At 67.5% G+C, this 41934-nt stretch carries 31 protein-coding genes; 16 read left to right on the top strand and 15 right to left on the bottom strand.

Annotated elements, in window-relative coordinates; genetic code table 11:
- Positions 1-145: 145 nt before the first annotated feature.
- The gene (locus ACWGCN_RS32070) at positions 146-1192 is read right to left on the bottom strand and encodes an alpha/beta hydrolase (protein ID WP_378989523.1); all 1047 of its coding nucleotides are present in this window, start codon (positions 1190-1192) and stop codon (positions 146-148) included.
- Positions 1193-1437: 245 nt separating this feature from the next.
- On the opposite strand from ACWGCN_RS32070, the gene rfbA reads away from it, so the two are divergent.
- Positions 1438-2310, top strand: a complete 873-nt coding sequence (gene rfbA, locus ACWGCN_RS32065) for a glucose-1-phosphate thymidylyltransferase RfbA (protein WP_378638078.1) — start codon at positions 1438-1440, stop codon at positions 2308-2310.
- 3 nt (positions 2311-2313) lie between these two features.
- Positions 2314-2865, top strand: coding sequence for a dTDP-4-dehydrorhamnose 3,5-epimerase family protein (locus ACWGCN_RS32060; RefSeq protein WP_266295138.1), 552 nt, complete (start codon positions 2314-2316; stop codon positions 2863-2865).
- Positions 2866-2925: 60 nt separating this feature from the next.
- Here the strand turns inward: ACWGCN_RS32060 and ACWGCN_RS32055 are convergent, their stop codons facing one another.
- Complete coding sequence (locus ACWGCN_RS32055; protein ID WP_452449886.1) at positions 2926-4401, bottom strand: MFS transporter; 1476 nt, start codon at positions 4399-4401, stop codon at positions 2926-2928.
- 85 nt (positions 4402-4486) lie between these two features.
- Here ACWGCN_RS32055 and ACWGCN_RS32050 point away from each other — a divergent pair, with 85 nt between their 5' ends.
- The gene (locus ACWGCN_RS32050) at positions 4487-4906 is read left to right on the top strand and encodes a MarR family winged helix-turn-helix transcriptional regulator (protein ID WP_378638073.1); all 420 of its coding nucleotides are present in this window, start codon (positions 4487-4489) and stop codon (positions 4904-4906) included.
- On the opposite strand, the gene ACWGCN_RS32045 is transcribed toward ACWGCN_RS32050, so the two are convergent.
- Together ACWGCN_RS32045 and ACWGCN_RS32040 are read right to left on the bottom strand one after the other, a co-directional pair.
- Positions 4890-5735: a helix-turn-helix domain-containing protein gene (locus ACWGCN_RS32045; RefSeq protein ID WP_378989519.1), complete on the bottom strand. Its 846-nt coding sequence runs from the start codon at positions 5733-5735 to the stop codon at positions 4890-4892. The genes ACWGCN_RS32050 and ACWGCN_RS32045 overlap by 17 nt on opposite strands.
- Before the next feature lie 121 nt (positions 5736-5856).
- The gene (locus ACWGCN_RS32040; RefSeq protein ID WP_378638068.1) at positions 5857-6441 is read right to left on the bottom strand and encodes a DUF4282 domain-containing protein; all 585 of its coding nucleotides are present in this window, start codon (positions 6439-6441) and stop codon (positions 5857-5859) included.
- A 191-nt stretch (positions 6442-6632) separates the two neighbouring features.
- On the opposite strand from ACWGCN_RS32040, the gene ACWGCN_RS32035 reads away from it, so the two are divergent.
- The 3 genes from ACWGCN_RS32035 (at position 6633) to ACWGCN_RS32025 (ending at position 10198) form a co-directional block, all read left to right on the top strand.
- The gene (locus tag ACWGCN_RS32035; RefSeq protein WP_378989518.1) at positions 6633-7136 is read left to right on the top strand and encodes a hypothetical protein; all 504 of its coding nucleotides are present in this window, start codon (positions 6633-6635) and stop codon (positions 7134-7136) included.
- 107 nt (positions 7137-7243) lie between these two features.
- On the top strand, positions 7244-9403 hold the full coding sequence (locus ACWGCN_RS32030) for a molybdopterin oxidoreductase family protein (RefSeq protein ID WP_452458986.1): 2160 nt from the start codon (positions 7244-7246) through the stop codon (positions 9401-9403).
- A gap of 168 nt (positions 9404-9571) precedes the next feature.
- Positions 9572-10198 carry a pyridoxamine 5'-phosphate oxidase family protein gene (locus tag ACWGCN_RS32025; protein ID WP_378989514.1) on the top strand — a complete coding sequence of 209 codons (627 nt, stop codon included), beginning with the start codon at positions 9572-9574 and terminating at the stop codon, positions 10196-10198.
- Here ACWGCN_RS32025 and ACWGCN_RS32020 read toward each other — a convergent pair whose 3' ends face one another.
- Entirely contained in the window at positions 10199-10696 is a 498-nt protein-coding gene (locus ACWGCN_RS32020) for a GtrA family protein (RefSeq protein WP_378989513.1), read from the bottom strand.
- 27 nt (positions 10697-10723) lie between these two features.
- On the opposite strand from ACWGCN_RS32020, the gene ACWGCN_RS32015 reads away from it, so the two are divergent.
- From ACWGCN_RS32015 to ACWGCN_RS32005, 3 genes are all read left to right on the top strand, one after another.
- A complete protein-coding gene (locus ACWGCN_RS32015; RefSeq protein ID WP_378989554.1) occupies positions 10724-12139 on the top strand; it encodes an FAD-binding oxidoreductase in 1416 nt (471 codons plus the stop codon).
- Complete coding sequence (locus tag ACWGCN_RS32010) at positions 12136-12915, top strand: decaprenylphospho-beta-D-erythro-pentofuranosid-2-ulose 2-reductase (RefSeq protein ID WP_378989511.1); 780 nt, start codon at positions 12136-12138, stop codon at positions 12913-12915. Before ACWGCN_RS32015 ends, ACWGCN_RS32010 begins: the two co-directional genes overlap by 4 nt.
- Before the next feature lie 115 nt (positions 12916-13030).
- Complete coding sequence (locus tag ACWGCN_RS32005) at positions 13031-15040, top strand: arabinofuranosyltransferase (protein ID WP_452458987.1); 2010 nt, start codon at positions 13031-13033, stop codon at positions 15038-15040.
- Positions 15041-15095: 55 nt separating this feature from the next.
- Here the strand turns inward: ACWGCN_RS32005 and ACWGCN_RS32000 are convergent, their stop codons facing one another.
- Entirely contained in the window at positions 15096-15725 is a 630-nt protein-coding gene (locus ACWGCN_RS32000; RefSeq protein ID WP_452458988.1) for a TIGR03086 family metal-binding protein, read from the bottom strand.
- Between the two features lie 83 nt (positions 15726-15808).
- On the opposite strand from ACWGCN_RS32000, the gene ACWGCN_RS31995 reads away from it, so the two are divergent.
- From ACWGCN_RS31995 to ACWGCN_RS31975, 5 genes are all read left to right on the top strand, one after another.
- On the top strand, positions 15809-16771 hold the full coding sequence (locus ACWGCN_RS31995) for a helix-turn-helix transcriptional regulator (protein ID WP_452458989.1): 963 nt from the start codon (positions 15809-15811) through the stop codon (positions 16769-16771).
- A 176-nt stretch (positions 16772-16947) separates the two neighbouring features.
- Positions 16948-17490: a hypothetical protein gene (locus tag ACWGCN_RS31990; protein WP_378989507.1), complete on the top strand. Its 543-nt coding sequence runs from the start codon at positions 16948-16950 to the stop codon at positions 17488-17490.
- 215 nt (positions 17491-17705) lie between these two features.
- A complete protein-coding gene (locus ACWGCN_RS31985) occupies positions 17706-18218 on the top strand; it encodes a hypothetical protein (RefSeq protein WP_452458990.1) in 513 nt (170 codons plus the stop codon).
- Positions 18219-18300: 82 nt separating this feature from the next.
- Positions 18301-21717, top strand: a complete 3417-nt coding sequence (locus ACWGCN_RS31980; protein ID WP_452458991.1) for an arabinosyltransferase domain-containing protein — start codon at positions 18301-18303, stop codon at positions 21715-21717.
- Positions 21718-21900: 183 nt separating this feature from the next.
- On the top strand, positions 21901-22041 hold the full coding sequence (locus tag ACWGCN_RS31975; RefSeq protein ID WP_165610232.1) for a hypothetical protein: 141 nt from the start codon (positions 21901-21903) through the stop codon (positions 22039-22041).
- A gap of 73 nt (positions 22042-22114) precedes the next feature.
- Here the strand turns inward: ACWGCN_RS31975 and ACWGCN_RS31970 are convergent, their stop codons facing one another.
- Entirely contained in the window at positions 22115-25447 is a 3333-nt protein-coding gene (locus tag ACWGCN_RS31970) for an arabinosyltransferase domain-containing protein (protein WP_452458992.1), read from the bottom strand.
- A gap of 78 nt (positions 25448-25525) precedes the next feature.
- Here ACWGCN_RS31970 and ACWGCN_RS31965 point away from each other — a divergent pair, with 78 nt between their 5' ends.
- Together ACWGCN_RS31965 and ACWGCN_RS31960 are read left to right on the top strand one after the other, a co-directional pair.
- Positions 25526-26023 (top strand): peptidylprolyl isomerase, encoded by a 498-nt coding sequence (locus ACWGCN_RS31965; protein ID WP_378638030.1) that lies wholly within the window; start codon positions 25526-25528, stop codon positions 26021-26023.
- 170 nt (positions 26024-26193) lie between these two features.
- A complete protein-coding gene (locus ACWGCN_RS31960) occupies positions 26194-26709 on the top strand; it encodes a hypothetical protein (protein ID WP_452458993.1) in 516 nt (171 codons plus the stop codon).
- Between the two features lie 214 nt (positions 26710-26923).
- On the opposite strand, the gene ACWGCN_RS31955 is transcribed toward ACWGCN_RS31960, so the two are convergent.
- The 8 genes from ACWGCN_RS31955 to ACWGCN_RS31920 all read right to left on the bottom strand — a co-directional run bounded on the left by ACWGCN_RS31955 (position 26924) and on the right by ACWGCN_RS31920 (position 41645).
- Complete coding sequence (locus tag ACWGCN_RS31955) at positions 26924-28468, bottom strand: acyl-CoA carboxylase subunit beta (protein WP_378638019.1); 1545 nt, start codon at positions 28466-28468, stop codon at positions 26924-26926.
- 4 nt (positions 28469-28472) lie between these two features.
- Positions 28473-33689, bottom strand: a complete 5217-nt coding sequence (gene pks13, locus ACWGCN_RS31950; protein ID WP_452458994.1) for a polyketide synthase Pks13 — start codon at positions 33687-33689, stop codon at positions 28473-28475.
- Positions 33690-33788: 99 nt separating this feature from the next.
- A complete protein-coding gene (gene fadD32, locus ACWGCN_RS31945; RefSeq protein WP_378989499.1) occupies positions 33789-35699 on the bottom strand; it encodes a long-chain-fatty-acid--AMP ligase FadD32 in 1911 nt (636 codons plus the stop codon).
- Between the two features lie 181 nt (positions 35700-35880).
- Positions 35881-36900: an LLM class F420-dependent oxidoreductase gene (locus ACWGCN_RS31940; protein ID WP_378638012.1), complete on the bottom strand. Its 1020-nt coding sequence runs from the start codon at positions 36898-36900 to the stop codon at positions 35881-35883.
- 140 nt (positions 36901-37040) lie between these two features.
- Positions 37041-38033 (bottom strand): cutinase family protein, encoded by a 993-nt coding sequence (locus ACWGCN_RS31935; protein ID WP_378989553.1) that lies wholly within the window; start codon positions 38031-38033, stop codon positions 37041-37043.
- Entirely contained in the window at positions 38027-38530 is a 504-nt protein-coding gene (locus ACWGCN_RS31930) for a DUF732 domain-containing protein (protein WP_378989498.1), read from the bottom strand. The genes ACWGCN_RS31935 and ACWGCN_RS31930 overlap by 7 nt, the downstream gene beginning before the upstream one ends.
- 113 nt (positions 38531-38643) lie before the next feature.
- On the bottom strand, positions 38644-40437 hold the full coding sequence (locus ACWGCN_RS31925; RefSeq protein WP_387445966.1) for an alpha/beta hydrolase-fold protein: 1794 nt from the start codon (positions 40435-40437) through the stop codon (positions 38644-38646).
- A gap of 203 nt (positions 40438-40640) precedes the next feature.
- Positions 40641-41645 (bottom strand): alpha/beta hydrolase, encoded by a 1005-nt coding sequence (locus ACWGCN_RS31920; RefSeq protein ID WP_378989495.1) that lies wholly within the window; start codon positions 41643-41645, stop codon positions 40641-40643.
- Positions 41646-41934: the final 289 nt, after the last annotated feature.

Raw genomic sequence — 41934 nt, 5'->3', positions numbered from 1 at the left:
CCGCCCTTCGTCGCCCCGGCCAAGTAATTTCGCCGAAGGACTCATGGAAAGCGGCCCCGGCCGGGAGAACTCCGGGCGGGGGCCGCTTCTTCGTGTCGGAGGTGGCTCGGTCGGCCGACCGTGGTCAGGACCGCCCGAGCCGTTCTCAGGCCGTACGTGCCCGCTGGGCCGGTTCCACCGCGGTGCGGACGAACTTCGCCACCCGGCCCAGCGCCGAACGGCTCTCCGGCATGCTCGGCAGGATGCTCATGAACGCGTGCACCTGCCCGCGCCACAGCTCCAGGGTGTTGGGCACGCCCGCGGCGGTGAGCCGGTGGGCCATCAGTTCACAGTCGTAGCGCAGGAGCTCGTCCTCGGCGGCGATGAGCAGCACCGGCGGCATCCCGGCCAGCTCGGCGTTGACCGGCGACAGCGCGGGATCGAGCGGACCGGCGTGCTCGGCGCCCAGGTGGACGACCGCCTCCAGGCCCTTCAGCGGAATGTAGGCGTCCCGGTTGACATTGACGTAGCCCTCTTTGGCCCGGTAGTCCAGATCGAGCAGCGGGCTGAGGCCCACGAGGGCGGCGGGCAGCGGCAGGCCGATCTCGCGAGAGCGGATCGCGGTCGCGAAGGTCAGGAACCCACCCGCCGAGTCGCCGGCGAACACGATGCGCGCCGGATCGGCCCCGTGGCGCAGCAGCCAGCGGTACGCGAGCACACAGTCGTCGATCGAGGTGTCGATCGAATCACCGGGCAGCTGCCGGTACTCGACATTGAGGACGGGCAGTCCGGTGCGCCGGGCCAGTCCGGCCACGACCGCGCGGTGTGTCTGCAATCCGCAGACCGCGAAGCCGCCGCCGTGCATGTACAGCAACGCACCGTGGCGCAACGCGCGAGATCCGCCCGCGGGCCGCACCATTTCCATCTTGAAGCCCTGGAGCTGGATCTGCTCGCGCTCGATACCGTGCGGTTCGGGCCGCAACCGCGACAGCAGGTCGACCGCGACGGCGCCGACCGGAATGGTGGCCCGGTTGATGGGCACGGTGCGCAGCAGCGGTCCGATCAGGCCGAGGCAGGCGCCCATCAGGACTCGCGAGGAGGTACTGGTCCGGCCGGAGTTGACGATGATGCCCGACTCCGGCCTCTCGGCGGTGCTGATCGGGGCCACGGGCGCGAGCCCACCCATCACGCCGGTGATCTTTGTGGCTACCATCGCGCACCTACCTCTACAGCTGGCGCGTCGACCCCTGACCAGGCGTAAACCCCCCGGATCGGATGTCGGCGCTGACATCTAACACAGTGATGTTTCACACATCGACGCTCACATAATCAGATGAACGTCTTGTCTGTCTCAGTTATCGCCCGACACACCCGGTCACGAAACGTTCGTGACCAATTCGTCGACGTGTCGGAACCTCCCCGTCTCCGGGGCGGACGGGACTGGCAGACTTGCCACCTATGCGCGGAATCATCTTGGCGGGCGGCACCGGTTCACGGTTGCACCCGATCACGCGCGGGGTGAGCAAGCAGCTTGTCCCGGTCTACGACAAACCCATGGTCTACTACCCGTTGTCCACCCTCATGCTGGCAGGGATCGACGACATTCTGGTGATCACCACGCCGGAGGACGCCGACGCGTTTTCCCGGCTGCTGGGCGACGGCAGCCAGTTCGGCGTCGCGATCAGCTACGTGGTGCAGCCCGAACCCGACGGTCTCGCGAGCGCCTTCGTCCTCGGGGCCGATCACATCGGCAACGAACCGGCGGCGCTGGTCCTCGGCGACAACATCTTCCACGGGCCCGGCCTCGGCGCCAGCCTGGAACGCTTCCACGACATCGACGGCGGCGCGGTGTTCGCCTACTGGGTGAAGGACCCGACCGCCTACGGCGTGGTGGAGTTCGACCAGGGCCGCGCGGTCTCCATCGAGGAGAAGCCGAAGGTCCCGCGCTCGAACTACGCCATCCCCGGCCTCTACTTCTACGACAACGACGTGGTCGAGATCGCCCGCGAGCTGAAGCCGTCGGCGCGCGGCGAGTACGAGATCACCGATATCAACCGCGCCTACCTCGAGCAGAACCGGCTCAGTGTCGACGTGCTCGCCCGCGGCACCGCCTGGCTCGACACCGGCACCTTCGATTCCCTGCTCGACGCGGCCAATTACGTGCGCACGATCGAGGAGCGGCAGGGCCTCAAGATCGGCGTGCCCGAGGAAGTGGCCTGGCGCCGCGGCCTCATCTCCGACGAGCAGCTGTGCAAGCTCGCCGAACCGATGGTGCGCTCGGGCTACGGCCGCTACCTGCTGGATCTGATCGACCGCGGAAAAGACTGGTAGCGCATGGAATTTCGTGAACTGGCGATCCCCGGCGCCTGGGTGGTGACCCCGCGTCTGCTCGGCGACGACCGCGGCATGTTCTGCGAGTCGTTCAAGGCCTCGGAGTTCGAGAAGGCCACCGGGCGCCCGTTCGAGCTGCACCAGGTGAACACCTCGGTCTCGGCCGCCGGGGTGCTGCGCGGCATCCACTACACCGACGATCCGCCCGGTCAGGCCAAGTATGTGACCTGTGTGCGCGGTGCGTTCCTGGATGTGGTGGTCGACCTGCGGCCGGGCTCACCGACCTACGGCCGGTGGGACAGCGTGCTGCTCGATGACGTCTCGCGGCGCTCGGTGTTCCTGTCCGAGGGTCTCGGCCACGCCATCCTCTCGCTGGAGAACCGGTCGACGGTGACCTACCTCTGTTCGCTCGAGTACTCCCCCGAGTTCGACAGGGACCTGGACGCTTTCGATCCGCGCCTCGGCATCGAATGGCCGACCGAGGGCCGCGACGGCCGCCCGCTGACCTATGTTCGCTCGGCGAAAGACGAAGCAGCGCCGAAGTTTTCCGCCTGATTCACGTGAAACGTCGAACGGCACCACCTGCGCGAGGTGGTGCCGTTCAGCGTTTTCCGATCAGGCCACCGGTTCGAGAACCTTCGCCTCGACCGGTGCGACCTCCGCCGGCTTGCGGAACCGGGGCAGGAAGACCGTGAGCGCGAGCAGCGCGCCGACGATGGTGACGCCCGCCGCGAACTCCAGGCCCGGCCGGTAGGCGTCGAGCATCTGCTGCGGAGTGGCACTCGTACCGTGCCCGCCGGAGGTGACGATGGCGGTGGTCACCGCGAGCACGACGGCCGCGCCGACCTGCATCGAGGTCTGCAGTACACCTGCGGCGAGACCCTGCTCGTCGTCGTCGATACCGCTGGTGGCCTGCACATTGATGGCGGGGAAACCGACCCAGCCGATGCCGATCAGCAGAATCGCGGGCAGCAGCACGGTGAAGTAGCCGGGTGCCGTGTCGATTCGCAGGAACAGCAGGTAGCCGATCGCCATGACGCTCATGGTGACCGCGATGACCGGTCCGGTGCCGAAACGGTCGATCAGCTTCTCGGAGAAGAACGCCGACCCGACGACCAGGATGCCGACCGGCAGCAGGGCCATCGCCAGCTTCAGCGCCGACCACTCCAGGGTGTCCTGCATGTACAGGGTCACGATGAACTGCCAGGAGAAGTAGGAACCGGCGACCGCGATGATGGCCAGGCTGGCTCGCACGAGCGAGGCCTTGCGCAGGATGCCGAGGCGGACCAGCGGGTGCTTCACCCGCTGTTCGGTGACGACGAACGCGGCGAACAGGGCGATCACGGCGAGGAACGAACCGATGGTGCGAGCCGAAGCCCAACCGACTTCCGGCGCGGTGACCACGGTGTAGACCAGCAGCAACATGCCCGCGGTGGACAGCAGCGCGCCGAGTAGATCGTGTCCGCCTTCTTCGGCCTTACCGTCCTTGGGCACCAGCACGAAGGCGGCGGCCAGGGCGGCGAGCGCGATCGGGACGGGCAGCAGGAAGGTCCAGCGCCAGCCGACGCCGGTCATCAGGCCACCGAACAGCAGGCCCATGGAGTAGCCGCCCGCGCCGAAGACGGTGTAGATCGACAGCGCCTTGTTGCGCGCTTTTCCTTCGGCGAACGTGGTGGTGATGATCGACAGACCGGTCGGCGCGGTGAACGCGGCGGCCAGGCCCTTGATGAAGCGGGTGGCGATCAGCAGCGCGGGGTCGCTCACCAGGCCACCGACGAGCGAGGCGACCGCGAACACCGCGAGGGCGATGAGGAAGACCTTGCGGCGGCCGAGCAGGTCGGCGGTGCGTCCGCCCAGCAGCAGCAGGCCGCCGTAGCCGAGGATGTAGCCGCTGACGAGCCACTGCAGGGTGGAGGTGGACAGATCGAGTTCGGCGCCGATGGACGGCAGCGCGACGCCGATCATCGAGACGTCGAGCCCGTCGAGGAAAAGGACGATGCACAGAGTGATCAGCATTCCCCAGAGGCGGAGGGGCCACCTGGTGGGATCGGTCGCCTGATCTGCGGCCGAGAGCGTTGCTGGCGAAGTCATGCGGAGGACATTACATGCGTGTGCATTAATTGCCAACACATAAAATGCCGTTGCATGAACATGCGCCTACCACTAAGATGGGGCCATGAACCCGGCCGTAACGTCAGCTCGGCGCACCGAAGCGCCCACCGAGCTGGTCGGTCAGTGGCGCGAACTACTCGGCAGGCATGCCGCCGTGAGTTGCGCCCTGGAGAAGGCGCTCCAAAGGGACCACGAGATCGGCCTCAGCGAATTCGAAACGCTGGACCGACTGGTCGACGCGGCGTGTCAGAAGTACCGCATGACAGAACTGGCCCAGGACATCTACCTGAGCCAGAGTGCGCTCTCGCGCGCGGTGGCCAGGCTGGAACGCGACGGCCTGGTCGAACGGAGCATGTGCGATCTCGACCGTCGCGCCATCTTCGTCCAGCTCACCGACAAGGGCAGGGCGGTCTACGACCGAGCCCTGCCCACCCACCGTTCGGTGCTCGCCGGTTCGTGGGACAGCCCTACAACGTGCCCGTAGCCGCCGCGGTGATACCGGTGAAAGCACGCCGGTAGCGATCACATTCGGCAGGCTTGTCCAGGTAGGTGCTGCCCGCGAAGGTCTCCACGTAGACCACCGGCGGCTCCGGTCGATCCACCGAATCGTCGACCCCGAAATCCAGGATCACGAACCGACCCGATTCGAGACCCGCGTGGTAGCCGGAATCGCCGGGAACCACCTGGATCCGCACCGTTTCGCGCTCGGCCAGCTCCCGCAATCGCGCGAGCTGGCCCGCGCGGACGCGGTCGTCACCGATCACACGGGTGAGCACCGACTCGGCCAGCACCACATCCAGTCGCAACGGAGCATCCGCCCTGGTCACCAGAGCTTGCCTGGCCGCCGACACCCGCAGCCTGCGCTCGAGCTCCGCCTCGGTCAGCCCGGGGATCGTCTGCTCCAGCAGCGCTTTCGTGTAGTCCTCGGTCTGCAACAGGACGGGGACGAGGCCGTCCTCGTAGAGCGCGAGCCCCGACGCGGCTTCCTCGAGGCCGATGTAGACCTCGAATCCCTCCGCGATCACGTCGCCGTAGCTCGTCCACCAACCCCGTGCTTTGGTTTCGCGAGCCAACGCGGCCAGCGGTTCGACCAGATCGGCCGGCGCGCCGTACACCTTGCACATGGCCTCGACGTCGAGGCTGCGCAACGACGTCTGCCCCGTTTCGATCCGCCAGATCTTCGCTTCCGACCACTCCAGTTGCGCCGCCGCGGTTCTGGTTGTCATCCGCGCACGATTGCGCAGGTCACGTAAGTGCCTGCCCAACTGCCTGCGCGGCATCGTGGAACCGGTGACGCCCTGTGGTGAAGCCATACTTCCCCCCTGTATCCGAACTCCGGTCTCCGGACAGAACTTTCGGAGACCGACCTACGCAGCCGACATATCCGGATCTGCGTACGGATTGTTTCACAATGAATCGGACACCGCGCAAGACCTATTTTTTCTTGCGGAACCGCCAGAACTGCACCGCACGAACGTCTTCGGAGAGCTGACTCACAGGCTCGGCGACATCGGACAGCGCCTGGAACAGGCCGTCGGCCAGATCACTGATGTGTTCGACGCGGCCGGCCAACCGGGCGGCGTTGTCGGCGAACTCGAGCATCAGGCGGACCGAGGCCGCGATGGTGAGCCCCAACGGGATCGACACCAGCGCGGCGAGCACCCCCAGCACCGCGGAGGCTTTCCACATCAGCACGGTGAAGGCGATCGGCAGGCCGATGCCGAAGGACGCGACACCGAGCACGTAGGCCAGCGGTAGCAAAGTCCTGGTCGCGGGCCTGCGGAACTGCACATCCAGCAGCGAACGGGCGGCCTCGGCGGCCCACTGTTTGGCCGAACCGGTACTGCGGAACGGCTCTTCGAACCCCGCGTCGCGCGCCAGATCGGCTTCGTAGGAGACTTCACCGGCACGATCGGGCCGCTTGCCACCGGCCTCTTTCCAAGAGAGCCAACGGGATTCGGCGTCGAATTCCTCGACATCCTCGTCGTTCGACTCGGGAGTGCCAGGCGCTTCGGTCATGCTTCGAATCCTGCCCGCTTTCGACCCCGACGCCAACCTGTCGGCACCGTACCTGCGATAGCGAAGGTTACCGGACTGAGACGAAGCAGACACTCTCGAATATTTTTCGGTAACGGCGTAACGAGTCGGCCACCTCCCGCCGATACGCCCATGAACGCAGGAACAGAGCTCTTCGGGGAATGGAGAACACAGTGCGCACGACGTTTCCGACCACCACTACGGCCGCCGACAAAGGTGCCGCCGCGCAGGAGTACACCGCGCGTGGATGGACGGTCGCTGAAACCACCAACGGTCTGTGCTTGATCACCGACGACGAGGTCTCGGCCATCGAGATCACCGGTGAGATCGCGGGCGACGTTCGCCGCTTCCTGCGCGCCAACAACCTGTCCGGCCCCGTGATCGAGATCCCGGGCCAGGAGCGTCGCGAGATCCACCTGGTCACCGGTGTCCGCAAGGCCGCCATGGCGATCGAGGCCATGCGTGAGGCAGGCGTCATCGTGCACACCGACGGCGCCAGCATCCCGCTGCCGCCCACCCAGCTCGCTGCGGGCAGCGCCTCCTGGGGCGTCGCCCCCACCGAGGCTCGCTGGATCCCGCCGGTCGTCGCCCTCGGTGCGGCCGTTCGCTCGGCAATGGCCCGCAGGCAGACCGGCAAGCAGGTCGGCAAGCGCGCGGCGCTGACCCTGGCCAGCTGACCTGAACCAGCCCGAACCCGCGATCCGCGACGCCTCCCCGACGTCGCAGCTCGCGGGTTTTCGGCGTTTCCGGCCATCGCCCGCCCCAGTGGGCGTAAGCATGGGGTATGGCTCCACGTTCGCTCCTGCGTACCTGTCCGCTGTGTGAGGCCGTCTGCGGTCTCACGGTCACCCTCGACGACGCCGACCAGGTGCTGTCGGTACGCGGCGACCGCGACGACCCGTTCAGCAAGGGCTTCCTGTGCCCGAAAGGCGCCAGCTTCGGCAAGCTCGACGGCGATCCCGACCTCGTCACCACCCCGCTGATCCGCGACGGTGACGGGTTCCGCGCGGCAAGCTGGGACGAGGCGTTCGACCTGATCGCGGCCGCGTTCGCCGAGATCCCCCGTGGCGCGTCCGCGGTGTACCTGGGCAACCCCAACGCGCACACCGTCGCGGGCGCGCTCTATCTGCCCGTCCTGATCCGGGCGCTGAGCACCCGTCACATCTACACCGCGAGCTCGGCCGATCAGATGCCCAAGCAGGTCGCGGCCGGACTCATGTTCGGCGACCCGCTGACGGTGCCGGTCCCCGACCTCGATCGCACCGACTTCCTGCTGATGCTGGGCGCCAATCCGCTCGAATCCAATGGGTCGCTGTGCACCGCGCCCGACTTCCCCGGGCGGTTGAAGGCGTTGCGGGCGCGCGGGGGCAAGCTGGTGGTGGTCGATCCGCGCGAGACCAGAACCGCGGCACTCGCCGACCAGCACCTGTTCATCCGGCCGGGTTCGGACGCGTATCTGCTGTTCGGGGTCGTGCACACGCTGTTCGACGAGGGCCTGACCGACGTGCGCGTCGACGTGGCCGGACTCGACGAACTACGCACGGCCGCCCTCGATTTCCCACCGGAAGCGGTGGCCGAGCGCACCGGCATCCCAGCAGGCACCATCCGCGCGCTGGCCCGCGAACTCGCGGCCGCGCCCACGTCGGCCGTCTACGCGCGGATCGGCACGTGCACCGCCGAGTTCGGCACGCTCACCCAGTGGCTGGTCGATGCCGTCAACACCCTCACCGGCAACCTGGACTCCCCCGGCGGCGCCATGTTCGCCGATGCCGCGGCGGGCGGGGTGCAGCGCAGCAAGCCGTTCCGCCTCGGCCGCTGGACCAGCCGGGTCCGCGAGCTGCCGGAGGCCATGGGCGAACTGCCCGTCGCCACCCTCGCCGACGAGATCGAAACACCGGGTGAGGGGCAGATCAAGGCGCTGGTGACGGTGGCGGGCAACCCCGTGCTGTCCGCGCCGAGCGGTGCGCGACTCGACCGTGGCCTGGCCGGGCTCGAGTTCATGGTCAGTGTGGATCGCTACGTCAACGAGACGACGAGACACGCGAACGTGATCCTGCCGCCACCGCGTTCGGTGCAGTCACCGCACTTCGATTTCGCGCTGCTGCAGTTCGCGGTGCGCAATTACGCTCGCTACTCGCCGCCGTTGGTCGCGCTGGGCGAGCGGCCCTCGGAATCGGCCGTGGTGGCCCGGCTCGCCGCCGCGGTGAGTGGTCAGCCGCATGCCGGGACGGGCGCGGCCAGTCCGATCGCGATGGTCGACGAGCTCGTGATCGCCGGCACCCTGCACAAGGCCGGCATGAGCGAACGCCGCGACGAGCTGACCGGCACGGACACCACCGAACAGCGCCTCGATCTGATGCTCAAGCTCGGCCCGTACGGCGCGTGGAACGGCGGCGAACTGAGCCTGAAAACCCTCCTGGACAACCCGCACGGCATCGACCTCGGCCCACTGCGCCCACGACTGCCCGGTGTCCTGCGCACCGCGTCGAAGCTGGTCGAGCTGGCACCGCCGCAACTGCTCGCGGACGTGGCACGCCTGCGCGCCGGACTGGCGAGCACCGCGCCCGCGATGGTGCTGATCGGACGACGTCAGCTGCGCTCCAACAACAGCTGGATGCACAACATCGCGGGTCTGGTCGGTGGCTCCAACCGCTGCACTCTCCAGGTCCACCCCGACGACGCGACCCGCCTCGGCCTCGGCGAACAGGCCGAGATCACCTCGGCGGCGGGCTCGTTGACGGTGCAGGTCGAGCTCACGCCGACGATCATGCGCGGCGTGGTGAGCCTGCCGCACGGCTGGGGCCACGGCGCGAGCAGCACCCAGTCGGTCGCGCTGGCGCACGCGGGCGTGAACGCCAATGTGCTGACCGATGATTCGGTGGTCGACGTGGTGTCCGGAACCGCCGTGTTCAACGGGGTGCCGGTGACGGTAGGTCCGGCCTGATCAGTCCGGGTCCGGAAACTGTTGCGCAAACTCGGCTTTCATATCCTTCGCAACAATGGACACGCCCCACCGGCAGTGAGAGTCCCCTAGACTGGGTGAGATTGCGGTCACAGCGGGGGTTTCGTCTAGAAGCCCGCATCAACCGGTACGGCTAGCAGAGGGGGCCCGATGCCCGAAAAATTCGTCGGTAGCGACGGAGAACACGAGCTACAGGACACGTTGGGCACCTCGGACAGAGCCGAGCGCTTCTACGACGACCAGGTGATCGACTATCTGAATCCCACGATGGTCGATTTCGTCGCCCGGATGGACATGGCCTTCATCGCCACCTCCGATTCACACGGCGAATGTGACTCCAGCTTCCGGGCGGGGACCCCCGGATTCCTGCACGTGATCGACGATCGCACGATTGCGTACCCCGAATATCGAGGTAACGGGGTGATGGCCAGCCTGGGCAATATCCTCGAGAACCCGCACGTGGGAATCCTGATGATCGACTTCGTTCGCGACCTCATCGGCCTGCACATCAACGGAAAAGCCCGCATGGTCGCCGACAGCGAGCTGCGCGAGGACGTCACCGATCTGCCGCCCGCCGAGCGAGGAAAGACCTCGCAGGTGTGGGTGGTGGTCGATGTCGAAGAGGCCTACATCCACTGCCGCAAGCACATCCCGCAGATGGTGCCGGTCTCGCGGGACCAGCGCGAATGGGGCACCGACAACGTGCGCGCCAAGGGCGGCGACTACTTCGGCGTCAAGGCGGGCAAGCAGGCACCGGCCATCGCCGAGGCCAGCTAGCTACTCGATCTTGAAGATCACCACACGCTGCACGACGAAGTTGATGACGGTTGCGGTGCCCTGCGCGATCACGAACGCGAGGGGCTGGCGCCACCACTCGTCGGGCAGCGCGAAGTACAGCGCCGCGTTGATCCCCACCTGCACCGCGAACGTCACCGCGTAGAGCGCCACCACCGCGAAGAACCTGGCCCTGCTCGGCTCTGCCTTGAACGTCCAGCGCCGGTTGATCAGGTACGCCGTGGTGGTGCCTGCGACGAAACTGATCGCCTTCGCCAGGCTCACCGGCCACCCGAGCAGATTCAGCAGCAGGCTGTAGATGCCGTAGTCGACGATCGCCGACAAACCACCCGTCAGCGTGAACCGCACGATCTGCGTCTTGAGGTCGACTTCGGTCCCGCCGGGCTCGTCGACCAGGGGAATTTCGGCGGGCAGCGGCAGATGCGGTTGGGCTTGCACGTGAGGAAGACTACGAGACCGGTCGCTCCTCGCGCCATGCATGTAGCCTCTTAGCCGATGTCTGAGAACATTTCGACCACCAACGATGAGGCGTTCGCGCTCCCTACGCGCACCCGCAAGCTCACCGGTTGGGGTCGCACCGCACCCACCTCCGCCGAAGTGCTCTCGACCAGCGATCCGGAACTGATCGCCAAGGCCGTGAGCATGGTGGCGCAGGACAACGACTCGAAGCCGGCGCATCTGCGACGCGGCGTGATCGCGCGTGGCCTCGGCCGCTCCTACGGCGACAACTCGCAAAACGCGGGCGGCCTCGTGATCGACATGCCCGCGCTGAACAAGATCCACAGCATCGACGCGGCCACCCGCCTCGTCGACGTGGACGGCGGCGTCGACCTCGACCAGCTGATGAAGGCAGCGCTGCCGTTCGGCCTATGGGTTCCGGTCCTACCCGGTACCCGCCAGGTCACCGTCGGCGGCGCCATCGGCTCCGATATCCACGGCAAGAACCACCACAGCGCCGGTAGCTTCGGCAACCACGTGCGTTCGATGGATCTGCTCACCGCCGACGGTGTCGTCCGCACGATCACCGCCGCGTCCGATCCGGAGCTGTTCTGGGCGACCATCGGCGGCTGCGGCCTGACCGGCATCATCCTGCGGGCCACCGTCGAGATGACCCCCACCGAGACGGCGTACTTCATCGCCGACGGCGACGTGACCAGCACCCTCGACGAGACCATCGCCTTCCACAGCGACGGCTCCGAGGACAAGTACGAATACAGCTCGGCCTGGTTCGACGCCATCAGCCCGCTGCCCAACCTGGGACGCGCGGCCATCTCACGCGGCAACCTGGCCAAGGTCGACCAGCTGCCGAAGAAGCTGCAGAAAGACCCGCTGCGCTTCAACGGCAAGACCTTCTTCACGCTGCCCGATGTGTTCCCCAACGGGCTGGCCAACAAGTACACCTTCGGGCCGATCGGTGAGATCTGGTACCGCAAGTCGGGCACCTACCGGGGCAAGGCGCAGAGCCTGACCGCCTTCTATCACCCGCTCGACATGATGGGCGAATGGAACCGCGGCTACGGCTCCAACGGCTTCCTGCAGTACCAGTTCGTGGTTCCGCCGGAGTCGGTCGAAGAGTTCAAGCGCATCATCATCGACATCCAGAGCTCGGGTTTCTACTCGTTCCTCAATGTGTTCAAGCTGTTCGGCGAGGGCAACCAGGCGCCGCTGAGCTTCCCGATGGCCGGCTGGAACATTTGCGTCGACTTCCCGATCTCGCGTGGGCTCAACGAGTTCGTCACCGAGCTCGACCGGCGCGTGCTCGAGTTCGGCGGGCGGCTCTACACCGCGAAGGATTCGCGCACGTCGGCCGAGACCTTCCACAAGATGTACCCGCGGATCGACGAGTGGATCAAGGTCCGCCGCAGCGTCGACCCGAATGGCGTGTTCATGTCCGATATGGCCAGGAGGCTGGAGCTCCAGTGATCAACGCAGTTGGCAACCCGCAGACCATCCTGCTCTTCGGCGGCACCTCCGAGATCGGTCTCGCGATCGTGGCCGAGTACCTGGCCAAGAGCCCGGCCCGGGTCATCCTGGCGAACCTGCCCGGCGATCCGCTGCTCGAGAACGCCGTCACCCAGGTGAAGGCCGCGGGCGCGACCCAGGTCGACGTCGTCGACTTCGACGCGCTCGACACCGAGTCGCACCCCAAGGTCGTCGACTCCGCGTTCGCCGCGGGTGACGTCGATGTCGCGATCGTGGCGTTCGGTGTGCTCGGCGATGCCGAGGAGCTGTGGCAGAACCAGCGCAAGGCGGTCATGACCGTCGGCATCAACTACACCGCCGGTGTGTCGGTGGGCGTGCTGGTGGGCGACAAGTTCAAGGCCCAGGGCCACGGCCGGATCATCGTGATGTCCTCGGTGGCCGGTGAGCGCGTTCGCCGCTCCAACTTCGTCTACGGCTCCACCAAGGCCGGCCTCGACGGTTTCTACCTCGGCCTCGGCGAGGCGCTGCGTCCCTTCGGGCCGCGCGTCACCGTGATCCGGCCGATGCAGGTGCGCACCTCGGCGACAAAGGCCCACTGGGAAGCCACCGGCGCCAAGGAAGCTCCGCTCACCGTCGACCCGGAAGACGTCGCCAAGCTCGCCGTCACCGCGTCGGAGAAGGGCACCGAGATCGTCTGGGCGCCGGGCGAGGCCCGCTTCCTGATGTCGGCCCTGCGCCACGTGCCGCGCCCGATCTTCCGCAAGCTCCCGATCTGATCGACTGCGTTCAGGACTGCCGCATCATCCCCGGATGGTGCGGCAGTTCTGCTTTTCGGCTCCACTAGGCTGGCCCGGACCGTTGAGCACAGTGGAGCCGGAGGATTGCGCGCCGATGACGACCAATGACGAGGTGCGGGCGGGGCGCAAGATCTGGAGCGGGGTCGGCGAGGGGGCTGCCGCCGCGGGTGTAGCGCTGGTGGTCGCCGTGGTGGGGCTGTTCGCGTTCTCGGCGGTGCAGTGGCCCGCGTTCAACTCCTCCAATGTGACTCGTGCGCTGACCACGGTGGGACAAGTCGTCGCGGTCGCGCTGCTGGTGGTCTCGGTGCTGCTGATTCGGCTGCGCAAGTGGCCGGTGGTGGCGAAACTGCTGTCCTGGGTGGGCATCTCGAGCTTTGTCACGGTCACGCTGGGGATGCCGCTGGCCGCGACGAAGCTGTACCTGTTCGGTGTCTCGGTGGATCAGGAATTCCGGACCGAGTACCTGACCCGGCTCACCGACAGTGCCGCGCTGCGCGATATGACGTATGTGGATCTGCCGCCGTTCTATCCGGCCGGGTGGTTCTGGATCGGCGGGCGCGTGGGCAACGTGCTCGGGATGGACGGCTGGGAAGTGTTCAAGCCGTACGCGATCGGGCTGCTCGCCATCGCGGCCGCGGTGGCGCTGGTGTTGTGGATGCAGTTGGTGCGGGCCGACATGGCGGTGGGCGCGGCCGCCGCGGTCACGGCGATGACGTTGGCGTACGCCTCGCCCGAGGCTTATGGCGCGGTGCTCGTGGTGTTCGTTCCGCCGGTGCTGGTGCTGGCGTGGGGTGCGCTGCATCGGCGGTCCGGTGGGTGGGGCGCGGTGCTCGGTACGGGGCTGTTCCTCGGGGTGGCGGCGTGTTTCTACACGTTGTACCTGGCGATCGCGGCGTTCACCGTGGTGATCATGGCGGTGGTGGCGGCCGGGTTCGCGGTCTACGCACAGCGGGCAGCTGGGCGGCGGGCAAGCCGTCTGGGCGGCGCGCGAGCGGGCGCGGCTGCTGACGCCGGTACCCCCGGCGTTTCCTCCGCCACGGGCGGAACTATCCCGCTGAGCGCTCCGCCCGCCTGGCGCGCCGCGATCGCGCCGCTGACCAGGCTGGCGGCAATCGGCGGCATCGCCATCGTGCTCGCCCTGGTCGTGTGGACGCCGTATCTGCTGAAGATGGCGTCCGGTGCGAAACTTCCCTCCGGCAGCGCTTTCCACTATCTGCCGGAGTCCGGCGCACAGCTGGCGTTCCCGATGCTGGAGTTCTCCCTGCGGGGAGCCCTGTGCATGATCGGCGTGCTGTGGCTCGTAGTTCGCGCCGGATCATCGAGGCGCGCACAGGCACTGGGCCTCGGCGTCGTATCGATCTACCTGTGGACCCTGCTCTCGATGATGGCGACCGCGGCAGGCACGACCCTGCTGTCCTTCCGGCTGGAGCCGGTCCTGCTCGCGTTGCTCGCCGCCGCGGGCGTTTTCGGCTTCGTCGAAGGCGCGACCGCCCTCTACCAGGCGGTGAACGAGCCCGCCCCGATGCGCACCGCGGCTGCCGCGATCGCCGTCCTCGGCGCCATCGCCTTCGCCCAGACGATCCCCACCGTGCTGACCCACGAGATCGACACCGCTTACACCGACACCGACGGCAACGGCGAACGAGCCGACCAGCGCAAACCCTCCGCCGTCTCGCACTACCGCGAGATCGATGCGGCCATCCTGGCGCAAACCGGCCGTCCCCGAGACGAATCCGTCGTCCTCACCGCGGACACCACCTTCCTGGCCTTCTACCCCTACTGGGGCTTCCAGGCCCTCACCTCCCACTACGCGAACCCCCTGTCGGACTTCAAGGCTCGCGCCGCCACCATCGCCGACTGGAGCAAGCTCCCCGACTCCCCGGCCCTCGTCGAAGCCCTCGCGAAGTCCCCGTGGCGCGCCCCCGACGCCTTCCTCTTCCGCAACGACGGCGACAACTACACCCTGCGCCTGGCCGAAGACGTCTACCCCAACGACCCGAACGTCAAGCGCTACACAGTCTCTTTCCCCAAGTCTCTCTTCATCGACCCCGCCTTCACCGCCACCGAAATCGGCCCCTTCACCCTGATCACCGTGCGCCGCTGATACTCGACGACCACTGTGGCGAGGCCATGTCCTCGACCGGTGGCCGAACCCCGGCTCACACAGCGGCGCGGCCGAGGTAGTGCAGGAGTTCGGCGGTGGGCGTGGTGGCCGCTGTTTCGACAACGGCGGCGTAGGCGCCCCACTGGCGCAGGGGTTCGATGATTTCGGCGTCGGTGCCTGAACCGGGGGCCGGGTGGATGGTGCGGGCGGCGGTCAGAAGATGGGCGGAGAGGTCGTCGGTGAGGGGCGACGGCTGGCCGGTGGCGATCGCGATGTCCCAGGCGTGGACCGCGGCGTCGAGAGCGGCGAGGGTGGCCGCGACGGGGGTCGGGAGGTCGCCGTGCGGGAGTGGCGTGGGGACAGTGGTGGTTTCGTCGGCGACCGTGGCCCACGCCGCGGCGGTCTGGTCGACGGCTTCGCGGACCAGGGCGGCGGCGGAACCGTCGATCTCACCGGAGGGATCGAAGGGGTTGTAGGACGGGCCGGGGCCGACTCCCAGGGCAGCGGCGTAGGCGAGTTGGTCGCCCGCGGCGTGCTGGATGACCTGGGTGACGGTCCAGTCCGAGCAGGGGGTGGGCAGGTTCCACTGGTCGTCGGCGATCCCGTCCACGACGTCGCCGAGGGCCCGGTAGGAGGTGGCGACCACGTCGCGCCAGACGGTTTCGAGGGCTGCGGTGCTGTTCATGATGATGCCTTTCGTTTCGGTGATGACTCCAGCCTAGAAACCTATTAGGCTCGTTTCTTTCCTAATTTTCGACGAGGTGGAAAATGGCTGCGACAACCCCGCGCGTCCTGCGTCTGCTCGCCCTGCTGCAGGACCGCGCCTACACCGGGCGCGAGCTCGCCGACCGCCTCGAGATCACCGAACGCACCGTGCGCAACGACATCTCACGGCTGCGCGAACTCGGCTATCCCGTCCACGCCGAACGGGGCGCGATCGGCGGCTACCGCCTCGGCCGCGGCGCGACCATGCCGCCGCTGCTCCTCGACGACGAGGAAGCGGTGGCGGTCGCGCTGTCCATCGCCGTGGCCCATGACGGCTCGCTCGCCGTCTCCGATATCGGCGACCAGCTCACCAGAGCACTGCGCAAGATCGAACAGATCCTCCCGAAACGCTTGCAGCGCAAGGTCTCCGCGTTGCGCGACGCCACCGAGATCGGCCCCGCCACCACCGGTTCCCGCGAACCGGACGCACCGGTCGCCGCGGGTATCCTCACCACCCTCGCCGACGCGGTCCGCCGCACCACCGCTGTCACCGTCGAAACCTCCGACGGTGCAACGGAACTCGAGCCCTACCGGCTGATCAACTGGCAACGTCGCTGGTACCTGGTCGCCTACAGCATGCGCACCCACGACTGGACGGCACTGCCTGCCGCCGGGATCACCCGGGCCGAGGCGGGCACCCGCGTGTTCGCCCCGCGCTCCCTCCCACACGACGACCTGGTCGCCTTCGTCATGCGTCATATCGCCTCCACCGGCTGGCGCGTCCACGCCCGCGTCACCGTCCTCGAATCCGCGGAGACCGTGATCGCCAGGATCAACCCGGCGGTCGGCGTGGTCGAGCCGATCGACGAGCACAGTTGCGTGCTGCTCACCGGCGCCGACGCGATGGAGACGATCGCGATCTACCTCAGCATGTTGATGATGGATTTCCGCGTCGACGGCCCGCCCGAGCTGGTCGCGCACCTGCGCACCCTGGCCCGCCGCTACAACGAATCGGTCGCCGGGTAGCCGCCGCAGATCGTGCCCCTTCCGTGCCGGAAGCAGGTGTTCATCCCGCTCGACGGCACTACACTGACTGGTGCGGCACGGTCGTCGCCGGCGGATTCGAACTCTCCCGGCGGCTGGCGTAGAAACCAGATCCTGCACGTCACGGGTCCCGGCGACCCGCTATCGGAGGAGGACGTATGTCCGATCCGTTGCACACGAGGGTGTGCCTCACCGGCTTGAACTGTTCCTGCCCGAGCATCAGCGTTTTCCTGGTGCCGGAACCGCTGGTTCTCGGCGGTCAGATGATGCACCTGCTCGAACAGGCGCCCCTCGCCGGGCGAATACCGCAACCCACCCCGGACGCCGAGCTGATCGACCTGATCCAGGCCGTGCGCACGCCGCTGGACACCCGGGGGCTGGCACGCGCGCAGCAAGTCGCGTTCTCCGGTCCGCGCCACGATCCGCCGGTCGCGCGCGAGGTGCTGCACGACCATCTCATCGAGGAACCCGCCCCATGGGGGCTGGATGTGGACGATCCCGCGGAACTGACCCGGCTGGCGATGCTGCCCGAGTGGCGCATCGGAGTGCGCCGCATCGATGATTTCCAGGCGCATTCGGTCCGCCAGGCGATGGAGGCCGTCTACCGGTATTTCGCGATCGACCAGCGCATTCCCCTGGTCTATCACGGCTTCGCCGACCCGCGCGAAGGCTGGTTCGCGCTGCGCGCATCGGCGGCGTGAGCTGATCCCCGCGGTGTGACGGCGTCGACCCTGTGTCTATCGACACCCGATAGCTACTGGTGTGCGGAAGCTCGATAGACCACAATATGTCCGGTCAGTGTCAACAAACCGCGCGGTCGGTGTCGCGGGGCGAGTACGCTGCGAAATGTTGGAAGTTCGGCCGACCGAAATCAGGTTTTGGTAGCGCTGATCGGTACGGATGCAGAGGTATAGCTATGACGCTCAACCGACCGGAGCGGATCGATCTTTTGTTGTCACGGCCGCAACGTATCGGCCGTGAACCGGAACCGCGCGAGCAACTCGACTCGCTCGCCGCGATCGAGCGGGTCGTCATCGACGCCACCATCGCCATGCTCGCACCCGGCCAGAAATTCGCCCTGCTGTGGTCACTGCAGGTCGGCGAGCAAACCGTCGCCGGCGTGCAGATCAAAGAGCGCGACGGAACGGTCACCAACCTGATGCCGCCCACCGAGGTGCTCGAATACCTCACCGATCACAAGCGCATGTCCTACGACCCGAACACCGGGGCCTGGCTCAGCGCCGAGATCTTCATCGCCGGTCCCACCCGGTACAAGACCAACTACTCCACCGGCTCGGTCGCCGACTGGATGCCCGAGGTCACCGCCGACGACCTGCGCGCCGAATTCGCCGCCTTCCCGCGCCCCGACACCGAGATCCCCGACTGGGCCCGATCCCAGCTCGACTGGGCCGACCGCCGCACGGGTTGAGACGTACCTGCGCCGTCGCTGCGGCGGCCCGTTAGGAGCGGCGCCGACCCGCGCACAGGTTCGATGGCTAGCATCAGACCCCGTGCGACCGGACCGATCTGAACGAGCGTTCACCCGATACCGCCTGATCGCCCTCGTCTGTGGGCTGCTCGGGTTCGTGCTTGCCCTGCTCACACCGCTGTTACCGGTGCGCCAGGACCGCGCGAGCCTGGACTGGCCGCAAGCGGGCGCGACCAGCGTCGAGGCACCCCTGGTGTCGTATGTGCCGCAGCGGCTCGACGCCCAGCTGCCGTGCACGATGCTGAGCGGATTGCCGGGTCCCGGGGCGGAGAACCCCACCGCGACCACCCTGCTCACGACGATTCCGGTCGCCTCGGGCAAAGCCGACCGCGGACTGAGCGTCACCGTGCGTGACGGCGTGCTGGGGGTGCAGGCGCGCGATGTGCCGATGCTGTCGGCGCCGATCGCCGAGATCGCCGGGTGTGAGCGGATCAGCATCGTCTCGACCATCGAGGCCACGACCGTGGAGTTCGTCGGGGCGGCACGCCAGGACGGGACGCCGTTCCGCAACACCGTCACCGTGGACAAGCGCCCGCAGATCGTCGGCGTCTACACCGACCTCGACTCGGCCGCTCTCACCGGCGCCCGGCTGCACGCCGATATCGACTCCCGCTTCACCTCGACGCCGACGACGCTGAAACTGGCGACGATGATCGGCGCCGGTGTGTTCACCCTGCTCGCGCTGATCGCGTTGCACTTGCTCGACACCACCGACGGCCGCCGCGCCCGCCGCTTCCTGCCCCGGCACTGGTGGCGGATCACCCCGGCCGACGTGGTGGTGGTCGTGACGCTGCTCGGCTGGCATGTGATCGGCGCGAACACCTCCGACGACGGCTACATCCTCAATATGGCGCGCGCGTCGGGCCCGTCGGGCTACATGGCGAACTACTACCGCTGGTTCGGGGTGCCGGAGGCGCCGTTCGGCTGGTCCTACGAACTGCTCGCCTGGATGACGAAGATCTCCGACGCCAGTCCCTGGATGCGCCTGCCCGCGCTCGCCGCCGGATTGGTCTGCTGGGCGGTGATCAGCCGGGAAGTGCTGCCCCGTCTCGGTGCTCGTGTGCGCCGCGACAAGGTGGCGCTGTGGACGGCGGGCCTGGTGTTCCTCGCCTTCTGGCTCCCGTACGACAACGGCCTTCGCCCCGAACCGCTGATCGCGGCGGGCGCGCTGCTCACCTGGTGCCTCATCGAACGCGCCATCGCCACCGCGCGACTGCTGCCTGCCGCCTTGGCGATCCTCGTCGCCGCGTTCTCGCTGGCGGCGGGCCCGACCGGCCTGATCTGCATCGCCGCCCTGATCGCCGGCACCCGGCCGGTCATGCAGGTGATCATCAAACGCGCGCAGGGTCTGCGCCCGCGTCGGATCGCCGCCGACAGCGAGTTCGACGCCGCCGACGACCAACCGTCGCCCGTCGCCCGCAGTACCGCGAAGACGGACGCCGCGACCGACTCCACCAGCCCGGCTCGCACGAACAGCTCGGCAAGCCCGGACAAGGCGGATCGGCTCTCGCTGGGCGCCAAGATCTTCCGTTACGCCGCGCTGCTGGCCCCCGGCATCGCGGCAGGCACGCTGGTGCTCATCATCGTTTTCGCCGACCAGACGCTGGCCACCGTCATGGAGGCCACCCGAGTCCGCACCCTCGTCGGACCGAACGTCGCCTGGTTCGACGAACGCACCCGCTGGGACTCGCTGTTCATGCTGTCGCCCGACGGCTCGCTCGCCCGCCGGTTCGGCGTCCTGGTGCTGCTGCTGTGCCTGCTCGTCTGCATCCTGCAGGTGCTGCGCAAGGGCCGCATCCCCGGCACCTCGCGCGGCCCGTCGGTGCGCATTCTCGGCATCGTCTTCGCCGCGCTCCTGCTGATGATGTGGACGCCCACCAAGTGGACCCACCACTTCGGCGTCTACGCGGGCCTGGCGGGTTCGCTGGCGGCACTGGCGGCGGTTGCGGTGGGCACCAACGGAATCAAGGCTCCACGCAATCGAGCGCTGTTCACCGCGGCGGTATTGTTCCTGCTCGCGATGACTTTCACCGGCTCCAACGGCTGGTGGTATGTCTCCAGTTACGGCGTGCCGTTCTGGGACAAGGCGCCGATGGTGGCGGGCAAGGGCGTTTCGACGCTGTTCCTCGGTCTCAGCATCCTCGCGCTGCTGGTCGCCCTGTACTTCCACCTGCGCGCCCCGTACCGGACACCGAGCGACACCGGACGTTTCGACCGCTTCGCGACCATGCCGCTGACCATCGCGGCGGCCCTGCTGGTGCTGTTCGAGGTGGCGTCGATGGCGAAGGGCGCCATCACCCAGTACCCCGCGTACTCCATCGCGAAGTCGAATCTCAATTCGCTGCAAGGCAATACGTGTGGCCTGGCCAATGACGTTCTGGTGGAATCGAATACGGCCGATTCCCTGCTCACCCCCTATACCGGCGCCCCCGCCGACGGACTGAACGCCGAATCCACCGGCTTCACCCCGGACGGCGTGGCCGACGACCTCACCGCCGATGCCGACGAGACCGTGGTCGGCGGCGCCAACTCGGTCGACACCGATTCCGCCAACAAGACCACCAAGACCACCGGCGCGGGCACCGGCGGCGGCACCAGCGCCGAACCCGGCATCAACGGCAGCACCGTCGCCCTGCCGTTCGGCCTCGACCCCGCCCGCACTCCGGTCCTCGGCTCCTTCCAGGACGGCGTGCAGCAGCAGGCGAAGCTGACCTCACAGTGGTATCGCGTCGACCTCGGCGACAGCGTGCGCGACGATCCCGCGTATCAGGCCCTCGTGGTCACCGCGGCCGGGCGGATCCGCTACGTCGACACCGACGGCGTCGTGCACTACGGCCAGGAGTTGCGTCTGGAATACGGCACCCGCGCCGCCGACGGTTCCGTCGAGGTGACGGGCTCGGTCGCGCCGATGGACATCGGCCCGGCCCCATCGTGGCGCAACCTGCGCGTGCCGATCGATCAGCTGCCCGCAGGCGTGAACGCGGTGCGCCTGGTCGCCGCCGACAACGACATCACCGGCAAGCAGTGGCTCGCGGTGACGCCGCCGCGGCTGCCGAAACTGGCCACCCTGGACTCGGTGGTCGGCCGGACCGCGCCGGTGCTGCTCGACTGGCACGTCGGCCTCGCGTTCCCCTGCCAGCGCCCGTTCGAGCATCACGACGGCGTCGCGGAGGCTCCGCAGTGGCGGATTCTGCCCGACCGGGTCGGCTCGGACGCGTCCAACGCCTGGCAGGACGACATCGGCGGCGGCCCGCTCGGGTGGACAAATCTGCTCCTGAAGGCCGAGACTGTGCCCACCTATCTCGACCACGATCTCGGCCGGGACTGGGGCTCGCTCGAGCGGTTCACGCCCTATCAGCCGGCACCGCCCGCGAAGATCGGGGTGACTGTGATCGATCAGACAGGACGAGCGAAAGAACCGGCAATTCGGGCGCAGTAGAACGGCGTAGAGACTATGGCAGCGCAAGGGCAGTGACCGGGCACTTGCCCATGTCACTTACGAAACCCTCAGTGTCCGTTAGGGTTTCGGTTTGATGAAACACCTGTAAATGACAGCCTAAAGGTCCTGTGCCTGCACGTTTGAGCACGTACCCTGGTGGGTATGACAGGAGCCTTCGATGACATGGATCTACGAGATCTCGTCGAGTTGCTCAGCAACGACGAGAAGCAAGAACTACGACCGGCCGTAATGCGGGTACTGGAAAGACTGCCTTCACAAGAGGTATTACGCCGCGACCTGAACCGTCGCATGCTCAACGTCTGACTCCTGTCCCCCATCCAACCGAAAAGGCGCGGACCACATAACGTGATCCGCGCCTTTTACTGTTCGTCCGAGGTCAGAACACCCGCAGCGGTCCCGGGCTCCACAGCCCGTTGCGCGCCGCCGTGCCGGTCTCGAGCTGCGCGGGCGTGGCCTGCGCGTACTGGTCGTAGCGTTCCAGCGAGCCCCAGTCGCGGGCCCAGTCGTCCTTCAGGTAGGTCGGGATGGTGACCCGGGCCGCCAGCATCTGCGTCATGCCGAGCGGACCACCGAACTCCTGCGCCTGCCAGGTGTCGGTCGACGAGATCGCCAGCGGACGGTCCGGCAGGATCCGGTAGTTCGGCACCTCGGCCACGCCGTTCTTGTGCGCGAACGGACGCTGGCACGGGAACTGCAGGCCGACGGCCCAGTCCAGCAGTACCGGCTGGTCACGGCCGATGAACGTGTCCAGAGTCTGCAACTCGGGCACCCGCGGCGGGGTGAACGCCAGCCACTGGTCACCGATCAGGATCGGGTCGTTCACCATCACGCGCACCGCGTTCACCTCGGCCGGAAGGTCGGCCAGCGGCACGCGCAGGTTGCGCCACGACGGCGCGGGGCCGATATCGCGCGGCTGGTAGGCGCCGAGCGTGGTGACGCTGCCGTCGGGGTTACGGGTGCCGTATTCGACGAACAGCGCCTGACCGTACTTGTCGGAGCCGGAGTCGTCCTTGGAGGCGATGCGACCGGCCGCGCTGATCACGACCAGCGGCGAGTCGTCCGAGCGAGCAGGCAGACCGTACCAGGCCGATTCCAGGTGGGCGGGCTGCTGCATGCCCTCCTGGTAGGAGCCGAGAATCGGGGTCTGCGCGGGGTCGAGTCCGAACGGTAGCGCCACGGTGGAACCGTTGACGCCGAGTGCGCCCTCACCACCTCCGGTGCCCGCGCTCTCGCCTTCGGCGAAGGCCGCGCCGACCGACTGGTTGCTGGTGTTGCCGGTGCCCGGCTTCACTTCGACCGCGTCGGCGGACAGGTCGCTCGGCACGCCGTTGGGTGTGAACCCGACCGAGCCGGTGCCCGCGAGGGGATCGTTGGGGTCGGTGAACGGACGGGCCGGGTCGACGATGGGGTCGAGCCTGCCGCCGTTCGGGTCGGATTCGACCAGCACGTCGTTGGCCAGGCCACACGAGTTGTCGCTCAGCGCGTCGATGTTGGAGCGGCCGAGCGAGTAGCCGGGGTACTGCTGCGTCGCGCCCTTGACCAGCGAGAGCACTTCGAACAGCACCATCAGGCCGACCACGATGGTCAGCGGAATAGCCGCGAACTTGCGGATCCTGTTGCCGCGCTTGGTTTTCACCGACGGCACCGGCTTCACATAGTCCTCGCGCAGCGCGTACCAGCCGACCAGGGCCAAGGCCACGCCGAACAGGACGAGCATCACCGTGTTCGAGTGGACGCCGCGCAGCGAGATGGTCTTGTCGAACCACGGCACGCCGTAGCTGGACACGTACCAGTAGCCGTTGATGCCTGAGAACGACAGCGCCAGCACGAACAGCAAACCGGCCAGGAAGATCGCCCGGTTCTTGCGGGAGCGCAGCGCGCTCTGCGACACCGCCACCGCCGTCACCGCCGCGAGCCCACCCGCGATGCCCGCGTAGGCGCCGAAGTGGTGGGTCCACTTGGTGGGGTTGAACATCATGAAGAAGATCGTGCCGAAGACGATCCCCATCAGCCGCCACGTCGGACCCGACGCGATCCCCGGCACCTGACGGCGGCGCAGCAGCACCAGCAGCGTCGTGAACAGGCACAGCAGCATCACCAGGAAGGCGAACCGGCGGGCCAGCGAGCCGTCGACGGTCTCGACGAACATGTAGTAGTAGCGCAGGTAGTCCTCGTACCAGGCCAGGTTCGGGCCGGTGGCCTGACGGACCCGGTTGGCTTCCTGGATGCCGGCGAAGGTCTGGTCGCCGTAGACCACGGTGAGCACGAGCACGCCCGCCGAGGCGATCGGAGCCAGCAGCGGCAGCGTGCCGAACTGGCGATGACGGCGCACGATGATCCGCACCAGCGGCCGGATACCGGCCAGCAGCGCGGCCACACACATCAAGCCGGTCGGCGCGGCGGCGAGGGTGAACGCCGCGATCAGCACCGCGATGCCCGCGGGCAGCAGACGGCCGGTGGCGATGGCGCGTTCGATGGACACCCAGGTGAGCAGTGCGCCGAGGGCGACGATGGGCTCCGAGCGCAGGCCGTTGTCGAACGGCAGCCAGAACGCCAGGAACACCAGTCCGCCGGTCCACAGCGCCACCTGCGAGCGCTTCACGGCATTGCCGAGGCGCGGCACCACCTCGCGGCTGATCACCATCCAGCACAGGATCGCGCAGATCAGCGCGGGCACGCGCACCCACGGGCTGGCCGTGGAGATCTCCGCGAACACCTGGATGACGTAGTAGTACCAGCCGAACGGGGCCTCGGGGACGCCGTACCAGCGGAAGTAGTTGGCCGTATAGCCCGCGTCGGGGGCCACGCGCACCATCGACAGGATGTAGCCGTCGTCGGAGGTGTTGGCGCCGACGAAATGCCAGACCAGCAGCGTGCCGATCACCGCACCATCGGCCCAGGTCGGCTTCAGCCAGTTGCGCGGCAGGAAGCGGCGGTGCCCACGCCCGTCACTGCCGTCGAGGCGGCCCAGCGCGGCCAGCGCCAGCAGGGTGCACAGCACGGCCGCGATGATCGCGACCAGCTTGATCAGCGACGGGCTCGACGAGAAACGGGTGTCGATCGTCGAGGTGAGCGAAAGACCCTGCGGCACCTCACCCTTCAGATCGGTGAACACGCCCACGATCTGCGGCCGCAGGTCACCGGCGAGCTGCCCCTGCACGGGCACCTGCACGGTTTCCACCGCACCGGGCTGACCGGCGATCGGCCGCTCGACCTGCTTGGTCAGCCCCACGAACTCCGCGGTCGTGCGGTCCTGATCGGACGTGATCAGGATCGCCGAGCACCCGTCCATCGCCGACCGGTCCGCCGACGCGACGACCGCATTGCGGTCCACCACATCGACCGCGGTATCGGAGACGCGCACGAACAGCGCCTCCAAGGCCGCCCGGTCGCCCTGCGGGGGCGCGGTCGCCAGCAGCATCCCGCCTTGCTCGGGCAGCGTCGACACGGCGCTACAGGGAATCGACACGTTCAGATCGATCGGCACCTGCGACATCAGCGGCGCCTGCACATTGCCGAGCGAACCGTTCTGCGGCCAGTTCAATTGCGCGGTCGTCTGGGTGACCGGCAGAAACGGCGTAGCCACCGCGAACAGGGCGCCGAGAATCCCGGCGACCATCGCGATCCATCGCGCGGTCCGGAAGTCCTTCGCGGAGGCCACCGGTTCGGCAGGAGGCTTGGAGAGAACAGCTGTTGCGGCGTCTGGCACGGTTCGACATGCTATCTGTCCCTCGGTACTTGTGAGGGGTCGCACGCCTCAGCAGTGCACTTCCCTAGACTCGACTCCATGACCAAGGTGAATCTCGAAACCAATTACGGACCGATCGTGCTCGAGTTGGACGACCAGGCCGCGCCGAACACGGTCGCCAACTTCGTGAACTACGTGAACTCGGGCCATTACGCCGGCACCGTGTTCCACCGCGTCATCCCCGGTTTCATGGTGCAGGGCGGCGGCTTCGAACCCGGCCTGAAGCAGAAGCCGACGCAGGCGCCGATCCAGAACGAGGCCACCAACGGCCTGAAGAACGACAAGTACACCGTGGCGATGGCCCGCACCAACGACCCGCACTCGGCCACCGCCCAGTTCTTCATCAACATCTCCGACAACGCCTTCCTCAACCACACCGCCCCCCAGGGCCAGGGCTGGGGCTACGCCGTCTTCGGCAAGGTCACCGACGGCACCGAGGTAGTCGACAAGATCGCCGCCGTCACCACCGGCAGCGCGGGCCCCCACCAGGACGTCCCCGTCGACGACGTCATCATCGAATCTGCTTCTGTCGCCTAGTTCTTCGACGCAGCGTGCCGGGCCGCCACCGAATTCATCGGTGGCGGCCCGTTTTTCGATCGGCTCCCAGAATGCGATTACGGCCGTCGAGTCGTCGCCGATGCGCTCGTGAAGGTGTCGCGGGGCACGGGGTACGGTGTCTCGACTGATCAAAGTTCTTGGGGGAATACGTGAAAGACCTTCTTTACTCGGTGCTGGGCGTAGTGTTCGGCGCCTTCCTCGTCTTCGGCGGAATCGTCACACTCAACAGTGGTGCCGACTGCGACGGCAAGGCCATGTCGGCGGGCCAGACCTGCGTGACGACCAGTAAGGGCTCGTCGGTGGAGCGTGACGCCGGCGAGCAAGAAGCCCAGAACAAACGCACCGGGTGGATGCTGATCGGCGGCGGCGCCGTGATGAGCATCGGCTCCGCGTTCTGGCTGCGGAGCAATCTCCGGTCGCGCCGGGCCCGCCGCGCCGCTACAGCACCCCAGGGCTACCCGCCCGCCCCCAACGGGCTGCCACAGGCGCAGGGCCACTGGCCACAGGGCGCACCCGCTCCGTACGGCGCGCCGCAAGCCCAGGGCCAGTGGCAGCAGGGGCCTCCCGGATACGGCGCACCCGCCTACGCGCCGCACCCTCAGAATCAATCGCAGGCACCGCAACCAGGCGCCGGGTACAACCCGCACCCGAACTACCGGCGGTAACGGGTCGCACGCGATCAGACTTGGTCCAGCGAGTTCTCCGACCGCTACATTCTCGATCGGGCGACCGGGTCATACCGGACCGGCGACACGTTCACAGGAGCGGTCGATGCCTCGGCTCCCTTTCCCGCGGATATCGACCTCGGGAAAATGTGATCCGGACTGCGCGGACGGGCCGCCTCGGAGGGTTTCCGGGGCGGCCCGTTCGAGGTTCTGGTTACAGCGGCAGGACGTGGTGCTTGCGCGGGTTGCGCTGGATCTTCTTGTCCTGGAGCAGCTTCAGGGCTCGGCGGAGTTCGAGGCGGGTGGTGGCCGGTTCGATGATGGCGTCGATGAAGCCTCGTTCGGCGGCTACCCAGGGGGTCGCTACGTTTTCGTTGTAGAAGTTGATCAGGTTCTGGCGGATGGCGGCGCGCTGGTCTTCGGGGGCGGCGGCGATCTGGGCGGCGCCCAGGAGGCTGACGGCGCCCTCGGCGCCCATCACGGCGATGCGGGCGGTGGGCCAGGCGAGGTTGATGTCGGCGCCGAGCTGCTTGGAGCCCATCACCGCGTAGCCGCCGCCGTAGGACTTGCGGACCACCAGGGTGATCTTGGGGACCGAGGCCTCGACATAGGAGAACAGGAAGCGGCCGCCGCGCTTGATGACGCCGACCTTCTCCTGTTCGACGCCGGGCAGGAAGCCAGGGGTGTCGACGACGAAGATCAGCGGGATCTCGAAGGCGTCGCACAGGCGGACGAAGTGCGAGGCCTTGTCGGAGGCGCGGGCGTCGAGGGCGCCTGCCGCGGCCATCGGCTGGTTGGCGACGACACCGACGGTGCGGCCGTCGATACGGGCGTAACCGGTGATGATGTTCTGGCCGGTGTCGGCGCTGATCTCCTTGAACTCACCGTCGTCGAAGATGCGCAGCAGGATGTCGTACATGTCGTAGCCGGCATTGTCGGAATCCGGCATGAACGTGTTCAGCTCGCGGTCGGAATCGGTGATCTCCGGCTCCAGACCGGGGTTCACCACCGGCGGCAGTTCCTGGCAGCTGCTCGGCATGTAACCCAGGTACTCGCGCACCCAGGTGAAAGCCGCTTCCTCGTCCTTGGCGACGTGGTGGATGTTGCCGTACTGGGCCTGCGTGCGCGCACCGCCGAGCTCCTCGAGGCTCACGTCCTCGCCGGTGACCTCTTTGATGATCTTCGGGCCGGTGACGAACATGTGCGCCGACTCGGTCGCGACCACCACATCGGTGCAGATCGGCTCGTACACCGCGCCACCGGCGCAGTTACCGAGGATCACCGACACCAGCGGAACCATGCCGGACAGCGGCTCGAGATTGGTCGCCATCCAGGCGTACCAGGCCAGCGAGCTGATCGCTTCCTGCACGCGCGCGCCACCGGAATCGTTGATGCCGACCAGCGGGATGCCGACCTTCGACGCGTACTGCATCAGACCGCACAGTTTGCGACCGAACGCCTCACCGACCGAACCGCCGTACACGGTCTGATCATGGGAGAACACCGCCACCGGGCGACCCTCGACCTTGCCGTGGCCCACGACGACGCCGTCACCGTAGAGGGCGGTCGGGTCGCCGGGCTTGCGCACCAGCGCACCGATCTCGACGAAGGTGCCGGGATCGAGCAGCTGGTTGATCCGGTCGCGGGCACTGGGAATGCCCTTGTGCGCCCGCTTCGCGATGCCCTTCTCACCAGCGGGCTCTTTGGCGAGCTCGAGCCGCTCGTGTAGATCGGCAAGCTTTTCGGCGGTCGTGCTCACTTACTTATTCTCCCTTAGCGGAAATCGCGGCCAGTTTGGCGGCGAGGTCGGCACCGATCTGGCCGATCCGCGGTTCGTCGACAATCTGCAGGTGGTCGCCCGGAATGTGGACGATCTCCAGGTTCGGAACGTACTCGTCCCAACCGCCGTTGGGCTTGCGGTCAGCGAATCGAGGCTCGAGTTCGATCGCGCCGTCGTGGTAGCGGTCGGCAAGGTAAAGGACGACATCGCCCTCGTACTTACGCGGCTGCACTTGCTGCAACGCCCGGTTCTCGATCCAGGACGTGCGCTGGTGTTCGAGCACGCCGCCAGGGATCTTCGCACCGGAGAGCTTGATCAGATCGCTGATCATCGAGAACTGCTCGGCATCGGAAGCCGCTGCCAGTTCCTCGATCTGGTCACGGTCGAGCTCGGCGGGGACGTTGTAGGTCTTCTTGGCGAAGGCCTGATAGCGCTCGAGGCGACGCACGCGCTCCTCGGGGCTGTTGTCCTCGTCCTCGACTGTCATCGCCAGGTCGATCAGGCCGACGTAGCGCACATCGGCGCCTTCTTCGCGCAGCAGCTGACCCACCTGCATCGCCAGCACCGCGCCCAGCGACCAGCCGTACAGCACGTACGGGCCGTCACCCTGGAGCTTGCGCAGCTCCGGCAGGTACTGACGAGCTCGTTCCTCGATGGAACCGTCGACCCGCTCGATGCCGTACATCGGGGTGTCGGCGGGCAGACGCTTCAGCAGCGGCTCGTAGACCAGGGTGTTGCCACCGGCGGGATGGAACACGAACACCGGGGTGGCATCCGAACCATCGACGCGGGCACGCAGTGGGCGGATGAATCCGTCCACATCGGCGCCGCTGTCCTGCAGGTTGCGCACGATCTCCGAGAGCTGCTCGATGGTCTCGCAGTCCAGCACATCGTCGACGGTGATCTCGGCGCCCACCCGCTCAGTGAGGCGGACGGCCATCTTCTCGGCCAGTTCCTCTTCGAGGATCGGCAGGGTGTTGAAGACACCGCCGGGCGAAGCGCCGGTGACGACGGCCCAGGTGGCGTAGGCGAGACGCTCGGCCGCGTCACGCGGGGGAACGTTGTCCTCGTCGCCCGCAGGGGCGGAGTAGTCGACATCAGGAACGATCGGCTGCGCCGCAACGACATTCGGGGCGGCATCAGCTGTTGCCGAGCCCTTGTTGTCAGCGACGGACGAGGCCGGTCCTTCGGCTGAAGCATCCGAAACCGGTTCGGTAGCAGCAGCTTCCGACGACAGCTCGGCTTCGGCCTTCTTCGCCACCGCCAGCGGATCCTCACCCGCGGCGATCGCGGCCCGAGCCGCCTCGACGAAGTTGGCGTCGACACCCAGCTCGACATCCTCACCGGCAGCCTTGGCGGCAGCCTGCTTCTCCGCCATCGCCGCGACCTCGTCGCGATGCTCGATCGCGTAGCGCAGCACCTTCGACACCTCGTTGAGGCTGGCGTCGCGCACCGCGGAGATCTGCAGCTGCGGGATGTCGAATTCGTATTCGACGCGGTTCTTGATGCGCATGGCCATCAGCGAATCGAGGCCGAGCTCCATCAGCGGGATCTCCATCGGGAGGTCCTCGACGGCGTAACCCATGGATTCGGCGACGATGACGCACAGCCGCTGCTCGATGGTCTCGCCGCTGTCGGCGCTCCAGCGGTCGCCGGTGGCGATGGCGATCTCGGCGGCGGTGGGCTCTGGCGCGGCAGCCGGAATCGCTACGGCGGCAACCGGTTCGGGCAGCGCCGCACCGGAGGTGACGACCGCGTCGAACAGCAGGACGAACCCGGTGCCGGACTTGGCGTGCACCTGGACCGACGCGCCACCGAGGTGCGGAGTCAACGTGGTGGTGAGCGTGCCCGCGGTGGGCAGGGCAGCGTGCGGATGGGACACCGAGACCGCGACATCGGAGAGAACCTGGGCGGCAGCGGCTTTCACCAGCGCGGCCAGGTTGCTCACCGAAGAGGCCTGAACCTCCCAGGCGTGACGGCCGTCCGGCATGGCCACGTGCGCGCCGGGCACGCGAGTGTTCCCGCCGCCCGAGGTCATCGAGACCTTGGGCCAGTACTCCTTGCGCACGAACGCGGTTCGCGGCACATCGGCGTAATCACCTTCGGGCAGCAGCGAACTCAGGTTCACGGCATGGCCGTGCACGTAGAGCTGGGCGAGCGCGCCGATCACACCGGCGGACTCGTCTTCCTTGCGCTTGAGCGTGGGAATGAGCTGCGCGTCGTGCACGCCCGCCGCGAACGTGGTGCCCAGAACCTGCATCAGCGCAACGGAATTGGGCGCCAGTTCGAGAAAGGTGGTGTGCCCGGAGTCGACGGCGGCCTTCACCGCGTTGGTGAACCACACGCTGTGGCGCAGGTTCTTCACCCAGTAGGGCTCGTCGTGGATCGGATCGGAACCGGGCTTGAAGTACAGCCCCTCGTGCACGGTGGAGTACAGACCGGTCTTCAGCGAGGTCGGCTCGATGCCCGCCAGTTCCGCGGCGAGTTCGCCGAGCAGCGGGTCCATCTGGGAGGTGTGGCCCGCGCCGCGGGTCGGCAGGATGCGGGCGAACTTGCCCATCGCCTCGACCTCGGCGACGATCTGCTCGACCTGCTCACGCGGACCGCCGATGACGGTGTTGGTCGGCGCGGCGTACACCGCGCACTCCACGTCGGGGTACTTCGGCAGCAGCAGCGCCACGTCGTGGGCGCTGAGTTCGACCAGTGCCATATTGCGCACTTCGTCGTCGGTGAGCATCTGCTCGCCCTCGCCCATCAGGCGCGAGCGGGCGCAGATCACGCGCACCGCGTCTTCGATCGTCAGGCCACCGGCGATGTAGGAGCCGGCCACCTCACCCATCGAATGACCGACCACCGCAGCCGGTTCGGCGCCGTGCGCGCGCAACAACGCGGCGAGGCCGAGCTGGATGGTGAAGATGCCGACCTGGCAGGTGCCGACGTCGTAGTCCTGCTCGTCGTCGAGGAACATCTCGCGGATCGAGTAACCCGCTTCGTCCTGCACGAGCTCGTCGACCTCGTCGACGGTCTTGCGGAAGATCGCGTTCTCGCCGTAGAGCTGCTTGGCCATCTTGCGATGCTGGGAACCGAAACCGGAGAACACCCAGATCGGACCGTTGGACGCGGGCGAATCGGCGGTGAACACACCGGCGCCCGGCTTGCCCTCGGCGATGGCGCGCAGGCCCGCGACGGCCTCTTCGCGGGTCTTGGCCACCACTACGCCACGCGAACGCTGGTGGCTGCGCTTGGCCAGCGAGCGGGCGACATCGGTCAACGCGACATCGGCGCCCGCGCCTTCCAGCCAGTCGGCCAGCTCGGCGGCGGCACGCTTACGACGCGACGGCAGGTAGGCGGAAACGGCAAGGACCACGGGCAGCGGCTCGTCGCGCTCGCCGTCCCACTCGACGAACGGCGGCACCGGCTCGACCGCGGCCTCGGTGATCGCGACGGCCTCGGCGACCACATCGGTGGTCTCCTCGCCCTCGATCTCCTCGGCGGCGACCTGCTCAGAGGTGACGTCCTCGACGACCGGGGCCGTGGGCACGTACTCCTGGAGCACCACGTGCGCGTTGGTGCCACCGAAACCGAAGCCGGAGATGCCGACGGTCGCGACGCCGCTGTAGCGCGGGTACTCGGTGGCCTCGTCGACGACCTTGAGGTTGGCCTGCTCGAACGGGATGTAGGGGCTCGGGCCCGCGTAGTTGATGTTCGGCGGAATCACGTTGTGCTGGAACGACATCAGCACCTTCGCGAGAGCCGGCACGCCCGCGCCCGACTCGAGGTGGCCGAAGTTGGTCTTGGCCGAACCGAGCAGGGCGGGCTTGTCCGCGTCACGGCCGCGACCGATCACCCGGGCCAGCGCCTCGGCTTCGATCGGGTCGCCGATCGGCGTGCCGGTGCCGTGCGCCTCGATGTAGTCGACGGTGTTGGGGACGATGCCCGCATCGCGGTAGGCGGCGCGCAGAACATCGGCCTGCGCGTCGGGGTTGGGCGCGAACAGCCCGTTGGAGCGGCCGTCGGAATTCACCGCGGAACCCTTGATGACGCCCAGGATGTTGTCGCCGTCCCGCTCGGCGTCGGCCAGGCGCTTGAGCACGACCATGCCCGCACCCTCGGAGCGAACCATGCCGTCGGCGTCGGAGGAGAACGCCTTGATGTGCCCGTCCTTGGCGACGGCGCCGTTCTGGTCGAAACCGAGGGTGATGACCGGGGCCAGGATCATGTTCACGCCACCGGCGAGCGCCACCTCGGCCTCACCGCTGCGCAACGCGCGCACGGCCTGGTGCACGGCCACGATGGTCGACGAGCAGGCGGTGTCGACGGTGACCGAAGGGCCACGGAAGTCGTAGAAGTAGGAGACACGGTTGGCGATGATGCCGGTCGAGCCGCCGAGCAACGCGTATCCGCGCGATGAGGCGGGCGCATCGGGATCGGTGTCGCCGAGACCGAGCGAGGCGATCATCTGGAAATCGTTGGTGGACGAGCCGACGAACACGCCGACCTGACCGCCCTTGAGGTCGCTGGCCGGGATGCGCGCGTGCTCGAGCGCCTCCCAGGTGAGCTCCATCATCAACCGCTGCTGCGGGTCGACCTGCTCGACCTCGATCGGCGACATCGCGAAGAACTCGGCGTCGAAGCCCTTGATGACGTCCTGGTCCAGGTAGCCACCGAGGGTGTTGGCCTGATCGATGGACTTGGCCACCGACGGGTCGGTCAGGAACTCCGACCAGCGACCCTCGGGCAGCTCACGGATCGCGTCACCGCGACCGATGATGAACTCCCAGGTCGACTCGGGCGTGGTGCCCGCACCCGGCAGACGCGTGGACAGACCGACCACCGCGACGTCGTGCGCCTCGGAAGGCGCGAACGCGGCCGTGTACTCCGAGGAATCTTCGGGCTCAGGCTCCGGCTCACCGTTGACGATGATCTCGGCCAGCGACGCGATCGTCGGATGCTGGTAGATCACCGTCGGGGCGAGAGCGACCCCGGTGTGGTCCTCGATGTCACCACCGAGGGCGAGAGCATCGCGCGAAGCGAGCCCGAACTCCTCCATCGGCCGGTCGACGGTGATCGCGTCGACAGACTGCCCGGTCGCGTCGGCGACCCAGCGGCGCAGCCATTCGCGCAGCTCGGCTACCGAGAGATCGTTCGTCTCGGCAGGGACGTCAGGGTTCGGGGTGGGCGTGCCCTCGTTGTTAGCCATCAATTCCTCAAGCTACCTGTCTGCGTACAGGGCGCGCCGTGGAATGACGCCCGGCCTGCATCGCACACCGGACGTCACCTCCTTTTCGGACGTGCCGAATTACTCTTCCGGTGCATCGGGGAAAGCCTGCTGGGTGTAACCACCGCGCAGCGTTCCCTCGAGGTAGGCGGCCTTGCAGGCGCGCCGGGCGATCTTGCCGCTGGAGGTCCGCGGGATGGAACCCGCGGGGACCAGCAGGATGTCACGAGCGGTCACACCATGACGCATCGAGACCGCGGCACGCACCGCGTCGGCGATCGGGCCGGGATCGGCCTTACCGGCGCCGGGGCCACGTTCGGCCACGACCACCAGCTGCTCGGACGCGTCGTCGACGTCGAACTTCAGGCCGGAATGGCTGTCGGCGGCGAAGACCTCGGCGGGCAGCTGGTTGGCAGGCACCGCGAAGGCCGCGACGAAACCGGGACGCAGCGCCTTGGAGGCCTCCTGTGCGGAGTACTCCAGGTCCTGCGGGTAGTGGTTGCGACCGTCGACGATCACCAGGTCCTTCACGCGACCGGTGATGTAGAGCTCGCCCTCGAAGTACACACCGAAGTCGCCGGTGCGCATCCAGTCGGCATCGGGATCGGTGCCGTCGGTGTGCCCACCTTCGATGGGCTCGGTGACCTTGTTGCGGAACGCCTTGGTGGACTCGGCGGGGCGACCCCAGTAACCGATGCCCATGTTGTTGCCGTGCAGCCAGATCTCGCCGACCTGACCGTCGGGCAGCTCGCGACCCTGCGCGGTGTCCGCCGATTCGGGATCGATGATCGCGGCCCACTGCGACAGCCCGACGTAACCACACGACACCTGCGCGATGGCGGTCTCGTCGGACTGGTCGACGCGCACCATGCGGCCCGCGTTGAGCTCGTTGCGGTCGACGTAGACGTACTTGGCCTCGTCCTCGGCGCGGGTGGCCGAGACGAACAGCGTGGCCTCGGCCATGCCGTAGCAGGGCTTGATCGCGGTCTTGGGCAGACCGTACGGCGCGAACGCCTCGTTGAACTTCTTCATCGAGGAGACCGTCACCGGCTCGGACCCGTTGATCAGGCCGATCACGTTCGACAGGTCCAGCGACTCGCCCGCCTTGGGCACACCACGCGCGGCGGCGTGCTCGAACGCGAAGTTCGGCGCGGCCGCGAACGTGCCCGCACCGTCGGAGACGGCGGCCAGCTCGTTGATCCAGCGCGAGGGACGACGCACGAACGCACTCGGCGACATGATGGTGATGAACTTGCCGCCGACCGCGGGCAGGATCACCGTGAGCAGGCCCATGTCGTGGAACAGCGGGAGCCAGGTGACGCCGCGCGAGTTCTCGTTCATGTTCAGCGAGTTGATCATCTGCAGCAGGTTGGTGCCGACCGCGCGGTGGGTGATCTCCACACCGGCGGGCACCCGGGTGGAACCCGAGGTGTACTGCAGGTAGGCGATGTCGTCGATCGCGGTGTCGGGGCGCACCCAGGAGTCACCGAGGGTGTCCGGGATCGCGTCGACGGCGATGATGCGCGGGCGCTGCGCGGCGGGCAGCGAGCGGAAGAACTGGCGCACACCGGCGGCCGAGGAGGTCGCGGTGAGGATCGCCGAGGGCTCACAGTCACCGAGGACGGCGTGCAGGCGGTCGGTGTGACCCGGCTCGTCGGGATCGAACAGCGGCACCGAGATGGTGCCGGCGTAGATCGCCGCGAAGAAGGAGATCACGTAATCCAGGCCTTGCGGCGCGAGGATCGCGACCCGGTCGCCCGGGTTGGTCACCTGTTGCAGGCGAGCGGCCACCGCGCGCAGCCGTACTCCGAACTCCTGCCAGGTCAGCTCGTGCACCTCGCCGTCGCGTTCCCGCGAATAGTCGATGTAGCGGTACGCGAGCGTATTCGCATCGTTACGGGTGTGCTTCTCGACGTGATCGACCAGGGTCCGACCCTCGGGAATGTTGATATTCCCGGTTGCGTCCAGGTAGTCGTCGAAAGTCTCTTCCATTCCTTCTTCTCCTTGCGAGGACGCGATGACAAGCTCTGCGGCCTCGACTCGCTATATCGCCACCGGCCGTCGAACTCACACGAACGTGCGTCGACAACCTGCGGATTTTCGAGCGGTCTGCGCGGTGACCGCTATCGGCTAGATGTTCTCAAACCAGAGTCATGTTACAGAGAGCCCCCGCTCAGTCCTCCCGCAGCAGCGGAATGACAGGCGCGAATGCGTCCATCTGGGTGGGGAAGATGCCCACATACGACATCGAAGTGAGTTGGCGCACACGCTTGACCTGTTCGGCGATTTCCTCGAACGTGCCGATCGCGATGTAGGGCGAGCTCAGGATTTCCTCGACGGTCAGTTCGACGTCGACTTCGAGGTCGGGATGCAGGCCGCGTTCGATCGCGCGCAGCGCCATCTCGGCGGTCTTCTCCCGGTCGTCGGTGATGACGATGGCGGTGATGGCCCAGTTCAGTTCGATATCGGCGAACCGGTCACCGGCAGCGGCCTTGACGATGTTGACCTTCTCGATCGTCTTCTCGAGGGTAATGCCCGAGAGCAGGCCCTTGCCGTTCTTGGTGGTCTGCGGGACGACCGAGACGATATCGGCGTGCTTGGCCGCCAGCGCCAGCATCTTCGGACCGCCGCCACCGGTACACAGCGGCGGGCGCGGGCCCTGCCGAGGGCGCGGCGTGCCCTTGATGCCGCGCACCTGGTAGTGCTTGCCCTCGAAATTGCACTCCTGGCCGCGCAGCAGCGTGTCCAGGATGGTCAGCGACTCGTCGAGCTTCTCCAGCCGGATGCCGGGACGCTCGAACGCGATGCCCGCGTTGTCGAACTCTTCCTTGATCCAGCCCGCGCCGACGCCGACCTCGAGGCGCCCCTTGGACAGGACGTCGAGGGTGGCCAGCTCCTTGGCGACCACGACCGGATGACGTAAACCATTGGCCAGCACCGAGGTGCCGAGGCGGATCTTGGAGGTGGCCTGCGTGAGTGCGCCCAGCGCGGCGATCGGGCCGATCTGATCGCCCAGGTGATCAGGAACGAAGAAGGTGTCGTAACCCATCTCTTCGGCTTCCTGCGCCGTCTGAACGAACTTGCGCGCGCCACCTTCCTGCTTGTTGCCCTCTCCGGCCGCTCCGAAGCGGAACGGACGCAGCGGCGTACCCAGCGCGGTCAACTCACCGACGGGTGCGGCAGCTTCGGTCATGAACTCTTCGCTCCTGGCTGGTGTGTACTCGGGCGCAATTCCCAGCGCACTTTACAGCGTGTGAGCGATCCGGCGTGCGGATGTCACAGCGAGGCATGATCCATGGCAATCACGCCCCCACTGTGACTGTGACAACTCCGTCAGGAATGGGGCGGATGTGGCGCGTTCTCGATGAGCCCCGCGGCCCAATTCACCGTCCATTGAGTGGCCGTTGTGCCGTTGCCGTCCACCGTGTTCGAGGCGTACAGCGCGTGCACCGGGTTACCCGCCGAGCGGATCAGCGCCGCGAGACTGCCCAGCGCGTTGGCCGGATTGAGCGCCTGGCGCGGCGCGTCGCAGATCATGTCGCCGGGCGCGCAGAGGGAGTTCACCTTCGGTGCCAGCGTGCCGAAACCGCCGGGCCGCGGCCCGGTCATGCTGATGCCTGGCACGTTGACGCCCTTGAGCGCCACCTCGGCGCCCTCGCCGGCGGGCGGCGGATCACCGATCTCGGTGGGCTGCCCCGGGCCGGTCGCGGTGCGGCGGCCGTCGGCGATCACTGTCACGCCGAGCACGTTGGCCTCCGGGATCGGGCCGTTGCCCGCGCCGATCTGGGCGGCCACGTCACCGGCGATCACCGCGCCCTGGGAGAAGCCCGCGATGACGAAGTTCGTCAACGGGCATTCCTTGTGGCGCTGAGCCAGCACGTCGGTAGCGCGCGCGGTGCCTTCGGTGCGGCTGTTGTTGTAGGAAGCCTGACCGTCGGGCGGGAACGCGATGGGGTTCGAGAACTGCGCCACGTACGGAACCGTGTACACCTCGAGCCGGTTGTCCGGGAACTGCGCGCGCAGTGGCCCGGACACGCTGAGCATCAACGAGATCGGATTCGCCTGCGGGTTGTACGGATCGTCGGCGCTCGACGACTCCCAGGTGCCCGGGATCGAGAGCAGCATCACATCGGGGCAATCGGCCGACTGCGACGTCGGCGGCGGCGGGCCGGGCGGCGTCGGCCCCGGCTCCTTCAACCGGCCCGCAAGCAGGTACCAGAGCAGCACGATGACGATGATCGCCAGCACGAGCAGCGCCAGCACGGTCAAGCACCCCGCAGGCCAGAACCTGCGGGTGCGTCGCGTCGGTCGGGGCGTCACTAGCAGTAGGTGGAGTTCGCGGCAGCGATGTAGATCTGTGCTGCCTTGTTGACGTCCATCTTCGAGGCGTCGAAGGACGGGTCGGTGCCCGCCATCGCCGCGACGAAGGTGGCCACGTCGGCGTCACTGGCACCGGTGCCCTTGGTGGAGCAGATGTAGGTCGCCGTGGTGATCGCGGTCGTCTGGTCGCCCGGGGTGATCCCGTTCTTGGCCAGCTCGTCCAGGAACGCCTTGTCCTTGCCGGTCGCGGGTGCGGCGGCGCTGGTCTGCGGGAGGGGCGTCGGCTCCTCGGCGGGCGCACTGGTCTCCGGCGCGGTGCTCGACGGAGCCTCGGCCGGCGGCTCGATGACCACGGGCGGCGTCGTCGTCGACTTCGCGGCCGCGCTGGTGGACAGGGTGGGCGTCTGCGACGCGGTCGAGTCGTTGCCGCCGCAGGCGGACAACAGGGCGACGGCAGCCAGGGCCGCGACCGATCCGGCTACCGTGCCAGGGATCCGATGCATGAAGATGTCTTTCCTCGATCGTTCGTCAGGGAAGCGGTCGCAGACCAGGCTAGCCGGAGGATCGGCGCTGCCGGGCACTGCGCGGCGAAGCTCAGAGAGTTCTCAGCCCGAGATCACACCCCGTGGACTTCGGATTTGCCGTCTCGCACCACGATGAACCCGGTCTGAAAGTTCTGCTGGATTCCGCCGGGAACGGTGAACTCGTCGCTCACCGGATACCCGAGCCTGCCGTTCTCGAACCCCTGCGCGCCCCAGGCGTCGGCGAGCGCGCCGTTGCGCACCGACCAGGCGCCCGAGAGCGGGCTCCAATAGATGTTGCCGCCCTCGAACCGGCTGAATCGGCCGAGATCCTTCAGCGGCGCCTCCTCGGCGACCGGGAAACCGAGCGGGCTGTTCTCGAAGCCGAGCTGGCTGTACTTGTCCAGGACGAAGCCCTGCACCCGGTGTGCGCCGGTGGCCGGGCTGTAGAACATCGGACCGTGTTCGAAGGCCTGTACCGAGCCGTCACGGCTGGGTGTGCGCGCCTCGGCGGCCACCGGGTAACCGGCGGGACCGCCCTCGAAACCCTGCTTGCCCCACTCCTCGAGGAACGCGCCGCGCATCACCTGCGCGCCGGTCTGCGGGGTCCAGTAGATCGAGCCGCCTTCGAAGGTCTGCATGCGACCACGCCCGTCGGGCAGGCCGTGCTCGTCGCCGGTGGGCATGCCGAGCGGCGAGGCCGGTCCGCCGATACCGGCGTAGGTGCCGCCGATGCGCCCGCCCACCGCGTGCGTACCCGCCGCCGCGGAATGGAACACCCGGCCGTTCGGGAAGTCCTGCACCATTCCGGTGCCCGCCGGGTATTCGGCGGTGAGGCAGTTACCCAGCCAGTTCGCCGCCTGCGCGACCCCGGCGATCGCCCCGCCCAGCGTGCAGGTGGCGCCGCCGGGATCGGTCCCGAGCGCCGCGGCGGCCTGCGACCACGACTGCCGCATCTCGAAATCCCAGTACGGCCAGGTATGGGTGCCCGCGGGCCGGTAGTTCGCCTGCACCGGGATCGCCAGCTTCTCCAGCTTGGCGACGAAATTCTGGGTCGACAGGCGCGAGAGGATCTCCAGGCCGGTGCCCGCCCAGTTCTCGCTCATCAACGGCACTTCGCCGAGCTGATCGTGCGAGCCGGCCAGGCCGCTGCCGCTGGAGACGTACATGCTCACGCCTTTGAGCTTGTCGGCCAGCAGGTACGGGTCGTGCGCCTCCCATTCGGGGCTGCCGGGCGGGCCCCACATCGCGCCCGCGTCGAAACCGCCCGCGTCCTTGTTGGCGAAGGTGATCGCCTGCGGCATGCCGAGTGTCGTCGTGGTGAGCAGGCCCGAGTACGAGGCCACGTATTTCATCAGCCCCGGATTGCGGCCCGCGAGGTTCATCGCCGCCGTGCCGCCCATCGAAAGTCCTTGTACGCCACGCACATCCGTGGTTCGCCAGTCCCGTTCCAGGATCGGCGGGAGTTCCTTGGTCAGGAAGGTCTCCCACTTGTAGGTGAAGCCGTTGTCGGGCGCGAGCCAGTCGGAGTACCAGCTCGACTGACCACCCACCGGCAGCACCACATTGACGTTCTTGTCGGCGTAGAAACCCTCGGCGTCGGCGTCTTTGGTCCAGCCGTTCTCGTCGTCCTGCGCGCGCAGACCGTCGAGCATGAGCATCATCGGGAACTTCGCGTCGGGGCGCACATTCCAGTCCCGCGCCAACAGCATCTGCACCTGGATCGGGGTCTTCATGGCGGCCGAGTACACCCACAGCGCCACCCGCCGATCCGAGAGCCAGTCCACCCGCTGCACCGCCGAGACCGCGGGTTGCGCCTGCGCCGGAACGGTGATCGTCGGCGCGAGCAGCGCCGCCGCCATGGCCGCGATGCCGAGGATCCGCCGCATCGGCGCTGAAACACTATGAACCGAGACACGATGTTTCATCACACGCGACCCTCCTCATCCCGGAATTGGGACACAGCATCACCGTCGGTTGTACCGCAATAATGAGCGATAACTGGGGAGGACACGCGAGCCGTGTGCGCAGCAAAAAGACCGGCCCACCCTGGGGGTGAGCCGGTCTTCGAGTTGTTGCTGAGCGGAAACTACTAGGCGCCCAGTGCATTCAGGATGTGCGGACGCGCCTTCCACAGCTCGTCTTCCCAGTACTTCCACGAGTGGGTACCGGCGGCACCGACGTCGTAGACGGCGTTGATGCCGAGGGTGTTGAGGCGACGCTGGAACGCGAGCGTGCTCACGAACGAGATGGCCTCGATGCCCATCGCGTTGGCGGTGTTGTAGGCACCGCCGAGACCGGCCGGCTTGTCGTGCTGGGCGGGCAGGCCGTTGGCCGAGGAGATGAACAGCGGCAGGCCGCGCAGCTCGGGGGCGAACACCATCGGGTCCATCCGCAGCCACGCCGAGCTCCACGGCGCGGCCATGGCGTCGACGTTGAAACGGCCCGCGTCGAGCATCATCACGCGGATGGCCTCACGCATGCCGGGGGCACCCCAGTTCAGCGGGCCCGAGAGCGAGGACGCGTGCTTGAACTGATCGCGGTTCAGCGCGGCGAGGCGCAGCGCGGCCGGACCCGACATCGACAGGCCGAGCACCGCGTTGTTCGAGCGGGACACGCCGTAGCCCTCGAGGAAGGCCGGGAGCTCTTCGGTCAGGAAGGTCTCCCACTTGTAGGTGGTCTTCTGGCCGTTGGTGTTGCTGGCGGCGGTCCAGTCGGCGTACCAGCTGGACTGGCCACCGACCGGCATCACCAGGGTGACGTTGTCGTTGCTGAACTGCTGCATCGCGTTGGTCTCGAACGACCAGGCGTTGCGGTCGTCACGGGCGCGAAGGCCGTCGAGCAGGTAGAGCGCGGCGTTGCCGCCGTTGCGCGCCCACTGCACCTGGACCTTCACCGGGCCCATCTTCGAGGGCACCATGAGTTCTTCGTAGCCACCGGCCGGTGCGCGCAACACGGGTGCCGACACCGATGGTGCGGCAAGCGCGGTCGGGGCCGCTCCCGCGGCGATCGGCAGCACAAGGGCTGCAGCGCCGACAGCTAGAATTCGATTACGCCAACCACGAGATGCCGGCGCGACGGCCTTGCCGAAACGCATGTGAATTCCGCTCTCTTTCTGCTGTTATGGCATGCCAGCCTCGTCTGCCGTCCTCGACGCGGCCCCGACAGCCCGGTCGATCAGACGGATGAAACAACGATCTGGTCACACTTACGCTCGCTGGAGGATATTCCACGCACGAATTAACTGCAAGGCCAACAGAAGTCGGCTGTGAAATGCCCGTATGGGCGGCGTGTCGGGCTGGGCCGATCAACCCTGGTAGACGGACGTGGCGAGGGGTCAGCGGGAGAAAAGAAACGCCCGGCGCAGTTATGCGCCGGGCGTTTCC

Source organism: Nocardia sp. NPDC055050, assembly GCF_053608345.1.
This window is presented reverse-complemented; position numbering and strand designations above follow the sequence as displayed.

What these genes read in the sequence shown, in the direction of transcription:
- ACWGCN_RS32070 (WP_378989523.1), bottom strand. Translation starts at nt 1,192, where the DNA reads ATGGTAGCCACAAAGATCACCGGCGTGATGGGTGGGCTCGCGCCCGTG.
- ACWGCN_RS31920 (WP_378989495.1), bottom strand. Translation starts at nt 41,645, where the DNA reads ATGCGTTTCGGCAAGGCCGTCGCGCCGGCATCTCGTGGTTGGCGTAAT.
- ACWGCN_RS31940 (WP_378638012.1), bottom strand. Translation starts at nt 36,900, where the DNA reads ATGACCGAAGCTGCCGCACCCGTCGGTGAGTTGACCGCGCTGGGTACG.
- ACWGCN_RS32005 (WP_452458987.1), top strand. Translation starts at nt 13,031, where the DNA reads ATGACGACCAATGACGAGGTGCGGGCGGGGCGCAAGATCTGGAGCGGG.
- ACWGCN_RS32020 (WP_378989513.1), bottom strand. Translation starts at nt 10,696, where the DNA reads ATGCATGGCGCGAGGAGCGACCGGTCTCGTAGTCTTCCTCACGTGCAA.
- ACWGCN_RS32060 (WP_266295138.1), top strand. Translation starts at nt 2,314, where the DNA reads ATGGAATTTCGTGAACTGGCGATCCCCGGCGCCTGGGTGGTGACCCCG.
- ACWGCN_RS31930 (WP_378989498.1), bottom strand. Translation starts at nt 38,530, where the DNA reads ATGCATCGGATCCCTGGCACGGTAGCCGGATCGGTCGCGGCCCTGGCT.
- ACWGCN_RS32030 (WP_452458986.1), top strand. Translation starts at nt 7,244, where the DNA reads ATGGCTCCACGTTCGCTCCTGCGTACCTGTCCGCTGTGTGAGGCCGTC.
- ACWGCN_RS32055 (WP_452449886.1), bottom strand. Translation starts at nt 4,401, where the DNA reads ATGACTTCGCCAGCAACGCTCTCGGCCGCAGATCAGGCGACCGATCCC.
- ACWGCN_RS31925 (WP_387445966.1), bottom strand. Translation starts at nt 40,437, where the DNA reads ATGCGGCGGATCCTCGGCATCGCGGCCATGGCGGCGGCGCTGCTCGCG.
- fadD32 (WP_378989499.1), bottom strand. Translation starts at nt 35,699, where the DNA reads ATGGAAGAGACTTTCGACGACTACCTGGACGCAACCGGGAATATCAAC.
- ACWGCN_RS31985 (WP_452458990.1), top strand. Translation starts at nt 17,706, where the DNA reads ATGACGCTCAACCGACCGGAGCGGATCGATCTTTTGTTGTCACGGCCG.
- pks13 (WP_452458994.1), bottom strand. Translation starts at nt 33,689, where the DNA reads ATGGCTAACAACGAGGGCACGCCCACCCCGAACCCTGACGTCCCTGCC.
- ACWGCN_RS32050 (WP_378638073.1), top strand. Translation starts at nt 4,487, where the DNA reads ATGAACCCGGCCGTAACGTCAGCTCGGCGCACCGAAGCGCCCACCGAG.
- ACWGCN_RS32000 (WP_452458988.1), bottom strand. Translation starts at nt 15,725, where the DNA reads ATGAACAGCACCGCAGCCCTCGAAACCGTCTGGCGCGACGTGGTCGCC.
- ACWGCN_RS31995 (WP_452458989.1), top strand. Translation starts at nt 15,809, where the DNA reads ATGGCTGCGACAACCCCGCGCGTCCTGCGTCTGCTCGCCCTGCTGCAG.
- ACWGCN_RS32045 (WP_378989519.1), bottom strand. Translation starts at nt 5,735, where the DNA reads ATGGCTTCACCACAGGGCGTCACCGGTTCCACGATGCCGCGCAGGCAG.
- ACWGCN_RS31990 (WP_378989507.1), top strand. Translation starts at nt 16,948, where the DNA reads ATGTCCGATCCGTTGCACACGAGGGTGTGCCTCACCGGCTTGAACTGT.
- ACWGCN_RS32025 (WP_378989514.1), top strand. Translation starts at nt 9,572, where the DNA reads ATGCCCGAAAAATTCGTCGGTAGCGACGGAGAACACGAGCTACAGGAC.
- ACWGCN_RS32040 (WP_378638068.1), bottom strand. Translation starts at nt 6,441, where the DNA reads ATGACCGAAGCGCCTGGCACTCCCGAGTCGAACGACGAGGATGTCGAG.
- ACWGCN_RS31965 (WP_378638030.1), top strand. Translation starts at nt 25,526, where the DNA reads ATGACCAAGGTGAATCTCGAAACCAATTACGGACCGATCGTGCTCGAG.
- ACWGCN_RS31975 (WP_165610232.1), top strand. Translation starts at nt 21,901, where the DNA reads ATGGATCTACGAGATCTCGTCGAGTTGCTCAGCAACGACGAGAAGCAA.
- rfbA (WP_378638078.1), top strand. Translation starts at nt 1,438, where the DNA reads ATGCGCGGAATCATCTTGGCGGGCGGCACCGGTTCACGGTTGCACCCG.